The sequence below is a fragment of the Bradyrhizobium betae genome (genome assembly GCF_008932115.1).
Classification (GTDB): domain Bacteria; phylum Pseudomonadota; class Alphaproteobacteria; order Rhizobiales; family Xanthobacteraceae; genus Bradyrhizobium; species Bradyrhizobium betae.
In genome coordinates, this window is sequence record NZ_CP044543.1 from 3,949,653 (window position 1) to 4,004,869 (window position 55,217).

Consider the following 55,217-nt stretch of genomic DNA (forward strand, 5'->3'; position numbering starts at 1 on the left):
ATCCGCTCCATGAAGAAGCGGCCGGTGACGAGCTTGGTCGAGAGATAGGGCGTGGCCCCGCTCTCGGCAATCTTGGCCTGGGTCACCTTCGCCATCTTCGCCCACATGTAGCCGAGGGCGACGAAGCCGAAGAGGTGCAGGTAATCGGTTGCGGCTGCTCCCGCATTGTCCGGCTTCATCATCGCGTTCTGCATCAGCCAGGTGGTGGCCTGCTGGAGGTGACCCAGCGAAGCCGACAGCGGGGCGATGAAGGGCTTCAGCGCTTCGTCGCCGCCGTTCTCCTTGGCGAAGGCCATGACCTCGCCGAAGAACGCCATGACGGCGCGGCCACCGTCGCGCGGCAGCTTGCGGCCGACGAGGTCGAGCGCCTGGATACCGTTGGCGCCTTCATAGATCATCGCAATGCGCGCATCGCGCACGAACTGCTCCATGCCCTGCTCGGCGATGTAGCCGTGGCCGCCATACATCTGCTGCGCCTGCACCGCGTTGGCGAAGCCGTACTCGGTGAGGAAGCCCTTCAGCACCGGCGTCATCAGGCCCATGTGGTCGTCGGCGGCCTGGCGGTCCTTGGCATCCTCGGAGCGATGGGCAACGTCGCTTTTCAGCGCAGTCCACATCACGAAGGCGCGCGCGGCCTCGTTGAAGGCGCGGATCGAGAGCAGCGTGCGGCGCACGTCGGGATGCACGATGATCGGGTCGGCCGCCTTGTCCGGCGCCTTGGCGCCGGTGAGCGAACGGCCCTGGATGCGCTCGCGGGCATAGGCGACCGCGTTCTGATAGGCGACCTCGGACTGCGCGAGGCCCTGAACCGCAACGCCGAGACGGGCCTCGTTCATCATCACGAACATGCCCTGCATGCCCTTGTTCTCTTCGCCGATCAGCCAGCCGGTGGCGTTGTCGTAGTTCATCACGCAGGTGGAATTGCCGTGGATGCCCATCTTGTGCTCGATCGAGCCGCAGACCACGCCGTTGCGTGCGCCGACCGAACCGTCGGCATTGACCAGGAATTTCGGCACCACGAACAGCGACACGCCCTTGATGCCGGCCGGCGCGCCCTCGATGCGGGCGAGCACGAGGTGAATGATGTTGGGAGCAAGGTCATGCTCGCCGGCCGAGATGAAGATCTTGGTGCCTGATATCTTGAAGCTGCCGTCGGCCTGGCGCACCGCCTTGGTGCGGAGCATGCCGAGGTCGGTGCCGCATTGCGGCTCGGTCAGGTTCATGGTGCCGGTCCACTCGCCCGCCACCATCTTCGGCACGTAGGTCTGCTTCTGCTCGGGCGAGCCATGAACGATCAACGCCGCGGTCGCGCCCATGGTGAGGCCGCCATACATCGAGAACGCCATGTTGGCCGAGCACTGGAATTCATTGACCGCCTGGCTCAGCGTGACGGGGAGCCCCTGGCCGCCATATTCCGTCGGCGCCGACAGACCGAGCCAGCCGCCTTCGGCAACTTGCCTGAACGCGTCCTTGAAACCGTTCGGCGTGGTGACGCTGCCGTCATCGGCGCGCTTGCAGCCTTCGAGATCGCCCACACGATTCAGCGGCTGCAGCACTTCTTCGGAGAGCTTGGCCGCTTCGCCGAGGATGGCTTCACGCACGTCGCTCGACGCGTCGGAGAAGCCGGCGAGGTTGTCGTAGCGGTCGATCTGGAAGACGTCGTTGAGCAGGAAGTTCACGTCTTCGACGGGGGCTTTGTAGATCGGCATGGTGGTCTCCCGGCAGGCGGTCTGATGATATTTGGCTTAGGATTGGGCGGCGGCAAGCTGCTCCGCCATCAGGCGGTGCAGCATGTTGATCGCCTTGAGCGGACGCACCATCACCTTGAAATTCGTGATGCGTCCCTCGGAATCGAAGGTGATGATGTCGACGCCGTTGATCTCGATGCCGTCGATCATGGTCTTGAACTCGAGCACCGCGCCGTTGGCGCTTGTCCACTCGCCGACATAGGTGAAGCCGGGACCGCCGAGCACCTTCTCGGCGCTGGCGAGGTATTTGAAGGTGATGTCGCGGCCGCGCTGCGGCGAGTGCACCACGGGGCTTTCGAACACGGCGTCAGGATGCAGCAAGTCCCAGAGCGCTTTGGCATCATGGGACTTCATGAAGGCGTACCAGGAATCGAGGCCGGTCATTGTCAGGATGCCTCCCTAGATCAAAGGCCTTGGCAAAATGCTCGAAAACAACCCCATGCACAGTAGCGAGGAGTTTGATTTCGCTATGTTTTCGGGACGGGTATTGAGCCCCGCCTCTGGCATCTCATATGCACATTGACGCATATGCATCAATGCGCATAAAGTCAAGTCAATTGGTCGGGACCTCAAGGGAGCTGGTGCCATGGCGCTGGGCGACGCAATCCTCGCATGCCTGACGGAACGTCCGATGACAGGCTACGAGCTGGCCAAGACGTTCGACTCCTCGATCGGCTTCTTCTGGAAGGCCGACCATCAGCAAATTTACCGCGAGCTCTCCAAGCTGCGCGACCGCGGCTACATCCAGGGTCGCGAGGTCGTCCAATCCGGCAAACCCAATAAACTCATCTATACGCTCACTCCCGAGGGTCGAACAGCGCTGCGGCACTGGGCCGCGCGGCCGAGCACGCCGCCCTCGATCAAGGACGACCTGCTGGTGCGGCTGCATGCGCTCGACAGCATCGACATCGAGCCCATGCGCGCCGATCTGATGGCCCGCCTGGAGCACCACCGCGACCGCCACGCGAACTACGAGCGGATCCTCAAGAAGCGTTTTCCGGAAGAGACGGCCTCGGGTGTGCTCGACCTTGGCAATCTGCTGCTTCTTCAGCTCGGTGCCCGGCACGAGCAGATGGTGGCCGATTTCTGCGAGGAGGCGCTCGAGGCGCTGTCGGCGATGAGCAGCAAGGGCACGGTGGTGCCGCTGGAGGATGGCAAGCGCGAGGGGAAGGGCTGAGGCGGCGCTGACAAGGACGCAGCTCTTGCTCCGCGCTCCGCTGTCGTCGCCCGCCTTGTGCGCGATTGCGCACTGGGGCGGGCGATCCAGTATTCCAGAGACGGTGCGGCTAGAGCCTCGGTGCTGCGGCGTACTGGATGCCCCGCCTTCGCGGGCATGACACCGGCTATTGGGCGACCGGACGAGCGCCACAACGAAACGCCCCCTCTTCCCGCCGCCCAACTTTAAGACACCGTCAACGGGTTCCTTAACCCGTTATTTACCGTAACAGACAAAAGTCGGTTTTCGAGGCAGACGACCCGCGCCAAATCCGATTGTCTTTGCAACCGGTACGCGTGGGGAGACTGGAGGCGTCGGGTGGGGCGCCGGAGTCGGAACCGGACAGAGTCATGAATTCGCGCGTATCGTGGAGTGTTGACGGTATCGACCCTTCCGTCAGGGAGCGGGCCGAAGCTGCTGCGCGCCGTGCCGGCATGTCACTCAACGATTGGCTGAACTCCACGCTCGGCGAGACTGCCCCGCCAAACTTTCGCGGACCTTACGAACAGCGCCAGGATCAACGTCAGGATCAACGTCCCGATCCGCGTTCGGCGCAAATGCCGAGCCAGGAGAGCCGCGAAGTCGCCGACATCCACCAGCGGCTCGACGCGATCACCCAGCAGATCGAACGGATCTCGAAGCCCGCGCCGCGCCAGGACGCTTCAAGACAGGACGCCTCACGACAAGACGCTGCACGACCAGACGTCTCGCGCGAGCAGGGTGTCGCCCGTCAGCTCAATGACGCCATCTCGCGGCTCGACGCGCGGCTGTCGCAAATCTCGAAGCCGCCGCAGCCTCAGGCAGCGCGGCCGGCACCCGCCGAGGCGCGCCAGCGCCAGGCCGATGCGGTCGAGCGCGCGGCCGCACAGGTCTATCGCAACTCACCGCCGCTGAGCCCTGCGTCGTTCGACGTTGCCGTCGCCGAGATCACGGCGCGGCAGAGCGAGCTGGACGGCTTCGCGCCGCGGCAGATGCCGCCGCGCGCCGCGCCGTCGATCGCGCCTACGTCTACTCCCATGGCAGCGCCGTTCGCTCCCCAGATGGCGCCGCCCAAACCCGTCTACGCTCCGCCGCCCCCGCAGCCGGGGCCTGATTTCTCGTCGCTCGAGCGCCATTTGCTCAAGATCACGAGCCAGATCGAGTCGCTTCAGCGTCCCGACAATACCGAACAGGCGATCAACGCCTTTCGCAGCGAGCTTGCCGAGATCCGTGCCGCCATCACCGAGGCGATGCCGCGCCGTGCGATCGAGTCGATCGAGAACGAGATCCGCTCGCTGCACCGTCGCATCGACGAGACCCGCTCGTCCGGCACCGACGGCCAGGTGCTGTCAGGCATCGAGCATGCGCTGTCCGACATCAAGCAGGTGCTGCGCACGCTGACGCCGGCCGAGCAGCTCACCGGCTATGACGAGGCGATCCGCAATCTCGGTGCCAAGCTCGATCTGATCCTGCGGGCCAATGACGATCCGTCGACCGTGCGGCAGCTCGAAGACGCGATCTCGGCGCTACGTGCCATCGTCTCCAACGTCGCCTCCAACGAGGCCCTGGCGCGGCTTTCGGACGACGTGCAGCTGCTGTCGTCCAAGGTCGACCAGGTGACCCGCGCGTCGGGCCCCGGCGACAGCTTTGCGGTGCTGGAGCAGCGCATCGCGGCACTCACCGCCGCGCTGGAAACGCGTGAACGGCCTCAGCCCGCCGAGAGCAGCGAACATCTGGAAGCCGCGATCCGGGCGCTGTCGGACCGCTTCGACCGCATGCAGGTCGGCAACGATTCCGCATCGACGTTCGCGCATCTCGAACAGCGGGTGTCGTATCTGCTGGAGCGGATCGAGGCCGCCTCGGATCCGCGCAACGGCAATTTGAGCCGCGTCGAGGACGGGCTGCACGACATCCTCAGGCACCTGGAACGGCAGCAGGCGACCTATTCCGCGCTGGCCGAGGGCCGCAATTCCGCGCCGTCGTCCGATTCCGGCGTGGTGGATGTCGTCAAGCGCGAGCTCTCCGACATCCGCTTCAGCCAGGCCGAGACCAACCGCAGCACCCAGGACTCGCTCGAGGCCGTCCATAACGCGCTCGGCCATGTCGTCGATCGCCTGTCCATGATCGAGGGCGATCTGCGCGCGGTGCGCACCGCGCCACCGGCGCCGCAGCCCATGACGATTCCCGTGGCCGCGCCGATGGAGTCCGCGCCGATGGCGCGCGAGATGCGGCCGCAGCAACAGCCGCAGCCGAAATACGATCCCAAGCCCGAATTGCCGAACCCGGCCGCTGCGCAACAGCTGCCGCAGTCGGCCTTCGTCGCCGCGCCGCGCGAATTCCACGCCGCTGCCATACCGGCCGCGCCGCCGCCGGCGCCGATGGCGCCGCAGGCCACGCCACCTTTGCCGCCGCGCGCGATCAGCGAGATCCTGGAGCCGCACACGGCGCCGGCCCGCTCGGCGCTTGCGCCGGAATTGCCGCCGGATCATCCGCTCGAGCCGGGCACGCGGCCGGGCGGCCGTGTCGCCACGCCGTCGGAGCGCATTGCCGCGTCTGAAAGCGCAATCAGTGAAATCCCCGCGGCACCCAAGGAGCCGGTGTCATCGTCGAGCTTCATTGCTGCCGCGCGCCGGGCTGCCCAGGCTGCCGCCGCGCAGCCGGAGAAGCCGGCCCGCGGCGCCAAGGGAGCTGTCAAGGCAGCAATTGCGGGCCGCCCCAAGGACAAGGGCCAGGAAGGCGGCTCGACCATCACCTCGAAGATCCGCTCGCTGCTGGTCGGCGCGAGCGTGGTCGTGATCGTGCTCGGCACGTTCAAGATGGCGATGAACCAGCTCGACGGCGGCACTGCGCCGCCGGCGCCGCAGGCGATGGAGGACTCCTCCAGCGCACCCGCGCCGCAGGCGCCGCCACCGGTCGAAAGCAAGCCGGCCGCGCCCGAGCAGGTCACGCCGTCGATGACCTCGCCGACGCCGATCGGAAAGCAGTCGCTGAACAATCCCGCGCCGGCCCCCGTCGCCGGTTCGGGCAACTCGGCCTCGGTTGAAATCCCGCCCGCTCCCGCTGCGCCGCCGCCGGCGGCCAACAGCGATGTCACCGGCGCACTGACGGGCACGAGCCGCGCGCGGCTCGGCCTGGTTCAGGTGCCGCCGAGCGAAAAACTGCCTGACGGCATCGGCGGTCCGGTGCTGCGCACGGCTGCGATGAAGGGTGATGCGGCCGCGGCCTTCGAGGTCGGCATGCGCTTCGCCGAAGGTAAGGGTGTTGCGGCGAACTACGACGAAGCCGCCAAATGGTACGACCGCGCGGCTCAAGCCGGCGTGGTGCCCGCGACCTTCCGCCTCGGCACGCTCTACGAAAAGGGCCTGGGCGTGAAGAAGGACGCCGACATCGCCCGCCGCTACTACACGCAGGCGGCCGAGCGCGGCAATGCCAAGGCGATGCACAATCTCGCGGTGCTCGACGCCGACGGCGGCGGACGCGGCGCCAATTACAAGAGCGCGGCGCAGTGGTTCCGCAAGGCCGCCGATCGCGGCGTTGCCGACAGCCAGTTCAACCTCGGCATCCTCTATGCCCGCGGCATCGGCGTGGAGCAGAACCTCGCCGAATCCTACAAATGGTTCAGCCTGGCTGCCGCGCAGGGCGATGCCGATGCGTCCGGCAAGCGCGACGATGTCGCCAAGCGCCTCGACCCGCAATCCCTCGCCGCCGCCAAGCTCGCGATCCAGACCTTCAGCGCCGAGCCGCAGCCGGACGATGCCGTCAACGTCACGGCGCCCGCCGGCGGCTGGGATAGCGCGCCGCAGGCAAACGCCAAGCCCGCGCCGAAGCCGGTCGCGAGCAAGCGCTCGGCCTCGGCGGTGCACTAGGCGTTTTAGGACGCTCTCTCCTCTTGTCTCTTGTCGTCGCCCGGCTTGCCGTCTTCGCCAAAGCTTCGCCGGCCGATCACCCTCGTGGCCCGGCGTAGCCTTGGCCGAGCCGGGACCGGGCGACCCAGTATTCCAGAGACGCCGGTTTGATGCGGAAAAGCCGCGGCGTACTGGATGCCCCGGTCAAGCCGGGGCATGACAGCGGAGAACGTGGCGAAGTCCTCGGCGCACGTGAAGTGGCTATCTGATCCCTCTTCAGCCATTCACCACGCCCGAAATTCCCCATCACGCCCGCCCTCGAATTCCGCTATTGAAGGGCGCGGCAATCGTTCGACCGTCCGGCGAGCATTACGCACAATCGATCCGTCTCGCCGGAGCGTGGTCCTCGATGCAGCTCTATCTCCCGGTCGCCGATCTTCCGGTCAACATCTTCCTGGTGCTGGCGATGGGCGCCGCGGTCGGCTTCGTGTCCGGCATGTTCGGGATCGGCGGCGGCTTCCTGATGACGCCGCTGCTGATCTTCATCGGCATCACGCCGGCGGTCGCGGTCGCCTCGGTCGCGAGCCACATCGCGGCCTCGTCCTTTTCCGGGGCGCTGTCCTATTGGCGGCGGCGTGCGATCGACCCGGCGCTGGCGGGCGTGTTGTTATGCGGCGGCGTGACCGGCACGGCACTCGGGGTGTGGACGTTCACACAGCTCCGCGCGCTCGGCCAGCTCGATCTGATGATCGCGCTGTCCTACGTGGTGCTGCTCACCACGGTCGGCAGCCTGATGTTCTCCGAGGGCCTGCGCGCTCTGATGCGGACCCGGCGCGGGGCGGTGCCGCCACGGCGCACCCACAACTGGATCCACGGCCTGCCGCTGAAGATGCGGTTCAAGCGCTCCAAGATCTACCTCTCCGTGATTCCCGTGGTGATCGTCGGCATCGTGATCGGCTTCATCGGCGCCATCATGGGCATCGGTGGCGGCTTCATCCTGGTGCCGGTCATGATCTACCTGCTGCGGGTGCCGACCTCGACGGTGATCGGGACCTCGATGGTCCTCACGCTCGTCACCATGCTGTTCGCGACCATGCTGCATGCGGTGACCAATCATCTGGTCGACGCGGTGCTGGCGCTGATCCTGATGGTCGGCGGCGTCACCGGCGCGCAGTTCGGTGCACGCGCGGGCCAGAAGATCCGCGGCGAGCAATTGCGGCTGCTGCTCGGCCTGCTGATCCTCTCGGTCGGCGTCCGCTTCGCGATCGAGCTGGTGATCCAGCCTGCGGATCTCTTCACCATCCGTGAGCTCGGGGTGAGCGGATGATGCGCGCGCTCCTCGCAGGCCTGCTCGTCATGTTGGCCGTCTCGACCGCGCGCGCCGAGCGGCTGATCGTGTCGGTCTCCAACCATCGCGTCACGGTGACGCCGGACTATTCCGGCGAGGAATTGGTGCTGTTCGGCTCGATCGAGAAGGATGCCTCCACGCCGGCTGAACGCACGGCATACGATCTCGTGGTCACCGTGATGGGCCCGCGCGCGGACATGGTGACGCGGCGCAAAGAGCGCACCTTCGGCATCTGGATCAACACCGACTACCGGCAGTTCCTGCAGGTGCCGAGCTATCTGGCGCTGTTCGCCAACCGCCCCTTCGATGTCATCACCTCGCCCGAGATCGCGCGGCGGCAGCAGATCGGGCTCAACAACGTGCTGCTGACCCAGCGCGTCAGCGGCGACTTTGCCGACGTGGTGCCGCAAGACGCCTTCCGCTCGGCCTTCGTCCGCCTGCGCACCCAGCGCGGGCTCTATCGCGAGGATGCGGGGGCGGTGACGTTCCTGACGCCGACGCTGTTCCGCACCGGCATTCCGCTGCCCGCTGAAGTGCCGATCGGAACCTATCAGGTCGAGATCAAGCTGTTCGCCAATGGCGCGTTCATCGGCAAGACCGAGACCGCGTTCGAGATCGTCAAGGTCGGCTTCGAGCAGTTCGTTGCGACGACTGCGCGGCAGAACGGTCTGATCTACGGCCTCGTCACCGCGGCGATGGCGCTGATGACGGGCTGGATGGCCTCGATCGTGTTTCGGAAGGATTGAGAGGCGGCGCTCCTTCCTCTCGTCGTCGCCCGGCTTGACCGGGCGACCCAGTATTCCAGAGACCGGTGTTAGGTAGCTCGCACCCACGACTATCGCCACTGCGTACTGGATGCCCCGGTCAAGCCGGGGCATGACAGCGGAGACTACGGCGCCTCCACCACCGTCGGCACGCCGGGCTCCAGCAGGCGCAGTCGCGTGCCGAAACCGAGCACGTCGAAGGTCTTACGTAGATCCTCGCCGTTCTGGCGGAAATGCGCCCAGCCTTCGGTATGCACGGGCACGATCATCGCATTCGGGAAGGCGCGCGCGGTCTCGATGGTGTCGTTGGTGTCCATGGTGAGGTGGAACGGCCCGCGCGTTTGCGCGGCGCCCGCGAACGGCATCACGACGCCGCATTTGAAGCGGCGTGCGACTTCGGCGACACCGTCGAACCAGGTGGTGTCGCCGCTGACATAGACGTCGCTGGTGTCCTTCCGGCTTGACGACACCACGAAGCCGATGACGTCGCCCGACAGCGGCTCGATGCCGGCCGGGCCATGACGCGCGGGCGTGGCGGTGATGGTCAGCGTGTTGCCGTCGCGGTCCTTCAGATGTGCGGTTGCCCAGGGGGCAAGGCCCTCGACATGGCCGCCGAGACGCTTGGCGCCCGCTTCGGTCGTCAGCGCGCGCTTCGCCTTGAGGAGATATTCGCGCCCGGAATTGTCGAGATTGTCGGAGTGCTGGTCGTGGCTGAGCAGCACGGCATCGATCGGACCAATGGCATCGGTCTTCATCGCGGGGCCTATCGTCTTCTCCAGCGTCACATGGGGCAGCTGGTAGGCGCCGGGCGCATCGAAGGTCGGGTCGGTGAGCAGGCGGAAGCCGTCGATCTCGATCAATGCGGTGGGGCCGCCGATCAGGGTGATGGAAATGGGCATGGTGAACCTTCCTTACGATGCAGACTTTGCCGGCCGAGTCACGAGATAGATGCCGAGTGCGACCGGGATGATGCCGAAGAGGTCGCGGGCCTCGACGTGCTCGCGGAGCACGATGTAGGCGAACAGCATGCCGAGCGGCGGCATCAGGAAATGATAGGCGCTGGCAGCGGTCGCGCCACACACTTTCAGGAGATGAAACCAGAGCCAGTAGGCGAGGATCGAGCCGCCGAGCACCAGGAAGGCGAAGGCGCCGATCAGGCTCGGGGTGACGTCGATCGCGCCAACATCGGCGAAGCTGAGCGCGATCGGCGCCAGCACGATGCCGGCGGCGAGATTCTGCACGCCGTTGCCGATCCAGAGCGAGCCCTTCGGCGCCAGCAGCTTGAACAGGATGGTGCCGGCGACGATGGAGGCGAGCGAGGCCAGCGTGAAGAGGATGCCGTGGATTGAATCGGTTCCGACCGAAAGGCGATGCCATACGATCGCCGTCACGCCGATGACACCCAGCAGAAGGCCGCTGGCCTTGCGCCAGGTCATGCCTTCGCCGAGCAGCAGCGCGGCGAGCGCCGCGGTGAAGACCGGGTTGGCCGAGACAATCAGGCCGCCGAGGCCGGCGGAGACCGATTGCAGGCCGGTATAGCCGAGCCCGAGATAGAGCGCGTTGTTGGCGATGCCGAGCACGGCGAAGATCGCCGCATCCCGCCATGACAGCGACCAGTCGCCGCGAATCATCGTGGCACCGATGATGAGGATGCCGGCGAGCGAGAAGCGCGCGGCGAGCAGGATCAGCGGCGGGCAATGGGTGACGCCGATCTTGCCGGCGACGAAAGCGTAGCTCCAGAGCAGGCAGAACAGGCCGATGGCAAACGGCAGCGTGTTGAAGCGGCTGGGGGCTGCGGGAAGCGAGGTGGCGAGCGACATGGGGGCATTCTCCTGAGCCCTCGATCTAGGGAGGCGGCTTGTCATTTGGAAATTAAATGATTAACTGTCAGTCAGTGGTTTTTCGAATGGAGGCGCCCATGCTCGATCTGGAGCTCCTGCGCAGCTTCGTCTCGGTGGTCGAAGCCGGCGGCTTCACCCGCGCCGGCGAGCGCGTTCACCGCACGCAATCGACCGTCAGCCAGCAGATCAAGCGGCTGGAGGAGGACGTCGGTCAGGTGCTGTTGCATCGCGACGGCAAGGATGTGCGTCCAACCGAAGCCGGCGAACGGCTGCTCTCCTATGCACGCCGGCTGCTCACGCTTGCCGAGGAAGCACGCGACGTGTTGCGCGAGCCCGACAGCGAAGGCGCGGTCCGGCTCGGCATCCCCGAGGATTTTGCGGCGTATCGTCTCGCCAAGCTGCTGGGCGCGTTCTCGCGCTCGCATCCCGGCCTGCGGCTCGATGTGCGCGCCGACCAGAGCAAGAACCTTGCCCGCGATCTCGATCGCGGCGAGCTCGACCTCGCGTTGTTCAAGCGCGAGGCCGGGGCGAAGGGCGCGATTGCGGTGTGGCCCGAGCGGGTGCATTGGGTCACCAGCAAGAGCCACCCGGTCGACGTCAACGCATCGTCGGTGCCGCTGATCGGCTTTCCGCTCGGCTGCCTCTATCGCGCCGGCGCGATCCATGCGCTGGAAAGCGCGGGGCGTGCCTGGCACATGTCCTACTCGTCATCGAGCCTCGCGGGCATCCAGGCCGCGGTCGCCGCCGGCATGGGCCTCAGCATCTTGTCGGAGATGTCGATCCAGTCCGACCACCGCGTGCTGACCGCCAAGGACGGCTTTGCACCGATCAACCGCACCGAGGTGGCACTGATGGCCGCACCCGACGCCAGCCCCGCGACGCTGCGGCTGGCGGATCGGCTGGCGGAATTTTGCGAGAACGTGCAGGCGAAGGCGGCGTGATCTTGCGAGATTCGTAGGGCGTAACCCACCACGGGCCATATCCGCGGAAACAGAAGAGGTGGGTTACGCCGTGCGAACTGCGCTTCGCGCAGTCGCAGGACTAACCCACTCTACGCAGTCACATCGCCGCAATCACCGTGAGCTCCGGCCACAGCGCCTTCCATCGCGCGGCCTTCGCAGCGTAATTCGCCGCCGAGAAATTTGCAGCCCGATTCGGGCGTACGATCAACCCTGCGATGTCGTCAAAACCGCGCGGCGCGTAGGCCTCAAAGCCATCGCCCGTGCGCCTCACGCCCACCTGCGTGTTCTGTGTGAGGAAGCGATCGATGCCGTCGGTCGCGCAGGTCAGGGGCGGATAAGGCAGGCCGTGCTTGTCGGGATACCAAAGATGCACGCGGGCCTGGTTGCGGATTTCGACCTTGACGCCGAGATGCCCGAGCCGTGCATGCAATTTGCGGATCACCGCGTCCTCGGCCTCCCATGAGGTGTCGGGGTCGAAATAGAACACGTCGTAGTCGGAGATGCCGTGATCGATCGCGCGATCAGTCAGCACGTTCCATGCCGTCTGCGCGAGGCACCCTGCGACCAGCCATGCATCGGGGAGCGCGAGGCGATGGAGTTCATCGACGATCGAAGCGTTGACGGGATTCGTGAGCGCAAGTGTCAAAGCGGAGGTGAAGCGGTGGGCACGGCACGCGAAGAGCGCGCCTTTGCCCACCCTACGATTCAGCTAGTGCACGGCGGTGAAGAACCGCGCGAGGCGGAAGCCGGAGAGCCACGTGTAAACCGGCTGGCTGCGCATGCCGAGATCCCAGGAGCCGACCACGGCATCCGCGCGTCCGACCAGATTGTCGATCGGCAACAGGCCGACGCCGCCGGAGCGCAAGGGCACGCGGCTGTCGGCGGAATTGTCGCGGTTGTCGCCGAGCACGAAGAGATGGCCCGGCGGCACCGTCACTTCCTGCGTGTTGTCGAGCGGGCCGTTGTCGCGCATCTTGAAGATCAGGTGCGAGACGCCGTTCGGCAGCGTCTCGACATAGCGATAGGCCGGCTCGCTGCCGCCATTGTCGTCTTCGGCAGCGCCGACGCCGTCCGGTTTCAGCTCGGCGGGGCGGTCGTTGATGAAGAGCTGGCCTTGCCGCATCTGGATGCGGTCGCCGGGCAATCCCACGACGCGCTTGACCCAGGCCTGCGAGCGATCGCCGGGCCAGCGGAATACCACCACGTCACCCTGCTTCGGCGTTTCCGCGAAGACGCGGCCGCTCTCGGGCAGGTTGATCTGGATCGGCAGCGACGAGGTGCCGTAGCCGTAGGGAAATTTCGACGCGAGCAGCGCATCGCCGATCAGCAGCGTCGGCTCCATCGAGCCCGACGGCACGTAGAACGGCTCGGCGAGCGCGCCCTTGGCGATGAACACGGCGGCGACGATGCCGGCGAGCTGCACCAGCTGCCCGCCCCATCCGCTGCTCTTCCGCTTGGCGGTGACAGTTACCTTCTCAACGCTCATGCGCCCGTTCCACCCACCGTAATGCGTTCCATCAGCAGCGACGGCTGGCCGACGCCGACCGGCACGCCCTGGCCGTTCTTGCCGCAGGTGCCGATGCCGGTATCGAGCGCGAGGTCGTTGCCGATCATGCGGATGCGATGCAAATCGGTCGGCCCGTTGCCGATCAGCATGGCGCCCTTGAGCGGCGCGCCGATCTTGCCGTTCTCGATCTTGTAGGCCTCGGTGCACTGGAACACGTATTTGCCCGAGGTGATGTCGACCTGGCCGCCGCCGAAATTCGCGGCGAACACGCCGTTCTTCACCGACGCTAGAATCTCTGCCGGATCGCGGTCGCCGGCGAGCATGTAGGTGTTGGTCATGCGCGGCATCGGCACATGGGCATAGCCCTGGCGGCGGCCGTTGCCGGTCGGCTTCATGTTCATCAGACGCGCGTTCTGGCGGTCCTGCATGTAGCCGACCAGAATGCCGTCCTCGATCAGCACGGTGCGGTTGGTCGGCGTGCCCTCGTCGTCGATCGACAGCGAGCCGCGGCGCGAGGCAATGGTGCCGTCGTCGACCACGGTGACGCCCTTGGCCGCGACCTGCTGGCCCATCAGGCCGGCGAAAGCCGACGTCTTCTTGCGGTTGAAGTCGCCCTCGAGACCGTGGCCGACCGCTTCATGCAGCATCACGCCGGGCCAGCCGGCGCCAAGCACGACGTCCATCTCGCCGGCGGGGGCGGGAATCGATTCCAGATTGACCAGGGCCTCGCGCAGCGCGCCGTCGGCGGCATCGCGCCAGTTCCTGCTCTCGATGAACTCGGCATAGCCGGCGCGGCCGCCATAGCCCTTGCTGCCGCTCTCCTGGCGGTCGCCCTGTCCGGCGACGACGGAGACGTTGACCCGAACCAGCGGGCGGATGTCGCGATAGCTCTCGCCGTCGGGCCGCAGGATCTCGACCACCTGCCAAGTCGCGCCGAGGCTGACGCTGACCTGCCGCACCCGCGGATCCTTGTCGCGCAGATAGGCGTCGATCTCGGCGAGCAGCTTGACCTTGGTCTCGAAGCCGGGGGCATCGAGCGGATTGTCGTCGGCATAGAGCCGGACATTGGTGTGGGGAGGCGGGGCGGCGAAGCTGCCGGAATAGCCGCCGCGGACGGCCGCGACCGCATCGGCGGCGCGAATCAGCGCCGGCAGCGAGACGTCGGAGGAATGCGCATAGCCGACCGCGTCGTCCTTGACGGCGCGCAGGCCAAAACCCTGCGAGGTGTCGTAGGTCGCCTGCTTCAGCCGGCCATTGTCGAACATCAGCGCTTCGGTCTGGCTGTATTCCAGGAACAATTCGCCGTCGTCGGCACCGGCAAGCCCGCGCGCGAGCTCGCTGCGAACCTGGTCGCGGTCGAGATTGGCGCGGTCGAGCAGGGAGGTCGTGGCAGGGTTGGTCATGCGTCCATCCATTATCTGGAGATGTGGGGCAAGATAATGGTTTCCCGGTGGTTCCGCGAGGGGCGGGCCGTCACATTACGGAAACGATAGGATTGAGTGAGATCGTTCCATATCGCCCGTTCCCGACTCGCCTCTCAGAGGACGACCTCAATTCCCTTGCGTTGGATGACGTTCAACAAGGCAAGGGTCGCACCGGTCGGACGCTTCGCACCGCGCTCCAGCTGGGAGACATAGCCAACCGTCAGATTAAGGAGTTGGGCGAATACGGCTTGGCTGAGATTGGCTTCCTCCCTCAGGGCCTTGATCGCCGGGCCGGACATGTGGGCGGTGGCCGCCGCTGGAAAATCGACTTTGTGGCGCATCGTGATCTTCTCGTGGGCAGTCTTGGTCAGCAGGCCGCTCGCACGCATGTCTTGCGCCGTCTCCAGCAGCTCTCTCGTCAGTCGGCTGGGCTTCGCGTTAGCCTTTCGTGGTTTCGTCGGCATCTTGCACCTCAATCAAAGTTCCATCCTTCAGAGATTGCTCGATTTTGGCGTTGCTGGCGGTCAGGAACGAAGCGGCAATCTCACGCAAGGTCGTCAGTTCGGCGTCATCGATATTCTCTCGCTCGTTCTTGGCGAAGCCGAACAGGAAAATTGAACGCTCCGATCCAAATCCGATGAGTAGCCGAAAGCCGCCTCGCTTGCCCTCGCCCGGCCGTGCAACACGCTGCTTGATGATCAGGCCGCCAAGGTCGGCATCGATCAGACCGCGAGTGGCGCGCGTAATGGCGGCGATCAGACTCACATCTGGGATGCGATTCTGACGAGTAAAGCGCGCAAGCGTTTTAGTCTTGAAAATGCGCAATGTCGCCCTCCCCCGTTCTATAAACTATAATTTATAGAACGATAGTCAAGAGGGCGATGTCGAGGCGTAAGAAAAGCCCTATGGCAGCTTGTCATAACCCTCGCCGAGCCCGTTGAGGCTGAGCGGGAAGCCAATTCCCTCTTCCGGCGTCTCGAAGATGATGAAGGTAGCGGTCTTGGCGGTGCGGAGCTGGCCGAGCAGCTTGTCGTCCATGACGACCTCGGCGACGCAGCCATTGGGCAGGCAGCGGACGAAGCCGGCGCGGCCGACGTCCTGGTTGTCGAGCTTGAGGCCGAGGCCGGAGGGCAGCAGGACGCCGAGCGGGGCGACCACGCGCATCAGGCGGCTCTTCTGGTCGGCGGTCTTGAGCACGATCACGGTGAGGCCGGCATTGGAGCGGTCTTCGGCCACCACGCTCTGGATCAGGGCGCATTGCTCGGTCTGGGCGCCTGGCGGGGTGTCGCAGCGAATCTGCCAGTCGCCATGGACGGAGCGCACCGCGCCCTGCGCATGGGCGAGGCCCGGAAGCGCCATGACGACGACCGCCGTCAGCAGGGCTGCCAGCTTCGCGAGGCCGCCAGCCTGCCTTTTAGCCCGCCTTGCCATGCCTCCTGCCATGCCTCTCGAAAACCCCATCGGGTCGGTCCCTCTGCGCCTGGGTCGCGCGCGCCAGGCGGACTGATACGGGAATGACGGCGTCTTGAAGGCGATTCGCAAGCAAATTCCGCGCCGCCTCGCATCGCCATCGCCCGCACGAATCAGGTTCCTGCGCGGCTGTTCGCCAGTGCCTACCGCGGGCAATTCCGCTGTCAAGCGGCAGCATCCCGGGAAACGGTATTTTTGTCTGATGTTACTAGGAAATATCTTGCGGGTGATGGCTGACAGACAAGGCTCAAGACTGCATTGCGATAGATCAAGAATTATGGTTTGAGAAGCTTGATTTCGGCGTTCTAGCGATCTGGCCCCAATTCCTCTTAGAGGTATTCTTGCGTGGCGGTTTGTCAGAGGGGCGGATCGAATAAGCGTTTCCCGGAAATAGGGGAATGCACTTGGGGTGATTTCGTAAGGGGAGCGCGACGGCATGAGGATGTCGATAGGCCGGGTAGGCCGGCATTTGCTGGGATTGGCCGTAGCGGGTCTGACATTGGCGACGGGCGGGGCGGCATTCGCCGAACTCGGGCAGCCGGCGCCGTGGGAGTGGACGCTTCAGCAGTCCGGCTCTCCGGTGATGGACAACATCGTCTGGTTCCACAATTTTCTGTTCGTGCTGATCGCGCTGATCACGCTGTTCGTTCTGGCGCTGCTCGTGGTCGTGGTCATCAAGTTCAACGCGAAGGCCAATCCGGTGCCGTCGCGGACCACGCACAACACGCTGATCGAGGTGGCTTGGACGCTGGTTCCGGTGCTGATCCTGGTCGGTATCTCGGTGCCGTCGTTCCGCCTGCTGTTCTTGGAGCTCGACGTGCCGAAGGCGGATTTGACCATCAAGGCGACCGGCAAGCAGTGGTACTGGTCCTATGCCTATCCTGATAACGGCAAGTTCGAGTTCGACTCGCTGATGGCCCAGGACAAGCAGCCCCGCCTGCTCGGCGTCGACAACGAGATGGTGGTGCCGGTGAACAAGGTGATTCGTGTCCAGGTCACCGGCGCCGACGTCATTCACGCCTTTGCGCTGCCGGCTTTCGGCGTCAAGATCGACGCCATCCCGGGGCGGCTGAACGAGACCTGGTTCAAGGCCACCAAGACCGGCATGTTCTACGGTCAGTGCTCGGAGCTGTGCGGCAAGGACCACGCCTTCATGCCGATCGCCATCCGTGTGGTGAACGACCAGGAGTTCGCCTCCTGGGTCGAGACGGCGAAGAAGAAATATGCGAGCGGCGGCACCAGCACCTATGCTTCCGCGGCCGGCCCGACGCAGTAAGCGCCGGGTGAAGGCTCGAGGGGACTGAAAGCGACAAAAAGGGCGGGACCGAATAAGGTCCGAATGGGACGCAAGGCAGGATTTGAAAATGGCAACGAGCGCAGCGGCACACGGCGATCACGCGCAAGACCACGGACATGACGAGCATGCCCATCCGACCGGATGGCGCCGTTACGTCTATTCGACCAACCACAAGGACATCGGCACGATGTACCTGATCTTCGCGGTCATCGCCGGCGTCATCGGCGCCGCGATGTCGATCGCGATCCGTGCCGAGCTGATGTATCCGGGCGTGCAGATCTTCCACGAGTCGCACACCTATAACGTGTTCGTGACCTCGCACGGCCTGATCATGATCTTCTTCATGGTCATGCCCGCGATGATCGGCGGCTTCGGCAACTGGTTCGTGCCGCTGATGATCGGTGCGCCCGACATGGCGTTCCCGCGCATGAACAATATCTCGTTCTGGCTGCTGCCGGCGTCCTTCGCCCTGCTGCTGATGTCGACCTTCGTGGAAGGCGAGCCCGGCGCCAACGGCGTCGGAGCCGGCTGGACCATGTATGTGCCGCTGTCGAGCTCCGGCCATCCGGGCCCGGCCGTCGACTTCGCGATCCTGTCGCTGCATCTGGCGGGCGCCTCGTCGATCCTCGGCGCCATCAACTTCATCACCACCATCTTCAACATGCGCGCGCCGGGCATGACCCTGCACAAGATGCCGCTGTTCGTGTGGTCGATCCTGGTGACGGTGTTCCTGCTGCTGTTGTCGCTTCCGGTGCTCGCCGGTGCGATCACCATGCTGCTCACCGACCGCAATTTCGGCACGACGTTCTTTGCGCCCGACGGCGGCGGCGACCCCGTGCTGTTCCAGCATCTGTTCTGGTTCTTCGGTCACCCCGAGGTGTACATCCTGATCCTGCCCGGCTTCGGCATGGTCAGCCAGATCGTCTCGACCTTCTCCCGCAAGCCCGTGTTCGGTTATCTCGGCATGGCCTACGCCATGGTCGCGATCGGCGGAATCGGCTTCGTGGTCTGGGCGCACCACATGTACACGGTCGGCATGTCCTCGGCGACGCAGGCTTATTTCGTCGCGGCGACCATGGTCATCGCGGTTCCGACCGGCGTGAAGATCTTCTCGTGGATCGCCACGATGTGGGGGGGCTCGATCGAGTTTCGCGCTCCGATGATCTGGGCGGTGGGCTTCATCTTCCTGTTCACCGTCGGCGGCGTCACCGGCGTCGTGCTGGCCAATGCCGGCGTCGATCGCGTGCTGCAGGACACCTACTACGTCGTCGCGCACTTCCACTACGTGCTGTCGCTCGGCGCCGTGTTCGCCATCTTCGCGGGCTTCTACTACTGGTTCCCGAAGATGTCGGGCTACATGTATAACGAGACGCTGGCCAAGGCACACTTCTGGATCACGTTCGTCGGCGTCAACATGGTATTCTTCCCGCAGCACTTTCTCGGCCTGTCGGGCATGCCGCGCCGCTATGTCGACTATCCCGACGCCTTCGCAGGCTGGAATCTGGTCTCGTCGGTCGGCTCCTACATCTCCGGCTTCGGCGTGCTGATCTTCCTCTACACCGTGATCGACGCCTTCGCGAAAAAGGTGCCGGCCGGCGACAATCCGTGGGGTGCAGGTGCGACCACGCTGGAGTGGACGCTGCCTTCGCCGCCGCCCTTCCACCAGTTCGAAGTGCTGCCCCGCGTCCAGTAATCGATCTCCCGCGGCGCCCGTGACGGGCGCCGCGGCTCGATCAAGAAACGAGTCAAATTAGTGTCCGTCCTCGACCAGAATGCCATCGACATCAATCCCCGCATCTCCGAGGCGGAGGTCGGCGACTATCTCGCGCTGCTGAAGCCACGGGTGATGTCGCTGGTGATTTTCACCGCGCTGGTCGGGCTGGCAATGGCGCCCGGGAATTTCCACTGGGTGCTGGCGATCACCTCGCTGCTCTGCATCGCCGTCGGCGCCGGCGCCTCCGGCGCACTCAACATGGCGCTGGAAGGCGACATCGACGCCAAGATGTCGCGCACGGCGAACCGGCCGATCCCGCGCGGCCGCATCACCCGCGGCGAGGCGATGGCATTCGGCCTTACGCTGTCCTTCTTCTCGGTGATGACGCTCGGCATCCTCGTCAACTGGATCGCGGGCGCGCTGCTCGCCTTCACCATCTTCTTCTACGTCGTGATCTACACGATGGGCCTGAAGCGCTGGACCGCGCAGAACATCGTGATCGGCGGCGCCGCCGGCGCCCTGCCGCCGGTGGTGGCCTGGGCCGCGGTGACGGGCACGGTCGACGTCGAGCCGCTGCTGCTGTTCGCCATCATCTTCTTCTGGACCCCGCCGCACTTCTGGGCGCTGGCGCTGTTCCGCTCCGACGACTACGCGCGCGCCGGCATTCCGATGCTGCCCAACGTCGCCGGTCCCGACGCGACCCGCCTCCAGATCCTGCTCTATACGATCGTGCTGATCGCGGTCGCCGCGGCGCCCTGGGCGCTCGGCTATTTCGACGCCGTCTACGGCATCGTCTCGCTGATCCTCGGCGCCGGCATGCTGGTGCTCGCCATCAACGTCTATATCCGCCGCGAGCGCAGCCAATCGCTGCGCGCGACGCGAAAACTGTTTGCTTTCTCGATCCTGTATCTGTTCGCGCTGTTCGCGACCCTGCTGGCCGAGGTCGTGGTCCGGGTGCTCGCTCCGATGGTTGGGGGCGCATGATCGCGCAGATGGCTGACAAACCCGAGCCAGATGGAATCGTCCTCACCGAGGCGCAGCAGAGGAGCCGTCGTCAGCGCTCCGTCGCCATTGCCTTGGCGCTGGGCGTGCTCGTCTTGCTGTTCTTCGCCGTCACCATGGTCAAAGGGCCGGCGGTTCTCGTCCGGCCGATGTAGGAAAGATGGATCACGAGCCCACCATATCGCGGGATCAGGGGCGGACGGCCAGCAAGGGGCGTGGTCCTTCCAAAGCTCTCGGCCGTGACGTCCTGGTCGCCTCGATCTGCGGCGGCGTGGTCGCGCTGATGGTCGGCGCCTCCTATGCGGCGGTGCCGTTCTACAACTGGTTCTGCCGCGCCACCGGTTTCAACGGCACCACCCAGGTCGCAATTTCGGCGCCGGCCACCGGGCCGATCGCGCGGAAGATCGCTGTGCGCTTCGACTCCAACGTCGCGCCCGGCCTGCCCTGGAAGTTCGTGCCGGAGCAGAACGAGATCGAGGTCAATATCGGCCAGGTCGTGACCGTCTTCTACACCGTGACCAACCAGGCCGCGCGCACCACCGCCGGCCAGGCCGCCTACAACGTCGCGCCGCTGACGGTCGGCTCCTACTTCCAGAAGATCAACTGCTTCTGCTTCACCGAGCAGACCATGGCGCCCGGCGAGACGCGCGAGATGCCGGTCGTGTTCTATGTCGATCCGTCGCTCGCTGACGATCACGAGAACGACGGGCTCAACACGATCACGCTGTCTTACACGTTTTATCCGGTCAAGGATCCGGTGGTGAAGCCGCTCGCGGCCAGCGAAGTCGACAAGCGCAAGGGCAATCTCTGATCACCGGCGTCACGCTCCGGGGGTTGGACACAAGGGGATAAGTGCCTGATAGGCACGGGATTGAGGAGAGAGACGGAAATGGCGACCGCGCAAGGCAAGCATCACGACTATCACCTGGTCGATCCCTCTCCGTGGCCGTTCGTCGGCTCCGTCTCGGCCTTCATCATGGCGGTCGGCGCGATCACCTGGATGCACCACATGTTCTCGGCCGCGCCGATCATCTTTGGTGTCGGCACCGTCGGCGTGCTCTACACCATGGCGAGCTGGTGGGGCGACGTGATCAAGGAAGCCCAGTACAAGGGCGACCACACCCGCGTTGTGCAGATCAGCCATCGCTACGGCATGATTCTGTTCATCGCCTCCGAAGTGATGTTCTTCGTTGCCTGGTTCTGGGCCTATTTCAACGCGGCGCTGTTTCCGGCCGATGCCGTTCACGCTACCCGTGACGCGGTGTTCGGCTGCGGCCTCGGCACAGCTGCCGGCGCCTGCTCGGCACCCGGCACCTGGCCGCCGCATGGCATCGAGACCTTCGATCCCTGGCATCTGCCGCTGCTCAACACGCTGATCCTGCTCACCTCCGGTACCACGGTGACGTGGGCGCACCATGCGCTGCTCGAGAACGATCGCCAGGGCCTCAAATACGGCCTGATCCTCACCGTCGTGCTTGGAGCGCTCTTCACCTGCGTGCAGGCCTATGAGTACAGCCACGCGGCGTTCTCCTTCGCCGGCAACGTCTATGGCGCGACCTTCTTCATGGCGACCGGCTTTCACGGCTTCCACGTGCTGGTCGGCACCATCTTCCTGCTGGTCTGCCTGTTCCGCGCCTATGCCGGCCACTTCACGTCCAAGCAGCATCTCGGTTTCGAGTTTGCCGCCTGGTACTGGCACTTCGTCGACGTGGTCTGGCTGTTCCTGTTCCTCTGCATCTATGTGTGGGGACGCGGTGCCGAGACCATGGCTCACGCCGCGCACTGAGCAGCCCTGGATCCATCAGAAAGGGCGGCCGCAGGGCCGCCCTTTCGCTTTTCGGCCGCCGGGTGGCTCGGCGGAAACTGTGATAGAGTGCGTTATCATGAACGACACCACCGGCAAGTCCGAGCCCGAGACGACCGTCCTGCAAAGCGCGATGCGCGGGCTGGCCTGCAAATGCCCGCGCTGCGGCCAGGGCAAGCTCTATGCGGGTTTCCTGACCCTCGCGCCCGCTTGCGACCGTTGCGGCCTCGACTACGCCTTCATCGACACCGGCGATGGGCCTGCGATCTTCATCATCATGCTGGCCGGAGCGATCGTGGTCGGCTGCGCGCTCATCGTCGAGGTCAAGTATCAGCCGCCGTACTGGTTGCATGCGGTGCTGTGGCTGCCGTTGATCCTCGCCACCACGCTGCTGCCGCTGCGTGCCATGAAGTCGCTGTTGATCTCCCTGCAATTCCATCACAAAGCGGCGCCGGGCCGGCTGGTCGACCGCGCAAAATGAACGAGACTGCGCGCAAGCCTCGCGTGGCCGGCTTCGCGCTGTTCACGCTGTTCCTGACCGCGTCCTTTGTCGCGCTCGGCGTGTGGCAGTTGCAGCGGCGGACCGCCAAGCACGAACTGGTCGCCGCGCTCACCGAGCGGCTTGCCGAGACGCCGATCGCGCTGCCGCCACCGGCGCAATGGGCCGCGCTCAATCCCGCGCACGACGAATTCCGCCGCGTCAGCTTCACCGCGACCTACGCGGCTTCGCCGGATGCGATGGTCTATTCGTCCGGCTCGGCCGTGCGCAAGGATGCCTCGGGCCCCGGCACCTGGGCCTTCCTGCCCGCGCGGCTCTCGACCGGTGAGATGGTCGTGATCGATGCGGGCTTCGTCGAGAATACGATGCAGGATCGCAGCGTCGAGGATCGCGCGGTGAAGAAGCTCGTGACCGGGCAGACCGTCGCGCTCACCGGCTACCTGCGCTTTCCCGAACCGCCGGGCTGGATGACGCCGGCGGAGAACCGCGACAAGCGGCTCTGGTTCGTGCGCGATCATCTCGCCATTGCCAGCGCGCTCGGTTGGGGCGCGGTTGCGCCGTTCTACATCGATCTGGAGCGGCCCGCGCAGGAGAACAACATCCCGCGTCCGGGCCCGCTCGACGTGCATCTGAAGGACGACCATCTGCAATATGCCATCACATGGTTCGCACTCGCAGGCGCGGTGCTGATTGCATTCGGCGTCTGGGCGAGGGGACGCCGCCCGGCATGAACTTCCCGTAGGTTCCCGGAGGGAACCCGGTATCGCCCGGGGTTTATTATTCAGCGCACATTCACGAGTGTGATCCTAAGCCGCATGCGAATTTTCGCGGCAGACAGGACTTTGGCGTGAGCGATTTCGATCAGATGGGAATTGTCGTCGACTGGGTGGATGCCTGCCGCAAGGGCGACCTCGCCATGCTGCTCGACCTCTATGCGGACGACGCTCAGGTCGAATGCACCTGCAACGGCACGCGACGTTATCGCGGACGGCGCGAGCTCGAAACCTATTGGGGCCCGCGGCTCAGCGCCTATTCCTCGGCGGGATTCGGCCTGGAAGAGATCAATCCCGTGCCATACGGCATCGATCTCGAATATTCCGTCGCCGGCTCGCTGCGCATCCACGCCTCGTTTCGCTTCAGCCCCGAAGGCAAGATCCACAGCACGCTGTGCGAACCGGCGCGGCAGGAGCCGCACGCCGGTTGCGCGTGCTAGCTTCAGGTCGGCGCATCGCGCTTCGTCTCGATCGGCAGACGACATCGCACATAGGTTCGCTCGTCCGCGCGCAGCAGTGACAGCGATCCGCTGAGCGCGCGCACGCGCTCGTGCATCCCGGTCAGGCCCCGGCCGAAGACGTTGTCGGCGGGAAAGCCACCGCCGTCATCGGCGATCTCGATGGCAAGCGCGTTGCCGGCAATGGTCGCCTGCACATGGGCATTGCTTGCTCCGGCGTGGCGCAACACGTTGGTCAATGCCTCCTGGATCACGCGATAGACGGTCTGCGCCAGCGGTCCGTCGATGTCGTTGAGATCAGGGTCGAGCGTCGCGGTCAGGGCGATATGCGGCGCCTGTCTGCGAAAATTCCGGAGCAGCGTCTGCACGCTGCTCTCCAGCCCCAATTCCTCGATGTAGAGCGGCCGCAGCCGGTCGAGAATGCGCCGGTTGGTCTGCTGGAGCGCCTCGACCGATCGCATCACCTCCTGCGTGGCATTGCCGAGATTTCCCGTCGGCGGCGAGGCCTCAATCAGCGCGGTCGTGCCGGCGCGGATGCTGAACAGCAGCGGCCCCAGCTCATCGTGCAGCTCGCGTGCGAGGTCGCGCCGCTCGTCGTCCTGGAGCGACACCAGGCGGTGCAACAGGTCGCGATTGTCCTGGCTCAACCGTGCGAGCGTCGCCGCAAGTGCATTGGCTTCCTCGCAGCTCTGCCGGATCTCGGGCGGCCCCGCCACCGGGATCGGCGTCGCATAATCGCCGCGCCGTATGCGCGTGAGGCCAGCGCCGAGATTTTGCAGGGGATGCAGCGCCGATCCCGCAAAGAGATAGGCGATCGTTCCGGTCAGCACCATCAGCACGGCGATGAGGCTCGTCAACGCCAGCAAGCCGATCCATTTCTCGAACAGGTCGGCCGACAGGTCGGGCAGGAAGACGAGATCGCCGACATGCCTGCCGTCGATGATGACCGGAGATGCTGCGTCCATGTCCGGGATGGCGATCAGGTCGACGAACCATTGCGGCACGCTATGCAGCCCACGCAGGCCGTCCCTCGGAGGAGGCGCAGAACCTGCTTCCGCTGAACGGAATTGAATATCCGAGGATGTGCCCAAGGAATGGACAAAAGCGTCCAGCGTCTTCCGCGGGTCGTTCGAAACGCTCAAGGTATTGTTGAGCGCCCCGGCGATCGTTCGGGCCGAGCGTCGTCCCGGCTCATTCTCGTCGGCCAGCTGGCCGGTCGCGAAGGTCTGGAGCAGCACGCCGCCCATGGCCAGCGCGGCGAGGAAGCTCAGGCCGAGCGGAAGAAACAGTTGCGTCCGGAAGGAGAGTCGTTGCCACATTAGGTCAATTCTAACGCGCATTGGCGGGATTTTCTCTTTCCATTTGTTCCCGCCGGTCTATGAGTCGAAAAACAAGAGAGCGCGCGATGCAAGATACTGCCAAGCCGGCGACCAAAGTTCTGATCGTCGACGACCATCCTGTGGTGCTGTCCGGTTGTCGCACCCTTTTCGCGTCGGACCACTCGATCCGGATCGACGAGGCGATCGACGCCAAATCCGGGCACCGCGCCTATATCAGCAAGCGGCCTGACGTCACCGTCATCGATATCAGCTTGCCCGACGTGTCCGGCTTCGAGCTGATGCGGCGGATCCGCAAGGACGATCCCGAGGCCAAGATCATCATGTTCAGCATGAACGATGATCCGGCTTTTGTGGTGCGGGCGGTCGAATTGGGGGCGCAGGGCTATGTCTCCAAGGGCGACGATCCCCGGATTCTGCTCAAGGCGGTGCGCAAGGTGATCGCGGGCGACAACTTCATCTCGCCGCAGCTCGCGGAGGCCGTGACCTTCTCCGGCGCCGCGATCAAGGCCAATCCGGCCTCGCAGATGACGCCGCGGGAGCTTGAAATTCTCCGCCTGCTCGGACGCGGCGACAAGATCGTCGAGGTCGCCGAGGCGCTCGGCATCTCCTACAAGACGGTCGCCAACACCACATCCCTGCTCAAGCAGAAGTTAGGGGCCAAAAACCATTCCGACCTGATCCGGATTGCGGTGGAAATCGGGATGAGCTGACGTCCAGGCACCGCCGGTCGCCGAACCGGCTGCTCCAGGATGCATCCGGTTCGGCGGAGGCGGATCGGCATCGGCACGCAGCCGGGCAATGCATGGACACCGCCGACACCATCCGCGGACACAATGGGCGGAGGTGATATTCGTTCCGGAACCAGCCCGCGATTCGGGAAAAAGAAGCAATAGCGGGGCTATTGAACCGCCACTACGCGCATCGGTGGACAATAGCGCGTCGGGAAAAATAGGAACATTTTCTTGCGCCCGTCGTTTTCGCCCTTGACGATGTCGTGACAGGCGACGAAAGCTGATGCGAACTGTTTTCGCGGGGCCGTGACCCGCACAAGGCAAACTGGTCTGCACAAATCAACGACAGACCTTCCAAGAGAGGGGCTGCGGCATCACCGCAGCCCTTTTTCGTTGGAGACAGGTGCAGGCGGGAAGCGGTTTCCCGATGCCGCAAAACACTTTATGGTGGCGCAAAGCCTCTGGCTGTTAACAAGTAATTTCGTAAAATCAAAGGCTTATGAGTTGGGCTCAGGCTCGGCCGGCCTTTGGAGGGCAGTTTGACTCGTTATATCTCGACCCGGGGCGAGGCCCCCGAACTCGGCTTCTGCGACGTCATGCTGACCGGGCTTGCCCGCGACGGCGGCCTGTATGTGCCGGCCACCTGGCCGCAGCTCCCGGCGGAGACCATCGCCGGCTTCTTCGGCCGCCCCTATTGGGAAGTCGCCGTCGACGTGATCCGCCCCTTCGCCGGCGGCGAGATTTCGGACGCCGAACTCGGCCGCATGGCCAACGAGGCCTATGCCACCTTCCGCCACCCTGCGGTGGTGCCGCTGCGCCAGATGTCGCCGCACCAGTTCGTGCTGGAGCTGTTTCACGGTCCGACGCTCGCCTTCAAGGACGTGGCGATGCAGCTGATCTCGCGGCTGATGGACCACGTGCTCGCCAAGCGCGGCCAGCGCACCACGATCGTGGTCGCGACCTCCGGTGACACCGGCGGCGCCGCGGTCGACGCCTTTGCGGGCCTCGAGAACGTGGATCTCGTCGTGCTGTTTCCGCACGGCCGCATCTCCGAGGTGCAGCGCCGGATGATGACCTCGGCGGGCGCGGCCAACGTCCATGCGCTCGCGATCGAAGGCAATTTCGACGACTGCCAGGCGCTCGTGAAGGGGATGTTCAACAACCATCGCTTCCGCGATGCGACCTCGCTGTCCGGCGTCAATTCCATCAACTGGGCACGCATCGTCGCGCAGGTCGTCTACTACTTCACATCGGCCGTTGCCGTCGGTGCGCCGGCGCGCGCGGTGGATTTCGTCGTGCCGACCGGCAATTTCGGCGACATTTTCGCAGGCTATGTCGCCAAGCGCATGGGTCTTCCGATCCGCACCCTGCGCATCGCCGCCAACGTCAACGACATCCTGGCGCGTACGCTCAAGACCGGGATCTACGAGGTGCGCGAGGTGCACGCGACCGCGTCGCCGTCGATGGACATCCAGATCTCCTCGAATTTCGAGCGGCTGATGTTCGAAGCCGGCCGGCGCGACGCCGCCGGCGTGCGCCGCTTGATGGAACAGCTGAAGCAGTCCGGGCGGTTCGTGCTGCCCGACGCGACGCTGGCTGCGATCCGCGAGGAGTTCGACGCGGGACGCGCCGACGAGACCGAGACTGCCGCTGCGATCCGCGCAGCCTGGCGCGAGGCGGGTGAACTGGTCGATCCCCACACCGCGGTCGCACTTGCGGTCGCCGACCGCGACACCACCGACACGACGGTCCCCAGCATCGTGCTCTCCACGGCCCATCCGGCCAAATTCCCCGATGCGGTCGAGGCGGCCTGCGGCCAGCGGCCGCAACTGCCGGTCTGGCTCGACGGTCTCATGACCAAATCCGAACACATGAAGGTGATGAAGAACGAGCAGGGCGAGGTCGAGCGGTTCGTGCTGTCGGTCAGCCGCGCCGCGAAACAGGGAGTTGCCGGATGAGCGTCGAGATCTCCAAGCTTGCGTCCGGCCTGACCGTCGTCACTGACAAAATGCCCCATCTCGAGACCGCGGCGCTCGGCGTCTGGGCCGGCGTCGGCGGGCGCGACGAGAAGCCGAACGAGCACGGCATCTCGCATCTGCTCGAGCACATGGCGTTCAAGGGCACGACCAAGCGCACCTCGCGCGAGATCGTCGAGGAGATCGAGGCGGTCGGCGGCGATCTCAATGCAGGCACCTCGACCGAGACCACGTCCTATTATGCGCGGGTGCTGAAGGCCGACGTGCCGCTCGCGCTCGACGTGCTCGCCGACATCCTGGCCAATCCGGCCTTCGAGCCGGACGAGCTGGAGCGCGAGAAGAACGTCATCGTGCAGGAGATCGGTGCCGCGCAGGACACGCCCGATGACGTCGTGTTCGAGCACCTCAACGAGCTCTGCTATCCCGACCAGCCGATGGGCCGCTCGCTGCTTGGCACGGCCAAGACCTTGCGCGCCTTCAACCGCGACATGCTGCGCGGCTATCTCTCGACGCATTACCGCGGGCCCGACATGGTGGTCGCCGCGGCCGGCGCCGTCGATCACAAGCAAGTGGTCGCCGAGGTCGAGAAGCGCTTTGCGAGCTTCGAGGGCACGGCGGGTCCCAAGCCGCAATCCGCGATGTTCGGCAAGGGCGGCGCCAAGGTGGTGCATCGCGAGCTCGAGCAGGCGCATCTGACGCTGGCGCTGGAAGGCGTGCCGCAGAGCGATCTGTCGCTGTTCTCGCTCCAGGTCTTCACCAACATCCTCGGCGGCGGGATGTCGTCGCGGTTGTTCCAGGAGGTCCGCGAGAAGCGCGGCCTCTGCTACTCGATCTACAGCTTCCACGCGCCCTACAGCGACACCGGCTTTTTCGGCCTCTACACCGGTACCGATCCCGCCGACGCGCCGGAGATGATGGAGGTCGTGGTCGACATCATGAACGATTCGGTTGAGACGCTGACCGAGGCCGAGATCGCGCGGGCCAAGGCGCAGATGAAGGCGGGCCTCCTGATGGCGCTGGAGAGCTGCTCGTCCCGCGCCGAACAGCTCGCCCGCCATGTGCTGGCCTACGGCCGGCCGCAGACAGTGGAGGAGCTGGTGGCCCGGATCGACGCAGTCAGCGTCGAATCGACCCGGGACGCCGCGCGTGCACTGCTTTCGCGGAGCCGGCCTGCGGTTGTCGCATTAGGCAGCGGCAGGGGTCTGGACACGGCGGTGTCTTTTGCGGAAGGATTGACGCGGGCACGTGCCAAGGCGCGGCTGCATTAGGAGCCGCGCAGTCGGGCTGATCTGCCCCGGGAAGCATCACCATGGCCCTGTTTCGCCTGCCATCCAGTGGACCCGCCGCCCTCGCGCCGCGCGGTAACGGACTTTTGCTGCGCGCCCCGCAGATGTCGGACTTCCTGCAATGGGCGCATCTGCGCGAGTCCAGCCGCGATTATTTGACGCCCTGGGAGCCGATCTGGCCGTCGGACGACCTCACCCGGTCCGGCTTCCGCCGCCGTCTGCGCCGCTATTCCGAGGACATCGCCGCGGACCGCTCCTATCCCTTCCTGATCTTCCGCGAGCTCGACGGCGCCATGGTCGGCGGCATCACGCTGGCCAATGTCCGGCGCGGCATCGTCCAGGCCGGCACCATCGGCTACTGGGTCGGCAAGCCCAATGCCCATCGCGGCTACATGACGGCGGCGCTCCGGGTGCTGCTGCCGACACTGTTCGGCGAGCTCAATCTGCACCGGGTCGAGGCCGCCTGCATCCCCACCAATGCGCCGTCGATCCGGGTGCTGGAGAAGTGCGGTTTCACCCGCGAGGGGCTGGCGCGCCGCTATCTGTGCATCAACGGGGTCTGGCAGGACCATCTGTTGTTCGGCCTGCTGCACGAGGATTTCCGCGGCTGAGCCCGCTATCCATCGGGCCAACGTCTCCCGGGGGCTGCCTTATTTTACTTGCCTTGGGTTCGCCGATTTTGGCGATATAAACCGCTGGCCGGCCTGCGATGGCCGGAAGATTGTCATGGAGTACAGGCGTTGATGGTGAAGCAGCTTGGATCATTGCGGCATGTGCTGCGGCAGGGCCCGGTGATCGCATTGGCGCTCTCGGTGTCGCTTGCGGCTGTCTCGTCGGCCTCGGCGCAGTCGCTGACCGACCGCTTCAAGGGCCTGTTTGGCGGCAAGTCCGACGAGCCGGCCCAGCCCAAGCCGGCACCAGCGCCCGGCCAGCCGGCCGATGACGACGTCGATTGCCCGCAGGTCACGGTACGCGCCGGAGCCTCCACCTATGCGGTCGGAGCCACGGGCAAGCCGGCCGTCGGCAATGAGATCCGCTTCCAGGCCACCATCACCAAGATGGCGCGTGAATGCTTCCGCAGCGGCGGCGATATCACCGCCCGGATCGGCATCCAGGGCCGCGTCATCGCCGGTCCCGCCGGTGCGCCAGCTACGGTCGATGTGCCCTTGCGCATCGCCGTGGTGCAGGGCGGCGTCGGCGAGAAGGTGATCGCCTCGAAGGCCTACCGGACCACGGTCGGGATGGCGGAAGGCGGCAGCGTGCCCTTCACCTTCGTCGCCGAGGATCTGGCCTATCCGGTACCTTCGGCCGCGGTCGCCGATTCCTACATCTTCTATGTCGGCTTCGACCCGCAGGCGCTCGCGCCCGAGCCGAAGGCGCGGCCGAAGAAGAAGTAGGGCGAGGCCGCGCGACAATCTCAGCTGTCATTGCCCGCGAAAGCGGGCAATCCAGTACGCCGCAGCTCCTCGATTCATCAAAACCGTCTCGGAGTGCTGGATCGCCCGGTCAGGCCGGGCGATGACACCGGATGTGTGGCTAACATCCAGCCCAACAAAAAAGCCGGCGCTCATCGCGCCGGCTTTTTGATTGGTGCGGCTTATGCCCTCAGTTCAGCTTCTGCCGAACCTCGGTAATGCCCTTGGCGAGCAGATCGTCGGCGACCTGGCCCTTGACCGACTGCGAGAGGATCGTGGAGGCGGCCTGGATGGCGGCATCCGCGGCTGCGGCGCGGACATCGGCCAGCGCCTGGGCCTCGGCGAGCGCGATCTTGCTCTCCGCGGTCTTGGTGCGCCGGGCGACGAAGTCTTCCATCTTCGCCTTGGCTTCGGTCGCGATGCGCTCGGCTTCGGACCTGGCGTTGGCGATGATGTCGGCAGCTTCACGTTCGGCCGACGCGGTGCGCGCCTTGTAGTCGGCGAGCACCTTGGCGGCTTCCTGCTTCAGGCGCGTCGCGTCGTCCAGTTCGGCTTTGATGCGGTCGGCGCGATGGTCGAGCGCAGTCATCGCTTTCTTGAAGACCCCGAGATAGCCGAACAGGACCATCAGGATCACGAAGGCAATGGCGACCCAGGTTTCAGGATCGAAGAACATATCGACTAACCCTTCAAGGACGCATCAACGGCGGCATTGACCGACGCTGCATCCGGAACGACGCCCGTGAGCTGCTGCACGATCTGGCTTGCCGAATCGGCCGCGATCGCGCGGACGTTGCTCATGGCGCTGGCGCGGGTCGAGGCGATGGTCTTTTCCGCCCCGGCGAGCTTGGCCGCCAGCTGTTCTTCCAGCGTCTTGCGCTCGGCGTCCGCCTGCGCATTCGCCTTGTCGCGGGATTCATTGCCGATCGCCTGCGCACGCGTGCGCGCCGCGGCGAGCTCGCTTTCATAGGCCTTCAGCGCCGCCTCGGACTGATCCTTCAGCTTCTGCGCTTCGGCGAGGTCGCCCTCGATCTTGTTCTGACGCGCCTCGATCGCACCGCCGACTTTCGGCAGAGCGAGCTTGGACACGACCACGTAAAGCACGACGAAGAAGATCGCGAGCGACACCAGCTGCGAAGCATAGGTGCTGCTCTCGAACGGCGGAAAGCCGCCACCGTGGTGACCACCGTCAGCCTCGGTATGGGCGCCCGCCGCTGGACCCTTCGCCCCGCCATGACTCTCAGCCATGGAGTACTCCTGTTGCTGTCAGGCGCGCCGCTTCGGTCGAAGCGGCGCGAAGAACGTCGTCCTCAGAGCGGAACGAACAGCAGCAGCAGCGCGATCAGCAGCGAGAAAATGCCGAGCGCTTCGGTCACGGCGAAGCCGAAGATCAGGTTGCCGAACTGGCCCTGAGCGGCCGAGGGGTTGCGAACGGCTGCGGCGAGGTAGTTGCCGAAGATCACGCCGACGCCGACGCCTGCGCCGCCCATGCCGATGCATGCGATGCCCGCGCCGATAAGTTTTGCTGCTGCCGGATCCATTTTAGACTCCTTGGAAGAAAGATTGGGTTGTGGGTGGAAATTCCCCGGACCGCTCAGTGTCCCGGATGAATGGCGTCGTTGAGGTAGATGCAGGTCAGGATCGCAAACACATAGGCTTGCAGGAACGCGACCAGAATCTCGAGGGCGTACAGCGCGACCGTGAGCGCCAGCGGCAGCACGCCGCCGACCCAGCCGAGTGCGCCGAGCGAGAAGCCGAGCATGGCGACGAAGCCCGCGAACACCTTCAGCGCGATGTGGCCGGCCAGCATGTTGGCGAAAAGACGGACGCTGTGGGAGACCGGCCGCAGGAAGAACGACAGGATCTCGATGAACATCACCAGCGGCAGGATGTAGCCGGGGACACCGTGAGGCACGAAGATCGAGAAGAATTTCACGCCGTTCTTGGCAACGCCGTAGATCAGGACCGTGAAGAAGACCAGCAGCGCCAAGGCCGCCGTCACGATCAGATGGCTCGAGATCGTGAAGGTGTAGGGAATGATGCCGATCAGGTTCGAGACGCAGATGAACATGAACAGCGAGAAGATCAGCGGGAAGAACTTCATGCCTTCCGAGCCGGCGGTCGAACGGATGGTCGAGGCCACGAACTCGTAGGAGATTTCGGCGACCGACTGGAGGCGCCCGGGAACCAGCTGTGAGCCGCTCGCCAGCATCAGTAGCGAGATGATCGCCACGGCGATCAGCATGTAGAGCGATGAATTGGTAAAGGCGATCGTTTGATTGCCGATATGGCCCAGGGTGAAGAGAGGCTCGATGTTGAACTGGTGGATCGGGTCGATTTTCATCAGCGCGGCATCTCTTGTCTGCCGGGCAATGCCGGCGGGTCTCGGTCTTCCGGCCGGGCCGGCCCGTACCAGCGAGGCCGGTACGATCATTCCTCTCCTGTGCGGATCGCCTAAGAACCACCGCGCCTGTTTTGACCCGCGCCCGCCGTTCTCACCACATTCACCACGCCGGCCACGAAGCCAAGCAGCAGGAACACGATAAACCCGAAAGGCGACGTCGACAGCAAGCGGTCGAAACCCCAGCCAATCCCCGCTCCGACAGCAACCCCGGCGACCAACTCGGAGGATAACCGGAAACCAAGCGCCATCGCCGAGGCTCTGGCCGCTCTGTCTCCATCGTCACCTGCGGGTTGCTCGGTCTTGATGTGGCGGTCGCGAAGTTCGGACAACCGCTGATCAAGACTTCCGAGCCGTTCGGAAAGCGCAGCTTCCTCGGACGATCTATCGCGATCTCCATTCCCGCCGTGTCCCGTGCCCTGTGTCATGCAACGAAGACCCGAAACGCCGCGGCTGAATGGAAATTACGCCCGCCACCCTCAAAAGCCGCGCGGACCATACTGATGGCCCATAATCAAGTCAAGCCAAGTCACGATTGCGTCGCCTTCTATTATGTATCTGATTTTCTTGACGATATTGGCGTGTGCGGCAGCACTGCACACAGCGTGACGCCGCACTGCAGCAGCTCTGCACATGATCGGCGAAGGCGGCCGCGATTTCGCCGCGCTGTCTGGATCAAACAGGCTGCCGCGATCGTTGATTTCACAGGCGCGTTTTTGGCGGCGGATGGCCGCGCCGGGGTGTAGAAGTGCGGGCGTGCCACCTGCGCGTCGTGGCGGAGAGCGCGATGAGACCTGCGACATCATCCACAGCATCATGGCTTGCGGCGGCCGCGCTTGCCGCGTTGATGACAACCAGCGGCGGTCTCGTGGCCGCGCAATCGGCGCCCGACAGCGAAAACGGCCGCTACAGCATGACGCCCATTCCCGAAGGCGTGCTGCGGCTCGACACCCGCACCGGAACGGTGTCGACCTGCACCAGGAATGGCGCCGGCTGGGCCTGCTATGCCGTGCCCGACGAACGGACCGCGCTCGACGCCGAGATCGGCCGGCTTCAGACCGAGGTCGAGAAGCTGAAGGGGCAGCTTGCGGCGGGGCCGACCGTGTCGGGGAAGGTCGACGAGGCGATGCCGAAATCCGACCCGCTGAAGAAGGCGGAGCCGAAGGTCGCCGAGGGCGAGCGCAGAATCGAGATTCCGCTGCCGAGCGATCAGGACGTCGATCGCGTGATGTCCTTCCTGGAAAAGGCCTGGCGCCGGCTGATCGACATGGCCAACCGCGTGCAGAAGGACGTGTCGGGGAAGATTTGAGAGCTTGAATGAGACCCGAAAAACATCTGACCCGCTCGGCGCCTTCGTCGGTGCAAGCCACCACCATCGCTTCGTCTCTGCTGACGGTTTCGACACCCGGCCGCGGCTTCACCGATCTCACCGCGGAAGCCGCGCAGTTCATCAAGGACGTCTACGCTCGCGAGGGCGCGCTGACGCTGTTCATCCGTCACACCTCGGCTTCGCTGACGATCCAGGAGAACGCCGATCCGTCGGTGCTCGTCGACCTCACCACGGCGCTGTCACGGCTTGCGCCCGAGAATGCCGGCTGGACGCACGACACCGAAGGACCGGATGACATGCCGGCCCACGTCAAGACCATGCTGACTCAAACCTCGCTTCAGGTCCCGGTGCTGAACGGCAAGCTCGCGCTCGGCACCTGGCAGGCGATCTATCTGATCGAGCACCGCATGCGCCCGCACCGCCGCGAGGTGGTGCTGCAGTTCATCGGCAGCATCCACTAAGGCAGCACCACTAACCCGCAAAGCAAAACCGGCCGCGGAGACCGCGGCCGGTTCGTGTTGTCGATCGTTGCTGCCGATCAGGTCGCCTTGATGTCGACGTCCTTGGTCTCGGGCAGGAAGAACAGGCCGATCACGACCGTGATGGACGCGAAGATGACCGGATACCAGAGACCTGCATAGATATCGCCGGTCGAGGCCACGATGGCGAAGGCGGTCGCCGGCAGCAGGCCGCCGAACCAGCCGTTGCCGATGTGGTAGGGCAGCGACATCGAGGTGTAGCGGATGCGGGTCGGGAACAGTTCGACCAGCATCGCGGCGATCGGGCCGTACACCATGGTGACGAACAGCACCAGGACGAACAAGAGTCCGACAACCGCGGCCACCTGCGGACGGAAGATGTCGAACGGATGCGCCATCTTCACGATGCCGGCGTCGCCGGCCTTTGGATAGCCGGCCGCCTGCACCGCGGCGAGCACTGCCGGGTTGCCGTCCTTGGCGTTGGCGTAGGCGACATCCTTGCCGTTGACCATGACCTTGACGCCCGAGCCCGCTGCGCCTGGCGAGGTCGTGTACTTGACCGACGACTGGGCGAGGTAGGCACGCGCGGTGTCGCAAGGCGCGGTGAAGACGCGGGTGCCGACCGGGTTGAATAGGTCGCCGCAACCTGCGGGATCCGCCACCACCTCGACCTTGACCGACTCGATCGCCTTTTCCAGCGCCGGGTTGGCGTTGGTGGTGATCATCTTGAAGATCGGGAAGAAGGTCAGCGCCGCGATCAGGCAGCCGCCGAGGATGATCGGCTTGCGGCCGATCTTGTCGGAGAGCACGCCGAACACGATGAAGAAGCCGGTGCCGAGCAGCAGCGACCAGGCGATCAGGAGGTTGGCGGTATAGCCGTCGACCTTCAGGATCGATTGCAGGAAGAACAGCGCGTAGAACTGGCCGGTGTACCAGACCACGCCCTGGCCCATCACGCCGCCGAGCAGCGCGAGCAGCACGAGCTTGCCGTTCTGCCAGTTGCCGAAGGCTTCCGTCAGCGGCGCCTTCGAGCTCTTCCCTTCGTCCTTCATCTTCTGGAAGACCGGGGATTCGTTCAGTCGCAGCCGGATCCAGACCGAGACACCGAGCAGCAGCACCGAGACCAGGAACGGAATGCGCCAGCCCCAGGCCGCGAACTCGGTTTCGCCGAGGGCGGAACGGGTGAACAGGATTACCAGCAGCGACAGGAACAGGCCGAGCGTGGCGGTCGTCTGAATGAACGAGGTGTAATAGCCGCGCTTGCCGTCCGGCGCGTGCTCCGCGACATAGGTCGCCGCACCGCCATATTCACCGCCGAGTGCCAGGCCCTGGGCGAGGCGCAGCGCGATCAGGATGATCGGGGCCGCGATGCCGATGGTCGCCGCGTTGGGCAGCAGCCCGACGATGAAGGTCGACAGGCCCATGATCAGGATGGTGACGAGGAAGGTATATTTGCGGCCGACGATGTCGCCGACGCGTCCGAACACGATGGCGCCGAACGGACGCACCAGGAAGCCCGCGGCGAAGGCCAGCAGCGCGAAGATGTCGCGGGTTGCCGGCGGATAGGCCGAGAAGAACTGCGCGCCGATGATGCCGGCCAGTGAACCGTAGAGATAGAAGTCGTACCACTCGAAGACGGTACCGAGCGAGGAGGCGAGAATGACGAACCGTTCGTCCTTCGTCATCCCTCCCGCGCCTGCTTGAGACACAGCGATTGTCGACATGTTGAGTCGCTCCCCGAAAAATCGTTTCCTCGCGCCCCAGATGTCCGGGCATGCCGGATCAACCTGGGTCTTGACCGCAAAGTAACATCGGCGTGAAACCCGCCCCAATACGACTTTCGGCCTTGCGCACTGACGCGCACCTGAACGTGCGGTATTGGGCGCCGGTGCTGATCCGTAAGGCTGGGTTAACCCCTTTGCTGCAAAGGGATAATGTGTACTTGCATGCCACGGCCGGTCAGGGAAGAATTGACCCGCCGCGGCAGCGACTCGCCGGCTGGTAGCGAACCACAGCAAGAGAACGATGAACGCTCCTTCGACCCATCTCGTCATTGCCGATGATCATCCCCTGTTCCGTGACGCGTTGCGGCAGGCGGTGGCGGGCGTCCTGACCTCGGCCAGGATCGACGAGGCCGGATCGTTCGAGGATCTGACCAAGCTGCTGGAACAGACATCCGACGTCGATCTGATCCTGCTCGACCTCTCGATGCCCGGCATTTCCGGCTTTTCCGGCCTGATCTATCTGCGCGCGCAATATCCTGCGATCCCGGTGGTGATCGTCTCTGCTTCCGACGACGGCGCCACGATCCGCCGCTCGCTCGACTTCGGCGCCTCCGGCTTCATTCCCAAGCGATACGGCGTCGAGACGCTGCGCGACGCCATTCTCAAGGTCATGGACGGCGACGTCTGGGTTCCCGCCGACATCGACCTGACCGCTCCTGCCGATCCCGACATGACCCGCCTGCGCGACCGTCTGGTCACGCTGACGCCGCAGCAGGTGCGGGTCCTGATGATGCTGTCGGAAGGGCTGCTCAACAAGCAGATCGCCTACGAGCTCGGCGTCTCCGAGGCGACCATCAAGGCGCATGTCTCGGCGATCCTGCAAAAGCTCGGTGTCGAGAGCCGCACGCAGGCGGTGATCGCCGCGGCGAAGATCGCCGGCGGGCAATGGAAGCAGGGCACGCCGACGGGGTAGGGCATTTGGTCATTGACTCGCGGACGGCCGCTAGCGAGGTGAAGGCGGAATTGTTCCGCGCGCTCGGAGCGTCCGGTCTTAACCCATAGCGGCATGGTCTCGTTCTTGCTATCGTCTGTAAGCCAAGACCGAGGTTCGCGAACACCAATGCGACTGATTTTGCACGTGCTGGTCGGGTTGCTCGGCGCCTTAGGCGTGATAGCTGCAGGTGTTCTTAGTCACGAAGTGATGCAGCCCTTTTTCTTGATTGTTTGGACGCCAGCGATCTGGCTGGTTCGTTTTTCAAACGTGCTATGCCCACCGGCAGGCGTAAGTTGCTTTCTGGGCTCGATTAGCCAAGGCGCGCATCATCTTTGGTTTGGTCTCTGCCTCCTTGGTTTTTGGTGGATTGTTTTGTCGTGTGCGATCTGGTCGCTTTTACGTTTGCGTCGATCGTCTCTGCCGGAAAAGTAGAAGTCCACGCGCTCAATTTCCATCGCTTTCGAACCGACAAGCCTACCTCGGTGTCATCGTCCGCGCAGGCGGACGATCCAGTATCCCAGAGCCGTCTGTGAGTGAGCCGATGCGCCGCGGCGTACTGGATTCCCGCTTTCGCGGGAATGACAGCGGTGATTGGAGAAACAGTTCGCCGCCTCACGCGCCGTCATTGCGAGCGCAGCGAAGCAATCCAGAATCTTTCCGCGGAGAAACAGTTCGCTGCGCTCGCAATGACGATGGTGGAAGCGCGACTATTCCGCCGCCACCATCTGCTGGGTGCGCCACTGGCCGAGCAGCGCCCGCAGCGAGGCCGGCTTCACCGGCTTGTTGAGTACCGCGATCCTCTCATCGCGCGCGGCGACCTGGACGGCGGGGCTGCGATCGGCGGTGATCAGGATCGCGGGGATGGTGTCGCCGAAGCGGCGGCGGATGTCGCGGATCGCGGCGATGCCGTTGCCGCGGTCGAGATGGTAGTCGACGAGCAGGCCCGTGACGCGGCGGCCGGCGGCCTCCATGGCCGCGATCGCGCCTTCGGGATCCGTGACCGCGATCACCTCGGCGTCCCAGGCTTTCATCAGCGTGCGCATGCCGTCGAGGATCGCGGCGTCGTTCTCGATGCAGACGATCAGGGCGCCCGAGATCGGCGTGCGCGCCAGCGGCGTCGCGCTGGTCACCGCGGCGGTGTGGGTGATTGCCTTTGCCGTCGGCACCGTCACCGAGAAGACCGAGCCGCCGCCTGCGTTGGAGTCGATGGCGATGCCGTGGTTGAGCACGTGCGCCAGCCGCTCGACGATCGACAGCCCGAGCCCGAGCCCGCGCGCGATCCGCGCGCCCTGCTCCAGGCGGTGGAATTCCTTGAAGATCTCGCCGCGCTTGACCAGGGGGATGCCGACGCCGGTGTCGTAGACGCAGATCTTGAGCGAGGGACCCTGGCGGCGGCAGCCGACCAGCACGCGGCCGCGCGGGGTGTATTTGATCGCGTTGGAGATCAGGTTCTGGAGCAGGCGCCGCAGCAGCAGGCGATCGGACTCGACCGGGAGCGAGCAGGGCACGAAAGCGAGCTCCAGATTCTTGGCGCGCGCGATCGGCGCGAACTCGATCTCCAGCGAGCGCATCAGATCGGCCATCTTGAAGCTCGAGATCGAGGTCGTCATCGCGCCGGCGTCGAGCCGGGAGATGTCGAGCAGCGCGCCGAGGATCTCCTCGATCGCCTGCAGCGATTCGTCGATGTTCTCGACCAGCCGCGTCTCCTCGCCGCTGTGCTGGCGCTCGACCAGGCTCGTGACGTAGAGCCGCGCCGCGTTCAGCGGCTGGAGAATGTCGTGGCTGGCGGCGGCGAGGAAGCGCGTCTTGGAGATGCTGGCGTCTTCCGCGGCGCTCTTGGCCAATGCGAGCTCGGAGTTCAGTCGCGTCAGCTCCTCGGTGCGGTCGCGCACGCGCTTTTCCAGCGTCGCATTGGCGCGCTCCAGCGCTTCCGCCGCCTCGAAGGTGGGGGTGACGTCGGTGAAGGTGATGACGAAGCCGCTGCCGGGCATGCGGTTGGTGAGCACCTCGATCACCATGTGGCGTTCCGGCAGGCGTTCGAGATAGGGCTCGCCCTCGGTGGTGTAGGCGGCGAGCCGCCGTTCGATCATCGCCTCGCGCCCGGCCGGATCGTCCGAATCGGTCACGCCCATGAATTCCAGGATCTCGCGCAAGGGCGTGCCGAACTGAATGAAATGCGGGGGCACGTTGAGGAGATCGCCGAACTGCCGGTTGGAGCAGATCAGCTGCAGATCGGCGTCGAACACCGCGATGCCCTGCCGGACGTGGTTGAGCGCGGTCTGGAGGATCTCGCGGTTGAAGTGCAGTGCCGCATGGGAATCGTCGAGCAGTTTCAGCGCGGCTTTCGCCGAGACCGTTCGCTTGCGCAGCAGCAGCGACATCACGAGGCGCGAGGACGCGGCCCCGATCGAGGAAGCGATCAGGTGCTCTGCGTGCTGCAGCAGCTCGAAATCGGCGGGTGCCCCGGGCTCGAGCCGTACGTTGCGTCGCGCCGAGAAGGCCTCGAACGAATGCCGCGCGCGGTCGGGCCCGAGATATTGCGCGACCGTGGTCTGGATGTCCTGCACCGTCACGGTGGTGCGCCAGCGCCGGAAGCTCGGCGAGATCGGCGCGAGCGTGTTGGGCACGAACAGATCGGCCTGCACCAGCTCGATCGACGACGGCCGGCGCGCCAGCGACAACAAGACATAGGTGAGGACGTTGAGCGACAGCGACCAGATCACGCCGTGCATCAGCGGCGGTAGATCGGCGCCGAACAGCGCCTGCGGCCGCAGTGCCTCGATCCCGAACGGGCCGTGCTGGAGCAGCAGGATGCCCGACGTCGAGGTATCCATGAAACTCGGGATAAACAGCGTGTAGAGCCACACCGCGAAGCCGACCAGCATGCCCCCGATGGCGCCGCGCGCAGTCGCCCGCCGCCACAGCAGCCCGCCGAAGAAGCTCGGTGCAAGCTGCGCGATGGCGGCAAAGGAGAGCAGGCCGATCGCGGCAAGCTGGGTGTTGCCGAGCGCGCGGTAGTAGAAATAGGCCATCACCATGATGGCGAAGATCGCAAGCCGTCGCGAGCGCAGCAGGAAGTCGCTGAAATCGGCGCCGCCGGTGCGTCCCTCCGGCCGCCGCTGCAGCACCAGCGGCACCACGAGATCGTTCGAGACCATGATGGAGAGCGCGACGCATTCGACGATCACCATGGCGGTCGCCGCCGACAGGCCGCCGACGAACACGGCGACGCTGAGCAGATCCGCGCCGCCTTCCATCGGCAGCGCCAGAACGTACATGTCGGGATCCGCCGCGCCAAAGGGGAAGCTGACGAGACCGGCGATCGCGATCGGGATCACGAACAGGTTGATGGCAACGAGATAGAGCGGAAACAGCCAGCGCGCGCGGCCGACCTCGGCATCGCTGGAATTCTCGACGACACTGACGTGGAACTGGCGCGGCAGCAGCATGATCGCGCACAGCGACAGCAGCGTCATCGTGAGGAAGTTGCCGATCGACGGCGAATAGTTGATGGCGCGCACCGCTTCCGGCGTCTTCATCGCGCGCTCGATCAGCTCGTGCGGCGAGAACATCCAGAAGGTGACGAAGATGCCGGCGGTGAGGAAGGCGACCAGCTTGATGATGGATTCGGTCGCGACCGCCAGCATCAGGCCGTGCTGGTGCTCGGTGGCGTCGGTCTGCCGGGTGCCGAACAGCACGGCGAAGGCTGCCATCGCCAGCGTCACCATCAGCGCCACGTCGCCGACGATGGGGATGTGGGAGAAGGCCTGGTCCTCGCTCAGGATGGTTTCGAGCGAGGACGCGACCGCCTTGAGCTGGAGCGCGATGTAGGGCACCGAGCCGATGATCGCGATCAGCGCCACGGTCGCCGCCACCGCCTGGCTCTTGCCGTAGCGCGCGCCGATGAAGTCGGCGATCGAGGTGATGTTGTGGGCCTTGGCGAGCTGGATCACGCGGCGGAGCACGCCGGCGCCCAGGCCAATCATCAGGATCGGGCCGACATAGATCGCCAGGAAGTCGGTCGAGGTGCGAGTGGCGAAGCCGACCGAGCCGAAGAAGGTCCAGGAGGTGCAGTAGATCGCCAGCGACAGCGGATAGATCAGCCCGGACGCACGGCCGCGCCCGGCCGGCGAGCGGCGGTCGCCATGGCTCGCCACCAGGAACAGGAAGCCGATATAGCCGAAGGCGGCGGCGATCACGCCCCAGTCGTGCAGCATGGCGAGCGTGCTTCTCCCAAGGCGCGGCAGCGCCCGATCTTTGCCAAGGCGCAACCGCGCCCGCTCTCATTTTCCCTGCAAATCTAGCGCGTTGGGCGCAGGCAAGCGACAGCGAAATGCAGCGCGGAGCGGGGAACTGGGGTTGTCGTTAAGCCGTGGGATGAGCTGCCTGCTCCTACCCTCCCCCTCAAGGGCAGGGTAGAAGCGAGCCTACTCCGCCGCCAGCGACTTCTCGCGGAGCGGCAGGCCGAGGCGGTCCCACACTTGCAGCAGGGCTTCGGCGAGCTGATCGATCAGGCCGTCGTCGTGATAGGGCGAGGGCGTGATGCGCAGTCGTTCGGTGCCCTTGGCGACGGTCGGATAGTTGATCGGCTGGATGTAGATGCCGTGCTCTTCGAGCAGCAGGTCGGAGGCCTGCTTGCACTTCTCGGCATCGCCGATGAACAGCGGCACGATGTGGGTGTCGCTCGACATCACCGGCAGGCCGGCGGCATTGAGGATCGCCTTGACGCGGGCGGCGCGGTCCTGGTGGCGCTCGCGCTCCCAGTTCGAGGTCTTCAGATGCTTGATCGCGGCGGTCGCGGCCGAGCAGATCGCCGGCGGCAGCGCGGTGGTGAAGATGAAGCCCGGCGCATAGGAGCGCACGGCGTCGATGATCTGGCCGTTGGCGGCGATGTAGCCGCCGAGGCAGCCGAACGCCTTTGCCAGCGTGCCTTCGAGAATGTCGATGCGATGCATGACGCCGTCACGCTCGGCGATGCCGCCGCCGCGCGGACCGTACATGCCGACGGCATGAACTTCGTCGACATAGGTCATCGCGTTGTACTTCTCGGCGAGATCGCAGATCTTCGCGAGCGGGGCGACGTCGCCGTCCATGGAATAGAGGCTCTCGCAGGCGATCAGCTTCGGCCGGTTCGGACCGGCAGCTTTCAGCTTCTCCTCGAGATCGGCGAGGTCGTTGTGGCGGAACACGACGCGCTCGCAGCCGGACTGGCGGATGCCTTCGATCATCGAATTGTGGTTGAGCTCGTCCGACACGATCAGGCAGTTCGGAATGAGCTTTGCGATGGTCGCGATGCCGGTCTGGTTCGAGACATAGCCCGAGGTGAACAGCAGCGCGGCTTCCTTGCCGTGGAGATCGGCCAGCTCGGCTTCGAGCTGCACCAGCGGATGATGCGTGCCGGCGATGTTGCGGGTGCCGCCTGCGCCGGTGCCGACGCGCGTCGCGGTCTCGACCATGGCGCCGACCACCTTCGGGTGCTGGCCCATGCCGAGGTAATCGTTCGAGCACCAGATCACGACGTCGCGCTTGCCCTTGGGCGAATGCCAGAGCGCATGCGGAAACCGGCCGGCGATACGTTCGAGGTCGGCGAACACGCGATAGCGCCGTTCGGAATGGAGACGATCGAGGGCGGAATTGAAGAACTGGGCGTAATCCATCGGCAAAACCTGCAACGGAACCGGACCAAGGGGCCGCATCTTTTTAGAGCTTTTCCAGCTCCAATGTCTATGCGCTATCCCACATTTGGCCGTGAGGGGCATTTGGGCAAAATGCCCTATCGTGCGATTTGAAACTTGATCCCGATCAAGTTCGCGCGAGATGCAATGTTGCTCTGCACCATATGCCCGTCCCCCTCTCCGCGTTCCTACGGGGAGAGGGAGGACAGGGCTCAAGTCGTCCTGAACTGCAGCACGCCGTCCTTGGTCTCCGCCGTCAGGCGGCCCTCGACGATCATGTAATTGACATGGGCGACGAGCTCGCCGGCGGCAAAACCCATCTGGTGTTCGTCCAGCACATGCTTGTTGAACACGACGGGCACGAGCGCGCGTGAAGTCTGCGGGACTTCACGGCAGGCTTCCGCGATCAGGCTGCAGCGCTCCTCGTGATGATCGGCGAGCTGCTTGATGCGGGTCTTCAGCCCGTAGAACGGCACGCCGTGGCCGGGCAACACCAGCAGATCATAGGGCAGGGTGGTGGTGAGGCTTGCGAGCGAGGCCAAATATTCGCCGAGCGAGTTCTGGTCGGGCTCGACCGCCCACACGCTGACATTCGGCGAGATCTTGCTGAGCACCTGATCGGCGGAGAGGAACAGCTTGTCGTCGGCGCAATACAGCATCACCTGGTCGAGCGCGTGGCCGCCTCCGGTGATCACCTTGAAGCGGCGCGTGCCGATCACGACCTCGTTGCCGTGCGAGATGCGGCGGTAGGACGGCGGCAGCACCGAGACGCGCTTGAGATAATCCTGACCGCGGCCGAGCAGCTTTTCGGTGAGCGACTCGTCCATGCCATGGCGGCGGAAGAACAGCCGCTGCGCCTCGCGCCGCTCTTCGGTGCCGCGGTTCTGATGATAGACCGATTGCAGATATTCGACCTGCGACATCACCAGCGGGCAGTTGAAGCGGTCGACGATCCAGCCTGCGAGGCCGACATGATCGGGGTGCGAGTGCGTGACGATCAGGCGCGTGATGTTGACGCCCTTCAGCGGCCCCTCGAACAGCCTGGTCCAGGCCTCGATGGTCTCCTCGTTGCCGAAGCCGGCGTCGATCATCGCGTAGCCGTCGCCGTCGGCGAGCAGGTAGATGTTCACGTGGTTGAGGCGGAACGGCAGTTTCAGCCGCGCCCACAACACGCCGGGTCTGATCTCGACGACCTCTTCGGGGCCGGGATGCTGTTCCCAGGGGTAACGCAGGGCCTCGGCCGAGGACTGCGCGGTGTCGGTTTTCGCGTTCATGCTATCGGCTTAAACCCACCGCGCGCGGCGCGCCAGCCGAAAAAGGACGTTGGTATGCCCTCGCATAGCGGACATTCCAGCCGTTTTCCGTAGCCCGGATTGCGCTCCGCTCCGTCCGGGCTACGGGACGGCGTCTTACGCCGCCCGCATGTTGTTGAGGAACGCATCGATCTCCCCGCGCAGCAGGTCGGCTTCGCGGCGGAGTGCGTCGGAGGCGCCCAGCACCTCGCCCGCGGCAGCGCCCGCCTCGGCGGATGCCGTGGAGACGCCCACGATGTTGCTCGAAACCTCGCTGGTGCCGCCGGCGGCATGCTGGATGTTGCGGGCGATCTCGCGGGTGGCCGCGCCCTGTTCCTCGACCGCGGCCGCGATCGTCGTGGTGACATCGTTGATCTCGCCGATGATCCGGCCGATGCCCTGGATGGCGCCGACCGCCGACGTCGTGACCGACTGCATGCTGGCGATCTGGGTGCGGATCTCTTCCGTCGCCTTCGCGGTCTGGCTCGCGAGGCTCTTCACCTCGGACGCGACCACCGCGAAACCGCGGCCGGCCTCGCCCGCGCGCGCCGCCTCGATGGTGGCGTTGAGTGCGAGCAGATTGGTCTGCGAGGCGATGGTCTGGATCAGGTCGACGACGACGCTGATGCGGCTCGCGCCGTCGGCAAGGCTCTGCACCGTGGCGTCGGTCGCGCCGGCCTCGTCGACCGCCTTCTTGGCGATCCCGGCCGAGGTGACCACCTGGCGGCTGATCTCGGCGATCGAGGACGACAATTGCTCGGTGCCGGCCGACACCGTCTGCACGTTGACCGAGGTCTCCTCCGCGGCGGAAGCGACCGCGTTCACCAACGCGTTGGACTGGTCCGCGGTGTTCGACATGGCCTGCGCGGTCGATTGCATCGAATTGGCCGACTGCGCGAGATTGTCGAGCGCGTTGCGCACCGTGCTCTCGAACTCTGCGATCCTGGCTTCCATGCGCGCGGCACGCTCGGCCTTGGCCGCGCGGTCCTTGTCCTGCTCGCTGGACATCGCGCGGGCCTCGATCATGCTCTCGCGGAACACCTGCAGCGTGTTCGCCATCACCGAGATTTCGTCGTTGTGATTCCTGGAGCGGTAGGTCTCGGTCTCGAGGTCGCCGTTCGCGAGCAGCTGCATGGATTGATGCAGCGCGCCGATCCGGCGCAGGATGTTGCGGCCGACATAGAGCCAGACGAACAGCGCCGAGCCGACCAGCATCAAGGCGCCCAGCGCCAGCATCGCGGTGGTGGCGAGCGAGATTTCCTGGCGTGCCTGGAAGGTCGACGCGTTGGTCTCTTTCTGCACGCCGTCGACGAGCTGCTGCACGCTGATGCCGAGGCCGACATTGAGCTTGCGGGTCTCGTCCAGGATGGTCTGGCCGTAGTCGATGGAGTCGAGCTCCTTCTGGCGGATCTTGAACACGCCGGTCTTGCCTTCGCCGAAGGCGAACAGCTTCTGCACGGCGTCACGCATCGCCTGCATCGAGGCCACCTTGGGCAGGTCCTCGAGGTTCGACTTGACGCGGTCGCGCGTCGCCTTGAATTCCTTCTCGATCACTTCCAGCGTGTCGCTGTTGTTGGCCGAGAGCGCGGCCATCATGTCGGCGGCCATCAGATTGCCATTGGCGGAGACCGTCGAGATCTGGGCGACGGTGCGAGCGGCTTCGGTGGCATCGTCAGCGGAGACTTCCGCCGCGCCGAGGATCGCGTTGAGGCGCGTCTGGGCGTCCAGCATCGCCGGACCCGCCGCGCCGACGAAGGCGAGCTGGGCCTTGCGCAGCGCTTCGTATTGCTTGTCGTGCAGTGCGCCGGTGTCGAGCCGTTCGCGGGCCGCCGAGACCAGGCTCTGGGTCGCCTCGTCGATGCTCTTGGCGGTGTCTTGCAGCGCGGTCGCGGTCTGCTTGTCGGCGCCGAGCTCGACGATCTCGCCGAGCTTGGCCATGGCGAGCTGCTGGATGTCCTTCACGCTCTTGGTGCGCTCGTTCAGCGCCTCGTCGGAGGGCGATGCCAGCAGGCCCGGGCCCTGGGCCGCGAGCGTTGCGCTCTGCGAAGCGAGCTGGAGGCTGGCGGAGAGGCGCGGGATGTCGCGGCCGCTCAGATCCATCATGGTCGCGCCGAGATGATTAAACACGAAGCCGGCGCCGGCTGCGATCACGAGGCCCATGCCCGCGATCAAGGCGAAGGCGGCGAACAGGCTGCCGCGCACGCCCCACCTTGGCATTTTGAAACGAGGCTTGAGACGGCCAAGAACACGGCCCAGACGGATCGCCATCGAATTCCCCCACTTGTCTTTATATTTTCGCGGTGGAGTATCCTCAGCTCGGGTTAAAAAATCGCAAGTTGCACAATCGGTTGTATCTGTTCCGCACAGCGAAAAAAGAAAGGGCCGGCAGAATTGCCGGCCCTTGATGATGCAAGAGATTTTCGTCAGGCGCGATCAGTAGCGTGCGACCGCCGAGTTGGCCCAGTTGAAGCGGTAGTTGACGCCCGCCTTGATGGTGTGGTCGTCGGTGGTGAAGTTGCCGGTGCCCGCCAGCGGGCCTCCGGTGAAGTGCGCGTCGCCGAAATTATAGTACTGGTACTCGGCCTTGGCCGACCAGTTCGGGGCGAACATGTATTCGACGCCGGCGCCGACGGTGTAGCCGTTGCGGTGATCGCCGGTGATGACGAAGGCGGTCGGCACGCCGCCGACGGTCACCTTCTCGTTGTTGTCGGAATAGGCGTAGCCGCCCTTCACGTAGAGCAGGCCCGGACCCCAGGTATAGCCGACGCGGCCGGTGATCGAGCCGAGGCCACGCTGGTCGTTGGTGTAGGCGACGCCGCCCGGGAACACCGCGCCGACGCTGCCGGAGAGCCAGGAATACTGGCCTTCGACGCCGACCACGAAATTCGGGTTGAACTGCCAATCCGCACCGACCTGCACGCCGCCGAGGAAACGGCCGTTGCCGTTGTTGCCGGTGGAGAGGCCGTTGAAATTGTTGTCGCTGGAGAACGCACCGCCGAGATGCGCACCGAGGTAGAAGCCGGTCCAGTTGTAGATCGGCGCGGCATAGGCCGGCGCGGGCGCCTTGTAGTAGTTGCGGTTACCGAGATCGGCACCGATCGCCGGCGCAGCGGCGCCCACCACGAGCAGCGCAACGGTCGCAAACAGAATCTTCTTCATCGTCCAAGCTCCAACACTCATGTCCCCGGCAGGCGCGCTGTCCGCGCCGTCGTTGGTTTTGCAGATAGCTTGCTTTTGACGAAAATGCTGTCACATGCATGGCACAGCGGCAGCCAACCTAACTTATTGGGCTGTAAATGATTTTTGTGCTTAACGTCAGCTTAAGAAGTGGTGAAGGAAGGCTTAACCTCGCACGCTTCAGGTAACTTGCGCGCGTCTTGCGTTAACCAAGACGCCGCCGCGCCTCGTCGCGCATCTGCTCGCGGAAAGCCGCGCGCCTCGCCGGCCGGTCTTCCTCGCGCACGTCGTGGCGATCGAAGACGTCGAACTTCTCCATGATCGGATAGCGCTCGCTCGCCATCGCGAGCACGCGCAGCACCTTGGTCGCGGAGGGCGTCGGACCGCTGACCTCCCAGCGCCGGATGGTGTCCGCGCCGCCCCTCTCGGGCAACCCGCACAGTCTGGCCATGTCGGCCGCAGTAAGCTTGCGCGCGAGAGCGTCGGAGAGGTCGTTGCGAAGTTGCTTCAGTTCGGGGCCGGTCATGCGGTGTGCGTCCAGGGAAGTCGCTGAAGGCAATGCACTAGCGCTGATTCGGGTCCATCCGAAGGCGGCCACGACCGTGCTAGTCTTCCGCTGCCGGTTCAGCGTCAGCGAGGGGATATCCCATGCCCGTGTTCAAGCTGCCTTTGTCGGGGGACGTCGTGCAGTCCATCAACCCGATCACGTCGTTCTTCAGTCCTACCGGCGGCCAGTTCGGTCTGATCAACATCACGGTCGGGCAATCCTCGGCGCCTGAGGTCGAGAAGGATCTGCTGTCGGATGTCGGCAGCTATGGCAAGCAGATCGGCCAGATCGGAGATGCGCTGCTGGTGGTCATCGAGCGTCTGGAAGCGCTCGGCGACAGCGCCCTCGGCGATGACAAGGCGGTCGCCGCCTTCAAGGAATTGATGCATTCGGTTGCATCCGTGAAGGAGCGCCATGGCCGTCATGCGTGCCGGCCACGACGACGGTGATCCCGTGCCGTTGTTTCGGCGCATTCGCGCGCGCACGGAGTTATGAACGCGTGCCTATGGAAATCTGCCGAAGGATGAACACTTGGCACGAGGGGCCCTGGCGACGGAGGGATCAGCAGCCATGACAAGCGTCAAACTCGCAATTGCCGTACTCATCACTGCCGGACTGCTTGCTCCCTTCGCGGCCGAAGCGAAGAAGCACCGGTCTGGCCGTTATTACGGCACGCATACGGTGGCCCCGGCCTATGGCGGAGCCGGATCGCTGGCGGCGCAGCCGAGGGCGTCCTACGGATCGTCCGGACAGGCGGTCGGCACCGTTACGGCGCCATCGATCGGAACGTACAATTGGCCGTCGGTGGGCGTGACCAATTCCGTCCCGACCTGGAGCAACACCAATCCGCGATGAGCGATCGCGCCGCGCGTCAGCCTTCCGCGCCGCCCTTCTCGATCCCGAACACGAGGCAGGTCGTCGTCGCATGCGCGAGCAGCCGGCCCTTCGTATCGGTGATGCGCGCTTCGGCGGTGGCGACGCGGCGGCCGGCGTTCAGCACGCGGCCCTCGGTGCGGATCGTGCCGCTGGCCTCGCTCATGCCGCGCACGAACGAGATCTTGAATTCCAGCGTCGTGTAGCCGGTGCCCGCCGGCAGCGTGGTCTGCACCGCAAGCCCCATCGCGGAATCCAGCAGGATCGCGGCATAGCCGCCGTGCACCGATCCGATCGGATTGTAATGACGCAGGCCCGGCACGCTGTGAATCGTGACCACGCCGGGTTCGGCCGTGCAGTCGAACGGGTCGACGGTCTGCATGATCGGCGGCTCCGGCAATTGCCGCGCGAAGATCGCGCGGACGAAGTCGAGCCCCGGCATCGCCGCCATCACCTCGATCGGTACGACGCCATATTCGGTCGCCTGCTTGCCGGATGTGTCGTCAGCCATCGCCACCCCAAATTCTCAATAAGATGATAAAGATCATATTATGAGGGGCGTGGCGGAGTCAAAAGGCTGCTCTCGGCGCGACCCGCCGGATCGCGCGCTGCTTCCGTCGAACGATCTCCAGGCTCAGGCGCCCCTGCCGGTCTGTTGACCGACCACGCAGCGCCATCCGGCCAGGCGCTCGGCCGGATGCTGGTTCATCCACTCGGCGAGCTGCGGCGCGCCCATCAGGCAGGATTGTATCGAAACGCTGGCGAAGTCCGACGTGGTGACGATCTGCTCGTGACAATTCGCTGGCGAGGAAAGACTGCACAGCACCGCGACGATCTTGATCACGCCAGATTTCCCACATCGCCGCCGGCGGCGCGGCCGATTGTCGCCGTGTCCTGCCGCACGTCCGCCGGATCAGCCGGCGGAAAGATGCTGTCATAGATCGCGCGTGCCTCCTGGATGAGGCGAATACGCTCGCGTTCGGACTTCGATACAAACTGAATAACCTGGCCCATGTCGGCTCCAATAGATCGATAGATCCATCATCAAATGACGGAAATCATTCCATGCGGAGGTGGGGTGACGGGGTCTGTTTTTTTAGCTGTGCACGCGGTCACAAGGAATAAAAAACGTGTGACGTGCTGCTGAAGGTGGAGCGATGCGAGGCCGCAGGGGAGCGGTGTGAGGGACGATCAGCTTCCCCACGCGAAAAGCTTGAGGTGTTATATTACCAATAACCAGAACATCGTTCTCATAAACCGTTTTACAACGTTCTATCTATATGTGAACAATGTCGCATGCAGAATCATGAACTCAAATCGGTCCTTGGTGAAATCAAACTCAGCCAGACTGATTTCTCTCGTCTGTTGGGAGTGACACCTAGGGCAGTGACCCTTTGGCTTGCAGGCGAGCGGGCCGTGCCTGGTCCAGTCGATGCGTATTTGCGCTTGTTCCAATTATTGCCGCCGAGCTTGCGGCAAATCGAACTTAACCGCTTGAAAGAGAAAGGACCGACAATGCGAGATGGTATGTACGGAATTACGTTTAGCGGCCAATTTTCGACTGGCGATGGCGTCCTGATTTTCGACAACGGCCGCATCTATGGCAGCGATAGCGCGGGCGTGAGCTATGACGGGGGGTACATTTATGACGCCAGCGCTAATGCCGCCGACGTCAAGGTCAAGGTTACATTCCCGCCCAATGTCCGAGCCGTGTTTGGCATCTCGAATCCCTACGAGTGGTCATTCGACGTAACTACGAGGGTCAGCAGCGTTGCGAAGGCCGGGGCTCTCTCTCTCAAGAGCTCGTTGGGACAGCCGATCGCGGCGAATTTCGTCTATTTGCGAGCCTTGCCAGATGCGGCCTAAGCAGCACGGTTCCCGGCAGCTTATCTCACCACGTTGGCGCGCGAGTCGCGGCAACGTGATGGATTGTTGAGCCCGAGCGTGACCGTGTATCGGCACATTTTCACGCGCGTGGAGTTGTCGGATTGCTCGATGCAGAAAGCGCTAACTCGCGAGCGTTCAGCGAGCGAGTGACCGCCTCGAAAGGATCAGCCATGACGAGAACGAAACGTTCTATTGCCGCACTCATCGCCATCGGATTGGCGGCATCACCGTTCGCCGCAAGCGCGCAGACGTCTGCAACGGGCGCGCAAACCAGCACGCACAGCACCCCGGGAGCGCCGGTACAGCAGGGCACGATTGGAAGTTCCGGGCAGAGGGTCGGGACGACCACGGCGCCGTCGATCGGAACGTCTACTCAGCCGTCGGTCGGCGTCACCAACTCGGTCCCCACCTGGAATAACACGAACCCTCCGCCCAGGTAGCAACCGCGTCCGGACTGCTTCACGCCGCCGGCGCGCGCTCCTTGCGTCCCGGCACCGCGGCCAGCAGCTCGCGCGTGTAGGCGTGCTCCGGCGCGGCGAAGAGCTGCGCAGTCGGCTTCATTTCGACGATGGCGCCGCGCTGCATTACCGCGATGCGGTCGCAGATCTGGGCTGCGACACGCAGATCGTGGGTGATGAACAGCATCGACAGCCCGAGGCGCGCCTTGAGATCTTCGAGCAGCCGCAAGACCTGTGCCTGTACGGAGACGTCGAGCGCGGAGACCGCCTCGTCGGCCACGATGATCTCGGGCTCGAGCGCGAGCGCGCGCGCGCGCGATGCCGATGCGCTGGCGCTGGCCGCCGGAGAATTCGTGCGGATAGCGGTCGAGCGCGCCGGCGTCCAGGCCGACCATCTTCAGGAGATCGCGGGCGCGGTCGAACGCGACTTTCGGATCCGTGCCGGCCGCGATCGGGCCGTCGGCGATGATGTGGCCGACCTTGCGCCGCGGGTTGAGAGAGGCGAACGGGTCCTGGAAGATCATCTGGATGCGATGACGCTCGGCGCGCAGCGCCTTGCCTGAGAGCGAGGTGAGTTCGGTGTCGCCGATCCACACCGTGCCGCGATCGGCCTCGATCAGCCGCATGACGAGGCGCGCGACGGACGATTTGCCGGAGCCGGATTCGCCGACGAGGCCGAGCGTCTCGCCCTTGAGGATGTTGAAGTTGACCTCGCGCGCGGCATCGACGCGGCGGTCCTCGCGAAACCAGCCGCCTGAGGTGACGTAGGTCTTGTCCAGCCCGATCACCTCGACCGCCCTGGCCTGGTCATCGAGCGGCTGGCGTGCCGGTGGGTCCATCGACGGCACGGCGGCGAGCAGCGCTTTGGTGTAGTCGTGCTGCGGGTTGTTGAAGACGGTCGCGGCGGGGCCTTCCTCCACGACCTTGCCATGGCGGAGCACCACGACCTGATCGGCGATGTCGGCGACGACGCCGAAATCGTGGGTGATGAACATCACCGCCATGTTGCGGTTGCGCTGGAGGTTGCGGATCAGCTTGAGGATCTGCGCCTGCGTGGTGACATCGAGCGCGGTGGTCGGCTCGTCCGCGACCAGCACCGCGGGCTCGAGCGCGAGCGCCATCGCGATCATGGCGCGCTGGCGCTGGCCGCCGGAGAGCTGATGCGGATAGGCGCGCACGATGCGCTCGGGGTCGGGCAGACCGACCTCGCGCGCCAGCGACAGCGCTTTCGCGCGCCGCTCCCTCGGCGTCAGCAGGCCGTGCGCCTCGAACATTTCCGCCATCTGGTCGCCGATCCGCATCAACGGATTGAGCGCGGTCATCGGCTCCTGGAAGATCATCGCGAGACGGCGGCCGCGCAGATCGCGCCAGCCGTCCTCGTCGAGCTTGAGCAGGTCGCGGCCCTCGAACATGATCTCGCCGGAGGTGGTGGAGACCGTGTCGGGCAACAGGCCCATCAGCGCATGCGCGCACATCGATTTGCCGGAGCCGGACTCGCCGACGACGCAGACGATCTTGCCGGCCTTCAGGTCGAGCGAGATGCCGTCGACCGCGAAGGGACGTTCGGCACCCTTGGGCAGCGCGATCTGCAGGTTCTTGATGGAAACGGTGGCTGGCGCGGTCATGGTCAACGCCCCTCGCGCGACAGGCGCGGATTGAGCGCGTCGTTGAGGCCCTCGCCGATCAGGTTCAGTCCCAGCACCGAAATCAGGATCGCGACGCCGGGAAACACGGTGATCCACCAGGCCTGGCGGATCACGGTGCGGCCGGCGCCGACCATGTAACCCCAGGAGATCAGGTTGGGATCGCCGAGGCCGAGGAAGGCCAGCGAGGATTCCAGCAGGATCGCGGTCGCCACCATCAGCGAGGCCAGCACGATCACCGGCGACAGCGCGTTGGGCAGGATCTCGCGCAGGATGATCCAGGTGTTGCTCTGGCCTGTGACGACGGCGGCCTGGACGTATTCGCGCGTGCGCAGCGACAGCACCTCGCCGCGGACGAGGCGGGCGACCGGCGGCCAGCTCACCACCGCGATCGAAGCCACGATGGAGTAGATCGACGGCTGCAGGATCGCGACCAGCACGATCGCGAGCGCGAAGCTCGGAATGGTCTGGAAGAATTCGGTGAAGCGCATCAAGGCGTCGTCGACCTTGCCGCCGAAATAGCCGGCCATGGCGCCGATCGGCACGCCGACGACCAGCGCGACCAGCGTGGAGACGAGGCCAACCAGCAGCGACACGCGTGCGCCGAAGATCATGCCGGCGAAAACGTCGCGGCCGAGCGCGTCGGTGCCGAGCGGCACGGTCGAGAGCGTGAACGGCGGCAGGAACGGCCGCTGCACCATGCGCCAGGGCGAGTTCGGGAACAGTATCGGCCCGAACACCGCGACCGAGATCGCGAGCAGAAGGATGATGAGCCCGATGACGCCGCTCGGGCTTCGGAGCATCGATTTCCAGAACTGTTTCATGAGGCGAATTCGATACGCGGATCGACCAGTCGATAGACCAGGTCGGTGATGAGGTTGAAGATCAGGACCATGGCCGAGCAGATCACGAACACGCCGAGCAGCAGATTGTAGTCCCGCTGCAGCAATGCGTCGTACATCAGGCGCCCGATGCCGGGCCAGGCGAACACGGTCTCGGTGATGACGGCGCCGCCGATCAGCGTGCCCGAATGCACGCCGGCGAGCGTCACGACGGGCAGCAGCGCGTTGCGCAGCACATGGCGGCGCTGGATCACGGCATCGCTGAGGCCTTTGGCGCGCGCGGTCTTGACGAAGTCGAGCCGCTTCACCTCCAGCATCGAGGCGCGCGTCATGCGGGTGTAGGTCGCCATGAAGAACAGGCCGAGCGTCATCGCCGGCATGATCAGGTGCGCACCGACGTCGAGCGCGTGGGCGAAGCCGGTGAGGTTGGCGCCGACCGTCTCATAGCCGAAGCTCGGCAGCCAATCCATGGTGACCGAGAACAGCAGGATGCCCATCAGCGCCACCCAGAAGATCGGCATGGCGTAGAAGATCAGCGCAAAGACGGTGATGGCGGTGTCGAGAAACGTTCCGGCGAAGCGCGCGGCAAAGGTGCCGAACAGCACGCCGAGCACCAGCGAGATCGCGAACGCGGTCAGCGTCAGCAGCAGCGTCGCCGGCAACCGTTCCAGGATCAGCTTCGCGACCGGCGCTTGCTGACGGAAGGAGAAGCCAAGGTCGAGGGTGACGACGCCCTTGACGTAGATGAAGAGCTGCTCGGGCAACGGCTTGTCGAGACCGAACTTTTCCCGGAGCTGCTTGACGAAGACCTGGTCACTGGCCCCGGCCTCGCCGGCCATCACGACCGCGGGGTCGCCGGGCGCAAGCCGGATCAGGAAGAAATTGAGGACGACGATCGCGAGCAGGACGATCACGCCCTTCACGACACGCTGAGCAACGAAGGAGAGCATCTAGAGGTTCTTATAGGGTAGCGTGACCCTTGGCCACGGGAGCAGTGCGCTCCCTCGCCCCGCTTGCGGGGAGAGGGTTGGGGTGAGGGGGACTCTCCGCGAGGGCGGTGAGAATTGGATTCGTGGAGACTCCCCCTCACCCGAATATGCGCTTTGCGCATATTCGACCTCTCCCCGCAAGCGGGGAGAGGTGAAGAACCAGCTCGTTACTTGTCGAGCCATGCGTCCTTGAAGCCGTCGTTGACGCCGATCCCGGTGGTGATCAGGTTCTTGACCTTGCAGCGCGTGATCGTCGGGAATTGCAGCTCGAGCATCCAGGCCACCGGCACGTCCTCGACCAGGATCTTCTGCGCCTTCTCGTAGATCTCCTTGCGCTTGGAGTCGGGCGTTGCCACCGCGCCGTCGGCGAACAGCTTGTCGATCTCGGGATTGGAGTAGCCTTCGACGTTGTTGAAGACCTGGCCCTTGGCGATGGCGCTGGAGACGTAGTTGCGGCCGACGCCGAGCGCGGGATCGCCGTACTGGTAGAGATAGGTGAAGGCGATG

The 55,217-nt window shown here is 64.9% G+C and carries 56 protein-coding genes and 2 pseudogenes (2 of these 58 cut by a window edge); 28 read left to right on the forward strand and 30 right to left on the reverse strand.

Translation table 11 applies throughout. From position 1 onward, the window contains the following. Both F8237_RS18800 and F8237_RS18805 read right to left on the reverse strand, forming a co-directional pair. Positions 1-1,709: the 5' portion of an acyl-CoA dehydrogenase C-terminal domain-containing protein gene (locus tag F8237_RS18800; protein WP_151646813.1), read on the reverse strand. 82 nt of this gene lie to the left of the window's left edge; only the first 1,709 of its 1,791 coding nucleotides appear in the window; the start codon lies at positions 1,707-1,709; its stop codon lies beyond the left edge, outside the window. Positions 1,710-1,745: 36 nt separating this feature from the next. Then, the gene (locus F8237_RS18805) at positions 1,746-2,132 is read right to left on the reverse strand and encodes a nuclear transport factor 2 family protein (RefSeq protein ID WP_151646815.1); all 387 of its coding nucleotides are present in this window, start codon (positions 2,130-2,132) and stop codon (positions 1,746-1,748) included. A 202-nt stretch (positions 2,133-2,334) separates the two neighbouring features. On the opposite strand from F8237_RS18805, the gene F8237_RS18810 reads away from it, so the two are divergent. The 4 genes from F8237_RS18810 (at position 2,335) to F8237_RS18830 (ending at position 8,882) form a co-directional block, all read left to right on the forward strand. Further along, positions 2,335-2,925, forward strand: coding sequence for a PadR family transcriptional regulator (locus F8237_RS18810; RefSeq protein WP_151646817.1), 591 nt, complete (start codon positions 2,335-2,337; stop codon positions 2,923-2,925). Between the two features lie 389 nt (positions 2,926-3,314). Further along, the gene (locus F8237_RS18815) at positions 3,315-6,809 is read left to right on the forward strand and encodes a tetratricopeptide repeat protein (RefSeq protein ID WP_162006118.1); all 3,495 of its coding nucleotides are present in this window, start codon (positions 3,315-3,317) and stop codon (positions 6,807-6,809) included. Between the two features lie 388 nt (positions 6,810-7,197). Further along, positions 7,198-8,115, forward strand: coding sequence for a sulfite exporter TauE/SafE family protein (locus F8237_RS18825; RefSeq protein ID WP_151646823.1), 918 nt, complete (start codon positions 7,198-7,200; stop codon positions 8,113-8,115). Next, complete coding sequence (locus tag F8237_RS18830; RefSeq protein WP_151646825.1) at positions 8,112-8,882, forward strand: TIGR02186 family protein; 771 nt, start codon at positions 8,112-8,114, stop codon at positions 8,880-8,882. Before F8237_RS18825 ends, F8237_RS18830 begins: the two co-directional genes overlap by 4 nt. 143 nt (positions 8,883-9,025) lie before the next feature. Here the strand turns inward: F8237_RS18830 and F8237_RS18835 are convergent, their stop codons facing one another. Then, positions 9,026-9,799: an MBL fold metallo-hydrolase gene (locus tag F8237_RS18835; protein WP_151646827.1), complete on the reverse strand. Its 774-nt coding sequence runs from the start codon at positions 9,797-9,799 to the stop codon at positions 9,026-9,028. 12 nt (positions 9,800-9,811) lie between these two features. Then, positions 9,812-10,720 (reverse strand): DMT family transporter, encoded by a 909-nt coding sequence (locus F8237_RS18840; protein ID WP_151646829.1) that lies wholly within the window; start codon positions 10,718-10,720, stop codon positions 9,812-9,814. A gap of 98 nt (positions 10,721-10,818) precedes the next feature. Between F8237_RS18840 and F8237_RS18845 the strand changes: the two genes are divergently transcribed. After that, the gene (locus F8237_RS18845) at positions 10,819-11,682 is read left to right on the forward strand and encodes a LysR family transcriptional regulator (RefSeq protein ID WP_162006119.1); all 864 of its coding nucleotides are present in this window, start codon (positions 10,819-10,821) and stop codon (positions 11,680-11,682) included. A 118-nt stretch (positions 11,683-11,800) separates the two neighbouring features. Here the strand turns inward: F8237_RS18845 and F8237_RS18850 are convergent, their stop codons facing one another. From F8237_RS18850 to F8237_RS18875, 6 genes are all read right to left on the reverse strand, one after another. Beyond that, positions 11,801-12,400 (reverse strand): nucleotidyltransferase family protein, encoded by a 600-nt coding sequence (locus tag F8237_RS18850; protein WP_244625932.1) that lies wholly within the window; start codon positions 12,398-12,400, stop codon positions 11,801-11,803. A 12-nt stretch (positions 12,401-12,412) separates the two neighbouring features. Further along, positions 12,413-13,189 (reverse strand): signal peptidase I, encoded by a 777-nt coding sequence (gene lepB, locus F8237_RS18855; protein ID WP_151646833.1) that lies wholly within the window; start codon positions 13,187-13,189, stop codon positions 12,413-12,415. Next, a complete protein-coding gene (gene tldD, locus F8237_RS18860; protein WP_151646835.1) occupies positions 13,186-14,613 on the reverse strand; it encodes a metalloprotease TldD in 1,428 nt (475 codons plus the stop codon). Before tldD ends, lepB begins: the two co-directional genes overlap by 4 nt. A gap of 134 nt (positions 14,614-14,747) precedes the next feature. Further along, positions 14,748-15,098, reverse strand: coding sequence for a helix-turn-helix domain-containing protein (locus F8237_RS18865; protein WP_151646837.1), 351 nt, complete (start codon positions 15,096-15,098; stop codon positions 14,748-14,750). Further along, positions 15,073-15,459: a type II toxin-antitoxin system RelE/ParE family toxin gene (locus F8237_RS18870; RefSeq protein WP_151646839.1), complete on the reverse strand. Its 387-nt coding sequence runs from the start codon at positions 15,457-15,459 to the stop codon at positions 15,073-15,075. The genes F8237_RS18865 and F8237_RS18870 overlap by 26 nt, the downstream gene beginning before the upstream one ends. Positions 15,460-15,537: 78 nt before the next feature. Continuing rightward, positions 15,538-16,095: an invasion associated locus B family protein gene (locus tag F8237_RS18875; protein WP_151646841.1), complete on the reverse strand. Its 558-nt coding sequence runs from the start codon at positions 16,093-16,095 to the stop codon at positions 15,538-15,540. A gap of 445 nt (positions 16,096-16,540) precedes the next feature. Here F8237_RS18875 and coxB point away from each other — a divergent pair, with 445 nt between their 5' ends. The 9 genes from coxB to F8237_RS18920 all read left to right on the forward strand — a co-directional run bounded on the left by coxB (position 16,541) and on the right by F8237_RS18920 (position 23,633). Further along, entirely contained in the window at positions 16,541-17,380 is an 840-nt protein-coding gene (gene coxB / locus F8237_RS18880) for a cytochrome c oxidase subunit II (protein ID WP_151646843.1), read from the forward strand. Between the two features lie 88 nt (positions 17,381-17,468). Further along, positions 17,469-19,094: a cytochrome c oxidase subunit I gene (ctaD, locus tag F8237_RS18885; RefSeq protein ID WP_151646845.1), complete on the forward strand. Its 1,626-nt coding sequence runs from the start codon at positions 17,469-17,471 to the stop codon at positions 19,092-19,094. Between the two features lie 60 nt (positions 19,095-19,154). After that, a complete protein-coding gene (locus F8237_RS18890; RefSeq protein ID WP_151646848.1) occupies positions 19,155-20,099 on the forward strand; it encodes a heme o synthase in 945 nt (314 codons plus the stop codon). Then, positions 20,096-20,272, forward strand: a complete 177-nt coding sequence (locus tag F8237_RS18895) for a CoxF protein (protein WP_151646849.1) — start codon at positions 20,096-20,098, stop codon at positions 20,270-20,272. The genes F8237_RS18890 and F8237_RS18895 overlap by 4 nt, the downstream gene beginning before the upstream one ends. A 5-nt stretch (positions 20,273-20,277) precedes the next feature. Beyond that, entirely contained in the window at positions 20,278-20,928 is a 651-nt protein-coding gene (locus F8237_RS18900) for a cytochrome c oxidase assembly protein (protein WP_151646851.1), read from the forward strand. A gap of 78 nt (positions 20,929-21,006) precedes the next feature. Next, positions 21,007-21,903: a cytochrome c oxidase subunit 3 gene (locus F8237_RS18905; RefSeq protein WP_151646853.1), complete on the forward strand. Its 897-nt coding sequence runs from the start codon at positions 21,007-21,009 to the stop codon at positions 21,901-21,903. A 97-nt stretch (positions 21,904-22,000) separates the two neighbouring features. Then, the gene (locus tag F8237_RS18910) at positions 22,001-22,402 is read left to right on the forward strand and encodes a DUF983 domain-containing protein (protein ID WP_151646855.1); all 402 of its coding nucleotides are present in this window, start codon (positions 22,001-22,003) and stop codon (positions 22,400-22,402) included. Then, positions 22,399-23,151, forward strand: coding sequence for an SURF1 family protein (locus F8237_RS18915; RefSeq protein WP_151646857.1), 753 nt, complete (start codon positions 22,399-22,401; stop codon positions 23,149-23,151). The genes F8237_RS18910 and F8237_RS18915 overlap by 4 nt, the downstream gene beginning before the upstream one ends. A gap of 116 nt (positions 23,152-23,267) precedes the next feature. Further along, complete coding sequence (locus F8237_RS18920; RefSeq protein ID WP_151646858.1) at positions 23,268-23,633, forward strand: nuclear transport factor 2-like protein; 366 nt, start codon at positions 23,268-23,270, stop codon at positions 23,631-23,633. A gap of 2 nt (positions 23,634-23,635) precedes the next feature. On the opposite strand, the gene F8237_RS18925 is transcribed toward F8237_RS18920, so the two are convergent. Beyond that, positions 23,636-24,970, reverse strand: coding sequence for a histidine kinase (locus F8237_RS18925; RefSeq protein WP_151646860.1), 1,335 nt, complete (start codon positions 24,968-24,970; stop codon positions 23,636-23,638). Positions 24,971-25,056: 86 nt separating this feature from the next. Here F8237_RS18925 and F8237_RS18930 point away from each other — a divergent pair, with 86 nt between their 5' ends. From F8237_RS18930 to F8237_RS18950, 5 genes are all read left to right on the forward strand, one after another. After that, positions 25,057-25,701 (forward strand): response regulator transcription factor, encoded by a 645-nt coding sequence (locus F8237_RS18930; protein WP_151646863.1) that lies wholly within the window; start codon positions 25,057-25,059, stop codon positions 25,699-25,701. A 560-nt stretch (positions 25,702-26,261) separates the two neighbouring features. After that, on the forward strand, positions 26,262-27,680 hold the full coding sequence (gene thrC / locus F8237_RS18935; protein ID WP_162006120.1) for a threonine synthase: 1,419 nt from the start codon (positions 26,262-26,264) through the stop codon (positions 27,678-27,680). After that, entirely contained in the window at positions 27,677-28,966 is a 1,290-nt protein-coding gene (locus F8237_RS18940; protein WP_151646867.1) for a M16 family metallopeptidase, read from the forward strand. The genes thrC and F8237_RS18940 overlap by 4 nt, the downstream gene beginning before the upstream one ends. A 41-nt stretch (positions 28,967-29,007) precedes the next feature. Then, positions 29,008-29,595, forward strand: coding sequence for a GNAT family N-acetyltransferase (locus F8237_RS18945; RefSeq protein WP_151646869.1), 588 nt, complete (start codon positions 29,008-29,010; stop codon positions 29,593-29,595). A 132-nt stretch (positions 29,596-29,727) separates the two neighbouring features. After that, entirely contained in the window at positions 29,728-30,381 is a 654-nt protein-coding gene (locus tag F8237_RS18950) for a hypothetical protein (protein ID WP_151646871.1), read from the forward strand. A gap of 208 nt (positions 30,382-30,589) precedes the next feature. Here F8237_RS18950 and F8237_RS18955 read toward each other — a convergent pair whose 3' ends face one another. The 5 genes from F8237_RS18955 to F8237_RS18975 all read right to left on the reverse strand — a co-directional run bounded on the left by F8237_RS18955 (position 30,590) and on the right by F8237_RS18975 (position 33,228). Beyond that, positions 30,590-31,075 (reverse strand): F0F1 ATP synthase subunit B family protein, encoded by a 486-nt coding sequence (locus tag F8237_RS18955; RefSeq protein ID WP_151646873.1) that lies wholly within the window; start codon positions 31,073-31,075, stop codon positions 30,590-30,592. A gap of 5 nt (positions 31,076-31,080) precedes the next feature. Then, positions 31,081-31,647, reverse strand: coding sequence for a F0F1 ATP synthase subunit B family protein (locus F8237_RS18960; protein WP_151646874.1), 567 nt, complete (start codon positions 31,645-31,647; stop codon positions 31,081-31,083). A 62-nt stretch (positions 31,648-31,709) separates the two neighbouring features. After that, the gene (locus F8237_RS18965) at positions 31,710-31,940 is read right to left on the reverse strand and encodes a F0F1 ATP synthase subunit C (RefSeq protein WP_007599451.1); all 231 of its coding nucleotides are present in this window, start codon (positions 31,938-31,940) and stop codon (positions 31,710-31,712) included. Positions 31,941-31,993: 53 nt separating this feature from the next. Continuing rightward, entirely contained in the window at positions 31,994-32,743 is a 750-nt protein-coding gene (locus tag F8237_RS18970; protein ID WP_041748016.1) for a F0F1 ATP synthase subunit A, read from the reverse strand. Positions 32,744-32,853: 110 nt separating this feature from the next. Then, on the reverse strand, positions 32,854-33,228 hold the full coding sequence (locus F8237_RS18975) for an AtpZ/AtpI family protein (RefSeq protein ID WP_151646876.1): 375 nt from the start codon (positions 33,226-33,228) through the stop codon (positions 32,854-32,856). Between F8237_RS18975 and F8237_RS36380 the strand changes: the two genes are divergently transcribed. Genes F8237_RS36380 through F8237_RS18990 form a run of 3 tightly spaced genes read left to right on the forward strand, consistent with a single transcriptional unit; the run spans position 33,109 to position 34,591 of the window. After that, positions 33,109-33,546, forward strand: a complete 438-nt coding sequence (locus F8237_RS36380) for a hypothetical protein (RefSeq protein WP_151646878.1) — start codon at positions 33,109-33,111, stop codon at positions 33,544-33,546. The two genes, F8237_RS18975 and F8237_RS36380, sit on opposite strands and share 120 nt — an antisense overlap. Positions 33,547-33,587: 41 nt before the next feature. Then, the gene (locus F8237_RS18985; RefSeq protein WP_151646880.1) at positions 33,588-34,109 is read left to right on the forward strand and encodes a hypothetical protein; all 522 of its coding nucleotides are present in this window, start codon (positions 33,588-33,590) and stop codon (positions 34,107-34,109) included. A gap of 8 nt (positions 34,110-34,117) precedes the next feature. After that, complete coding sequence (locus tag F8237_RS18990; protein ID WP_151646882.1) at positions 34,118-34,591, forward strand: secondary thiamine-phosphate synthase enzyme YjbQ; 474 nt, start codon at positions 34,118-34,120, stop codon at positions 34,589-34,591. A gap of 77 nt (positions 34,592-34,668) precedes the next feature. Here the strand turns inward: F8237_RS18990 and F8237_RS18995 are convergent, their stop codons facing one another. Further along, a complete protein-coding gene (locus F8237_RS18995) occupies positions 34,669-36,294 on the reverse strand; it encodes an MFS transporter (protein WP_201280135.1) in 1,626 nt (541 codons plus the stop codon). 340 nt (positions 36,295-36,634) lie between these two features. Between F8237_RS18995 and F8237_RS19000 the strand changes: the two genes are divergently transcribed. Both F8237_RS19000 and F8237_RS19005 read left to right on the forward strand, forming a co-directional pair. After that, entirely contained in the window at positions 36,635-37,306 is a 672-nt protein-coding gene (locus F8237_RS19000) for a response regulator (protein WP_151646886.1), read from the forward strand. A gap of 147 nt (positions 37,307-37,453) precedes the next feature. Next, complete coding sequence (locus F8237_RS19005) at positions 37,454-37,759, forward strand: hypothetical protein (RefSeq protein ID WP_151646888.1); 306 nt, start codon at positions 37,454-37,456, stop codon at positions 37,757-37,759. A gap of 275 nt (positions 37,760-38,034) precedes the next feature. On the opposite strand, the gene F8237_RS19010 is transcribed toward F8237_RS19005, so the two are convergent. The 6 genes from F8237_RS19010 to F8237_RS19035 all read right to left on the reverse strand — a co-directional run bounded on the left by F8237_RS19010 (position 38,035) and on the right by F8237_RS19035 (position 47,997). Next, the gene (locus tag F8237_RS19010; RefSeq protein ID WP_151646890.1) at positions 38,035-41,544 is read right to left on the reverse strand and encodes a PAS domain-containing hybrid sensor histidine kinase/response regulator; all 3,510 of its coding nucleotides are present in this window, start codon (positions 41,542-41,544) and stop codon (positions 38,035-38,037) included. A gap of 210 nt (positions 41,545-41,754) precedes the next feature. Next, positions 41,755-42,984 (reverse strand): 5-aminolevulinate synthase, encoded by a 1,230-nt coding sequence (gene hemA, locus F8237_RS19015; protein WP_151646892.1) that lies wholly within the window; start codon positions 42,982-42,984, stop codon positions 41,755-41,757. A 230-nt stretch (positions 42,985-43,214) separates the two neighbouring features. Continuing rightward, complete coding sequence (locus tag F8237_RS19020; protein WP_151646894.1) at positions 43,215-44,276, reverse strand: MBL fold metallo-hydrolase; 1,062 nt, start codon at positions 44,274-44,276, stop codon at positions 43,215-43,217. A gap of 135 nt (positions 44,277-44,411) precedes the next feature. Continuing rightward, on the reverse strand, positions 44,412-46,562 hold the full coding sequence (locus F8237_RS19025; protein ID WP_151646896.1) for a methyl-accepting chemotaxis protein: 2,151 nt from the start codon (positions 46,560-46,562) through the stop codon (positions 44,412-44,414). Between the two features lie 165 nt (positions 46,563-46,727). Beyond that, a complete protein-coding gene (locus tag F8237_RS19030) occupies positions 46,728-47,453 on the reverse strand; it encodes an outer membrane protein (protein ID WP_151646897.1) in 726 nt (241 codons plus the stop codon). Between the two features lie 223 nt (positions 47,454-47,676). Then, positions 47,677-47,997, reverse strand: a complete 321-nt coding sequence (locus tag F8237_RS19035; protein WP_151646899.1) for a hypothetical protein — start codon at positions 47,995-47,997, stop codon at positions 47,677-47,679. A gap of 122 nt (positions 47,998-48,119) precedes the next feature. Here F8237_RS19035 and F8237_RS19040 point away from each other — a divergent pair, with 122 nt between their 5' ends. Both F8237_RS19040 and F8237_RS19045 read left to right on the forward strand, forming a co-directional pair. Further along, positions 48,120-48,467, forward strand: a complete 348-nt coding sequence (locus F8237_RS19040; RefSeq protein WP_151646901.1) for a hypothetical protein — start codon at positions 48,120-48,122, stop codon at positions 48,465-48,467. 121 nt (positions 48,468-48,588) lie between these two features. Then, complete coding sequence (locus F8237_RS19045; protein WP_151646903.1) at positions 48,589-48,873, forward strand: hypothetical protein; 285 nt, start codon at positions 48,589-48,591, stop codon at positions 48,871-48,873. A 16-nt stretch (positions 48,874-48,889) separates the two neighbouring features. Here F8237_RS19045 and F8237_RS19050 read toward each other — a convergent pair whose 3' ends face one another. From F8237_RS19050 to F8237_RS36385, 3 genes are all read right to left on the reverse strand, one after another. Next, entirely contained in the window at positions 48,890-49,402 is a 513-nt protein-coding gene (locus F8237_RS19050) for a PaaI family thioesterase (protein ID WP_151646905.1), read from the reverse strand. 123 nt (positions 49,403-49,525) lie between these two features. Next, complete coding sequence (locus tag F8237_RS19055; RefSeq protein WP_151646907.1) at positions 49,526-49,735, reverse strand: hypothetical protein; 210 nt, start codon at positions 49,733-49,735, stop codon at positions 49,526-49,528. After that, on the reverse strand, positions 49,732-49,905 hold the full coding sequence (locus F8237_RS36385) for a hypothetical protein (RefSeq protein ID WP_167527480.1): 174 nt from the start codon (positions 49,903-49,905) through the stop codon (positions 49,732-49,734). The genes F8237_RS19055 and F8237_RS36385 overlap by 4 nt, the downstream gene beginning before the upstream one ends. A gap of 282 nt (positions 49,906-50,187) precedes the next feature. Between F8237_RS36385 and F8237_RS19060 the strand changes: the two genes are divergently transcribed. Continuing rightward, positions 50,188-50,757, forward strand: coding sequence for a hypothetical protein (locus F8237_RS19060; RefSeq protein ID WP_151646909.1), 570 nt, complete (start codon positions 50,188-50,190; stop codon positions 50,755-50,757). A 191-nt stretch (positions 50,758-50,948) separates the two neighbouring features. Next, positions 50,949-51,218, forward strand: a complete 270-nt coding sequence (locus F8237_RS36915; RefSeq protein WP_151646910.1) for a hypothetical protein — start codon at positions 50,949-50,951, stop codon at positions 51,216-51,218. A gap of 19 nt (positions 51,219-51,237) precedes the next feature. Here F8237_RS36915 and F8237_RS19070 read toward each other — a convergent pair. The 4 genes and pseudogenes from F8237_RS19070 to F8237_RS19085 all read right to left on the reverse strand — a co-directional run. Then, positions 51,238-52,861: pseudogene (locus tag F8237_RS19070) on the reverse strand (ABC transporter ATP-binding protein). A 2-nt stretch (positions 52,862-52,863) separates the two neighbouring features. Beyond that, positions 52,864-53,703 carry an ABC transporter permease gene (locus tag F8237_RS19075; RefSeq protein ID WP_151646912.1) on the reverse strand — a complete coding sequence of 280 codons (840 nt, stop codon included), beginning with the start codon at positions 53,701-53,703 and terminating at the stop codon, positions 52,864-52,866. Beyond that, positions 53,700-54,671: an ABC transporter permease gene (locus tag F8237_RS19080; protein ID WP_151646914.1), complete on the reverse strand. Its 972-nt coding sequence runs from the start codon at positions 54,669-54,671 to the stop codon at positions 53,700-53,702. Before F8237_RS19080 ends, F8237_RS19075 begins: the two co-directional genes overlap by 4 nt. 206 nt (positions 54,672-54,877) lie before the next feature. Further along, positions 54,878-55,217, reverse strand: a pseudogene (locus tag F8237_RS19085) (ABC transporter substrate-binding protein) (it continues 1,211 nt past the right edge of the window).

Excerpts from the sequence above, each read along its gene's own strand:
- F8237_RS18805 (WP_151646815.1), bottom strand. The coding sequence starts at position 2,132 with ATGACCGGCCTCGATTCCTGGTACGCCTTCATGAAGTCCCATGATGCC.
- F8237_RS18810 (WP_151646817.1), top strand. The coding sequence starts at position 2,335 with ATGGCGCTGGGCGACGCAATCCTCGCATGCCTGACGGAACGTCCGATG.
- F8237_RS18815 (WP_162006118.1), top strand. The coding sequence starts at position 3,315 with ATGAATTCGCGCGTATCGTGGAGTGTTGACGGTATCGACCCTTCCGTC.
- F8237_RS18825 (WP_151646823.1), top strand. The coding sequence starts at position 7,198 with ATGCAGCTCTATCTCCCGGTCGCCGATCTTCCGGTCAACATCTTCCTG.
- F8237_RS18830 (WP_151646825.1), top strand. The coding sequence starts at position 8,112 with ATGATGCGCGCGCTCCTCGCAGGCCTGCTCGTCATGTTGGCCGTCTCG.
- F8237_RS18835 (WP_151646827.1), bottom strand. The coding sequence starts at position 9,799 with ATGCCCATTTCCATCACCCTGATCGGCGGCCCCACCGCATTGATCGAG.
- F8237_RS18840 (WP_151646829.1), bottom strand. The coding sequence starts at position 10,720 with ATGTCGCTCGCCACCTCGCTTCCCGCAGCCCCCAGCCGCTTCAACACG.
- F8237_RS18845 (WP_162006119.1), top strand. The coding sequence starts at position 10,819 with ATGCTCGATCTGGAGCTCCTGCGCAGCTTCGTCTCGGTGGTCGAAGCC.
- lepB (WP_151646833.1), bottom strand. The coding sequence starts at position 13,189 with ATGAGCGTTGAGAAGGTAACTGTCACCGCCAAGCGGAAGAGCAGCGGA.
- tldD (WP_151646835.1), bottom strand. The coding sequence starts at position 14,613 with ATGACCAACCCTGCCACGACCTCCCTGCTCGACCGCGCCAATCTCGAC.
- F8237_RS18865 (WP_151646837.1), bottom strand. The coding sequence starts at position 15,098 with ATGCCGACGAAACCACGAAAGGCTAACGCGAAGCCCAGCCGACTGACG.
- F8237_RS18875 (WP_151646841.1), bottom strand. The coding sequence starts at position 16,095 with ATGGGGTTTTCGAGAGGCATGGCAGGAGGCATGGCAAGGCGGGCTAAA.
- coxB (WP_151646843.1), top strand. The coding sequence starts at position 16,541 with ATGAGGATGTCGATAGGCCGGGTAGGCCGGCATTTGCTGGGATTGGCC.
- ctaD (WP_151646845.1), top strand. The coding sequence starts at position 17,469 with ATGGCAACGAGCGCAGCGGCACACGGCGATCACGCGCAAGACCACGGA.
- F8237_RS18895 (WP_151646849.1), top strand. The coding sequence starts at position 20,096 with ATGATCGCGCAGATGGCTGACAAACCCGAGCCAGATGGAATCGTCCTC.
- F8237_RS18900 (WP_151646851.1), top strand. The coding sequence starts at position 20,278 with ATGGATCACGAGCCCACCATATCGCGGGATCAGGGGCGGACGGCCAGC.
- F8237_RS18905 (WP_151646853.1), top strand. The coding sequence starts at position 21,007 with ATGGCGACCGCGCAAGGCAAGCATCACGACTATCACCTGGTCGATCCC.
- F8237_RS18910 (WP_151646855.1), top strand. The coding sequence starts at position 22,001 with ATGAACGACACCACCGGCAAGTCCGAGCCCGAGACGACCGTCCTGCAA.
- F8237_RS18915 (WP_151646857.1), top strand. The coding sequence starts at position 22,399 with ATGAACGAGACTGCGCGCAAGCCTCGCGTGGCCGGCTTCGCGCTGTTC.
- F8237_RS18925 (WP_151646860.1), bottom strand. The coding sequence starts at position 24,970 with ATGTGGCAACGACTCTCCTTCCGGACGCAACTGTTTCTTCCGCTCGGC.
- F8237_RS18930 (WP_151646863.1), top strand. The coding sequence starts at position 25,057 with ATGCAAGATACTGCCAAGCCGGCGACCAAAGTTCTGATCGTCGACGAC.
- F8237_RS18940 (WP_151646867.1), top strand. The coding sequence starts at position 27,677 with ATGAGCGTCGAGATCTCCAAGCTTGCGTCCGGCCTGACCGTCGTCACT.
- F8237_RS18945 (WP_151646869.1), top strand. The coding sequence starts at position 29,008 with ATGGCCCTGTTTCGCCTGCCATCCAGTGGACCCGCCGCCCTCGCGCCG.
- F8237_RS18950 (WP_151646871.1), top strand. The coding sequence starts at position 29,728 with ATGGTGAAGCAGCTTGGATCATTGCGGCATGTGCTGCGGCAGGGCCCG.
- F8237_RS18955 (WP_151646873.1), bottom strand. The coding sequence starts at position 31,075 with ATGTTCTTCGATCCTGAAACCTGGGTCGCCATTGCCTTCGTGATCCTG.
- F8237_RS18960 (WP_151646874.1), bottom strand. The coding sequence starts at position 31,647 with ATGGCTGAGAGTCATGGCGGGGCGAAGGGTCCAGCGGCGGGCGCCCAT.
- F8237_RS18965 (WP_007599451.1), bottom strand. The coding sequence starts at position 31,940 with ATGGATCCGGCAGCAGCAAAACTTATCGGCGCGGGCATCGCATGCATC.
- F8237_RS18970 (WP_041748016.1), bottom strand. The coding sequence starts at position 32,743 with ATGAAAATCGACCCGATCCACCAGTTCAACATCGAGCCTCTCTTCACC.
- F8237_RS18975 (WP_151646876.1), bottom strand. The coding sequence starts at position 33,228 with ATGACACAGGGCACGGGACACGGCGGGAATGGAGATCGCGATAGATCG.
- F8237_RS18985 (WP_151646880.1), top strand. The coding sequence starts at position 33,588 with ATGAGACCTGCGACATCATCCACAGCATCATGGCTTGCGGCGGCCGCG.
- F8237_RS18990 (WP_151646882.1), top strand. The coding sequence starts at position 34,118 with ATGAGACCCGAAAAACATCTGACCCGCTCGGCGCCTTCGTCGGTGCAA.
- F8237_RS18995 (WP_201280135.1), bottom strand. The coding sequence starts at position 36,294 with ATGACGAAGGACGAACGGTTCGTCATTCTCGCCTCCTCGCTCGGTACC.
- F8237_RS19000 (WP_151646886.1), top strand. The coding sequence starts at position 36,635 with ATGAACGCTCCTTCGACCCATCTCGTCATTGCCGATGATCATCCCCTG.
- F8237_RS19005 (WP_151646888.1), top strand. The coding sequence starts at position 37,454 with ATGCGACTGATTTTGCACGTGCTGGTCGGGTTGCTCGGCGCCTTAGGC.
- F8237_RS19010 (WP_151646890.1), bottom strand. The coding sequence starts at position 41,544 with ATGCTGCACGACTGGGGCGTGATCGCCGCCGCCTTCGGCTATATCGGC.
- hemA (WP_151646892.1), bottom strand. The coding sequence starts at position 42,984 with ATGGATTACGCCCAGTTCTTCAATTCCGCCCTCGATCGTCTCCATTCC.
- F8237_RS19020 (WP_151646894.1), bottom strand. The coding sequence starts at position 44,276 with ATGAACGCGAAAACCGACACCGCGCAGTCCTCGGCCGAGGCCCTGCGT.
- F8237_RS19025 (WP_151646896.1), bottom strand. The coding sequence starts at position 46,562 with ATGGCGATCCGTCTGGGCCGTGTTCTTGGCCGTCTCAAGCCTCGTTTC.
- F8237_RS19030 (WP_151646897.1), bottom strand. The coding sequence starts at position 47,453 with ATGAAGAAGATTCTGTTTGCGACCGTTGCGCTGCTCGTGGTGGGCGCC.
- F8237_RS19035 (WP_151646899.1), bottom strand. The coding sequence starts at position 47,997 with ATGACCGGCCCCGAACTGAAGCAACTTCGCAACGACCTCTCCGACGCT.
- F8237_RS19040 (WP_151646901.1), top strand. The coding sequence starts at position 48,120 with ATGCCCGTGTTCAAGCTGCCTTTGTCGGGGGACGTCGTGCAGTCCATC.
- F8237_RS19045 (WP_151646903.1), top strand. The coding sequence starts at position 48,589 with ATGACAAGCGTCAAACTCGCAATTGCCGTACTCATCACTGCCGGACTG.
- F8237_RS19050 (WP_151646905.1), bottom strand. The coding sequence starts at position 49,402 with ATGGCTGACGACACATCCGGCAAGCAGGCGACCGAATATGGCGTCGTA.
- F8237_RS36385 (WP_167527480.1), bottom strand. The coding sequence starts at position 49,905 with ATGGGCCAGGTTATTCAGTTTGTATCGAAGTCCGAACGCGAGCGTATT.
- F8237_RS19060 (WP_151646909.1), top strand. The coding sequence starts at position 50,188 with ATGCAGAATCATGAACTCAAATCGGTCCTTGGTGAAATCAAACTCAGC.
- F8237_RS36915 (WP_151646910.1), top strand. The coding sequence starts at position 50,949 with ATGACGAGAACGAAACGTTCTATTGCCGCACTCATCGCCATCGGATTG.
- F8237_RS19075 (WP_151646912.1), bottom strand. The coding sequence starts at position 53,703 with ATGAAACAGTTCTGGAAATCGATGCTCCGAAGCCCGAGCGGCGTCATC.
- F8237_RS19080 (WP_151646914.1), bottom strand. The coding sequence starts at position 54,671 with ATGCTCTCCTTCGTTGCTCAGCGTGTCGTGAAGGGCGTGATCGTCCTG.